This is a genomic window from uncultured Arthrobacter sp. (genome assembly GCF_947495145.1).
GTDB lineage: Bacteria > Actinomycetota > Actinomycetes > Actinomycetales > Micrococcaceae > Arthrobacter_D.
This window is the reverse complement of the sequence record NZ_CANLXP010000009.1, coordinates 109,666-157,384: the sequence shown is the minus strand read 5'-3', so window position 1 is coordinate 157,384 and position 47,719 is coordinate 109,666. Positions and strand designations below refer to the sequence as shown.

Below are 47,719 nucleotides of genomic sequence, written 5' to 3'. Positions count from 1 at the left end.
GACCCCAGCCACCCGGCTGAACCAGCTGCTCACAGCGGCATGAACCCCAGCGTTGCCCCCACTACTTGACTTCGCCCCGTCCTTTCGGGGCGTGTCGTGCCAAATGAACGCGAAGGGGTTAGAGGTGAACCGTACTCACGGGCATTGAAGAGTCGGTGCCGAAGCCGATCCCGCTGGGCTCGCCGCCGTCCATGATGATGCGCGCGGCAAGCGCCGCCACCATGGCTCCGTTGTCTGTACATAACGACGACGGCGGAATGGTCAACGTTATCCCCGCCGCCTCACAGCGTTCCCGGGTCAGCTGACGGAGCCGCGAGTTTGACGCCACTCCCCCGCCCAGCAGCAACGACGTAATACCGTTCTCGCGGCACGCCAGCACCGCCTTGGACGTGATGACGTCCACCACCGCTTCCTGAAAGGACGCCGCCACATCGGCTACCGGCACCTCGACACCGCGCGCCTCGCAGTCCTCAACAAACCGTGCGACGGCTGTCTTCAACCCACTGAACGACCAGTCGTAGCGGTGCGGACCCGGCTGCTCCGCCGTACCCAGGTACTTGGGCTGGCTCAGCCCGCGCGGAAACCGGATGGCCCGGGGATCGCCCTGCGCTGCGATCCGGTCTATCGCCGGCCCGCCCGGATAGCCGAGGCCCAGGATGCGGGCCACCTTGTCGTATGCCTCGCCTGCGGCGTCATCGATGGTCGAACCCAACAGTTCGACGTCGGAAGCCAGGTTCCGCACGCGCAGAATTTCCGTGTGCCCGCCGGATACCAGCAATGCGCCGAGGTCCTTGGGCAGTTCGCCGGAGTCGAGCAGCCCCACCCCGACGTGTGCCACCAGGTGGTTCACCGCATAGAGCGGTTTCCCCGTCGCCACTGAAAGCGCCTTGGCCGCCGCAACACCGACCATGAGCGCGCCGGACAGTCCCGGGCCCGAGGTGACGGCGAGCGCATCGACGTCGGACAGCTGCACCCGAGCCTCGTCGAGTGCCTGTTGGAGCGTGGGCACCATGGCGTCGAGGTGCGCCCGGGAAGCGATTTCGGGGATGACACCGCCGAAGCGCACATGCTCGTCCATCGAGGAGGACACCGCGTTGGTCAGCAGGGCTGTTCCCCGCACAATCCCGACGCCGGTCTCGTCACAGGATGATTCGATTCCCAATACCAGGGGTTCAGACCGGTTCATGGTCGCCTTTCGCTGCGTGGGAAGAGTCGAAGATCAGCCGCATGACGTAGGCGCTCACGCCGTCCCGGTAGTAGCCGCGCCGGGTATGGATGTGTGCGAAGCCGAAACGCTCATACAGCGTCCGCGCCCTCGGATTGTCCTCCCGAACCTCAAGCAGGGTCTCAGTTGCGCCGCGGCGGCGGGCTTCATCGAGCATGCTGGTCAGCATCGCGGTGCCGATCCCCTGCCCCTCGTACTCCGGCAGCACGCCGATCGTCTGGATGTCCGCCGTCGCACCGAGCACCATGACGCCGCAGTAGCCGATCAGTTGGCCGTCAGCCTCAGCGATCAGGTACTGCCGCGTTTCAACCTGCGCGAACTCATCGAAGAACAGCTCGAGGGGCCACGCGTCGACCGGGAAGAGCTTCTGCTCCAGGCTGCCGACCGCGGGGATGTCCTGCAGGCGCATTGGACGGAGTGTGAATGTCACAGCAGCGCCTTCTTCCGTGGACCCGGCACCTTGGCATCCGACTCCCGCAGGTACAGCGGCGTGGTGGGACGCAGTGCACCACCGGCCGCTAGCGTCTGTTCGGCGACCAGTGCGAGCGCGGCGGCGTCGGGCGTGAGCTCGGTTGCGCGGGCAGGACCGGTCAACCGCTCGGCGTAAAGGCCTGCACCATGCCCGTACACGGGAAGGTCCGGAACGGTTTCCGCCGGCCCCACATACGGACCATCCACGAGCTCCGGCAGCGCAGAACCCGCGCGGTAGCGCGCCCAGTACACTTCCTTGCGGCGCGCGTCGGTGGCTACCGCGAACTCGCCTTCCGCATGAGCCGCATCGAGGGCCACCGCGTCAAGGCTCATCACCCCGTACAGCGGCACATTCCACACGAAGGAGAGCATCCGCGCTGTGGCGATCCCCGCGCGCAGCCCCGTGAACGGGCCCGGACCAACGCCGACCACGAGCGCACCCAGCTCGGTTCCCGCCACACCAGCATCAGCGAGCAACCGCTCGACGGCGGGTGCCAGCACTTCAGCATGCGAGCGCGTGTCGGTCGAGGCAAACCGTTGGAGAACGACGCCGTTGCTCACCAGCGCTGCGCTGGCCGCCGCTGAGGTATCAAGGGAAAGAATCAGCACGCTAGACCAGCGCTTCCGGTTGTAGTTTGGCCCAGCGTGGACCGTAGGCGTCGATGCGCACCTGGCGCGATTCGTCGTCGTCGTCCTCCTCAGGTACTGCTGACGGCTCTGCGGCGGAGGAGAGAACTGGGCGAACCAGCGTGAGGTGCAGCCAGCTGTCGGCGAGATGCTCCACCCGGCCGGCACCCCACTCGACCACGGTGACGGAATCCTCCAGCGTGGTTTCCAGGTCGAGGTCGTCGATTTCGGCGTCTGATTCAAGCCGGTACGCGTCGACGTGGACCAGTCCTGGCCCGCCGGTGAGCGAGGGATGATTGCGAACCAGCACGAACGTTGGCGAAATGATGCCCTCCCGCACGCCGAGCCCGCGGCCCAGCCCCTGCGTGAAGGTGGTCTTGCCCGCTCCGAGCTCCCCGGTCAGGATAAGCAGGTCACCCGCGGCGAGCCTGCTTCCAAGGCTCTCTGCTGCACGCTGCAGCTCCTCGGCTGAGGCTACGCAAAATTCCTGCGACCACACCGGATCGGTCACTGGTCAGCCTCCGCGTCGATATACCGGCGGGCAACACGGGGACTGATCCGGGTGACGATTTCGTAGTTGATCGAGCCGCTCGCCCGGGCCCAGTCGTCGGCCGTAGGCGTGCCGTCCCCGGCACCGAAGAGAACGGCCTCGGCGCCCAGCGGGCTGTCTTCCGAGTCCGCGATCCCGGTTTCCTCGAAGTCGATGACAAACTGGTCCATCGCAATCCGGCCAACCACGGGGTATAGCAGTCCGTTGACCGAAACGGGTGCACCCGTGGCGACCCGGGGGACGCCGTCGCCATAGCCCACCGGGATGAGCCCCAGCGTGGTGCGCTTGTCGGTCCGGTAGGACAGGCCGTAGGAAACGCCGTGACCTTCCGGTACTTCCTTGCAGTTGGCAATGGTGGTCCGGAAACTCATGACCGGACGGAGTCCGAGCTCGGCCGAGGACTGGCCGTCGAACGGCGAGAGCCCGTAAATACCGAGGCCCACCCGCACGAGGTCGAAATGCGCGTCCGGCCGCGACAGCGTCCCGGGAGTGTTGGCCAGGTGGCGCACTTCGAGATCCACCCCGGCGTCTTCGGCGACGGCGACAGCTTCCCGGAAGCGGTCAATCTGCTCGTCTGTCTCTTCGCGGTCCGGCTCGTCCGCGACGGCGAGGTGGGAAAAGACTCCGACAACCCGCAACAGTCCGTGCTCCTGGTGTTCAAGTGCCCGGCCGAGCAGGGCTTCCCAGTGCTCGGGCGGGCAACCGTTCCTTCCCAGCCCGGTATCGATCTTCAGGTGAACGCGCGCAGGCCGTTCGAGTCTGCGTGCTTCGGCCACCACGTGCGCCAGTTCCCACCCGGAGATGCCCAGGTCCACTCCCAGTTCGATGGCCGCCGCGAAATCACTTGCCTCGGTGTGCAGCCAGGCCAGGATGGGCGCTTCGATACCGGCTCGACGAAGTTCAACGGCTTCTGCGATATGGGCAACGCCCAGCCACGAGGCACCCGCTTGCAGCGCCGCCTTCGCCACTGGAACCGCGCCGTGCCCGTAACCGTCGGCTTTCACTACGGCCATGACGCGGGCCGGGCTGGCGATCTCTGCGATATGCCGGACGTTGTGCCGCAGCGCGGCGAGGTCGATGTCCACCCGCCGTTCCGGGACTGGTCCTGCTGAAAAACTCACAGGCCCATTCTGTCAGTTCTGAACGGGCCGTCAGGAATCCGGGTGCGCAGGTCCCGGGAACACCCTTGCGCTAGGCTTCCCGGCAGCGACAGGATGGATCATGACCTTCTCACCGAAAACGGCAATAGTCACCGGGTCCGACAGCGGCATTGGACGCGCCACAGCCGTCGCGCTCGCAGAAGCGGGTTGCGACGTCGGCATCACCTGGCACTCCGACCAGGAGGGCGCCGAAGAGACCGCCCGCCAGGTGGAAGCCACCGGCCGGAAGGCGGTCACGGCGCAGCTGGACACCACCGACGCGCCCGCGTGCGGCGACGTTATCGACCGGCTGGCTGAAGACCTGGGCGGCGTTGATGTTTTCGTGAACAACGCCGGAACCGGTGATGGAACTCCGTTCCTGGACCTGGATCTGGACACCTGGCGCACCACGGTGGGGGCAAACCTGGACGGCGCTTTTGTCTGCATTCAGCGCGCCGCGAAACGGATGGTCAGTGCGGGAAACGGTGGACGGATCATCGCGGTGACGAGCGTGCACCAGGAACAACCGCGGGTGGGCGCAGCGGCCTATGACGCTTCAAAACATGGGCTGGGCGGCCTCATCCGGACCATTGCGCTTGAGCTCAGTGATCGCGGGATCACGGCAAACACTGTTCTCCCCGGCGAGATCGCTACACCCATGACGCACGAGGAGAACGAGGATCCGCATCAGATCAGCCGCCCCGGCGTACCGCTGGGGCGCCCGGGCGACGCAGGCGAAGTCGCCGCAGTCATCGCGTTTCTTGCCTCCCCTGCCAGCAGCTATGTCACCGGCGCATCGTGGGCTGTCGACGGCGGCATGCTCCAGATGGGGCCGCAGGCAGGATCACACATCACCAGTGATGACTGGCGGTCGGTCTGACCTGGGAGCGTTAAGCCCTTACGCGTCCGACTGGGTGGCAATGGTGGCAGTCGCCCGCCGTACTGCTTCGGCAGGAACGTTCGACACGATGTCCTCCAAAAAGGCATAGCGCCGCAGCCACTGCTTCCGGACGCCGTCGCGCTCTGTGCTCATCCGCCGCCACCAGTCGGCAATGTCGCCCCAGCCCGGAGCGGCGAGCGATCCGCCCACCTCCTGAACCGACAGCGAGGCGCAGAGGTTGGCGAAAGCCAGCCGGTCTGCCAGCGGCCAACCGGCAAGGTCTCCGGTGACGAACGCCGCACCGAAACAATCGCCGGCACCCGTCGGATCATAAGCGTTTACGGGCAACGCCGGCACCCACTCCTCCTCCCCGGTCAGGGAGTCGACGGCGATCGCTCCCTGCTGCCCGACCGTCACCACAGCAACCGGGACCCGGTCGGCGAGCGCGTACAGCGCGGCCCAGGGGTCGCTGGTCCGGGTGTAAGCCATGGCCTCGGCTTCATTGGGCAGGAAGGCGTGGAAGTACTCGAGCGAGTCCAGTGCCTCCGAGGACCAGGTTCCACTGGGATCCCAGCCCACATCCCCGAAGAGCTTCATCCCCAGCGCACACGCGGCGGGCACCCACGGTTCCACCTCGGGACCGACCTCAGCAATGGCGGCCCGGCAGCGCGGCAGGTCAGCGATCAGTTCCGATGCAGAGAGCGGAGAGGGGTGCCCGTGGGTGACCATCGACCGGTCGCGGTGAACTGAGAGGGAAACCGTCACCGGCGAATGCCACTGCTCGAAGGTCCGGGACCGGGAGAGGTCAACGTGCTCCTGCCCCTGGAGGATGCTCCGGTTGAAGGCGCCGTACCCATCGTCGCCGAAGGCCGCCGCGAGGGTGGTGCGCAGTCCAAGCCTGCTCGCCGCGATCGCCTGGTTGGCCACCCCGCCCGGACACGAGCCCATCCCCTCGGCCCACACTTCCGTCCCGGCACTGGGCAGCGCATCGAGGCCGGTAAAGATAATGTCGAAGAACACCGAACCGCTCAACAGGAGGTCGAACTCCGGATCGCTCTTGGTCCGTGCTGCGGCAAGCGGGTCAAATCGGTTCAGGGCGGCCATGTACGGCACGATACTCCCCGGCCGCTCAACAGGAAGGACCACCATGAAGTTGGCTGTCATCGGCGGCGGCGGGTTCCGGGTGCCGCTCATCTACCGTGCGCTCTGCTCGGGCGCGTTTGCCGGGCTGGTGGATGAAATCTGCCTGTACGACGCCGATCCCTCCCGCGCTGCGGCCGTCGCCCTCGTGGCACACGATATGCCGCTTCCGGAGCGGGCGCAGCCGCCCCGTCTCACCGTCTGTGACCGGTTGGAGGACGCGCTGGCAGCGGCCGACGTCGTCTTCGTCGCCACCCGTCCCGGTGGGGCGGCCGGCCGCGTACGAGATGAGCGGGTGGCCATCGCGGAGGGTGCGTTGGGCCAGGAGACAGTGGGAGCGGGCGGCCTGTCCTATGCGCTGCGGTCGACTCCCGAGATGCTGGCGCTCGCTGAGACGATCACCCGGACCTGCCCGAATGCGTGGGTCATCAACTTCACCAACCCGGCTGGGATTATCACCGAAGCACTGCAGCCCGTGCTCGGCCAACGGATCATCGGGATTTGCGATTCGGCCTCAGGGCTGGTCCGGCGGGCGTCCCTTGCCGCCGGTGTGCCGCTCCCGTTGGGCTCCCTGACCGGGGTCGATTATGTGGGCCTGAACCATCTGGGCTGGTTGCGGGGTCTGGAGCACGACGGCGGTGACCTCCTGCCCACGCTCCTCGCCGACCCTGCCCGGCTGGGTTCGTTTGAGGAGGGCAGGGTGTTCGGCCCGCAGTTTCTCCATATGCTCGGAGCCCTGCCGAACGAGTACCTCTTCTACTACTACTTTCACGCCGAGGCCCGCCGGTCCGTGGTGGGCGCTGCCGAAACCCGAGGAGAATCGCTGGTTCGGCAGCAATCCGGCCTCTACCCGGCACTCCTGTCCTCAGACGAACCATTCGCCGTCTGGGAAGCGGCCCGCCGCGCCCGCGAGGAAGGACATCTGGCGGAGGCTCGCACGGCGGAGGAATCCCGGGACGAAGCGGACCTGGCCGGCGGCGGGTATGAACAGGTGGCACTCACGGTCATGCGCGCGCTACTGCGGAACGAGCCGACTGAGCTCATCGTCAACGTCCGCAACGGGAACACGATTCCCCAGCTGCCTCCCGACGCGGTGGTGGAAGTTCCCGCCCGTGTTGACGGCACCGGCGCCGCCCCTTTGCTCGTGGGCACGCCGACGCCGCACCAGCTCGGCCTGATGTCGCTGGTCAAGGCGGTGGAGCAGGACGTGATTGCCGCCGTCGTGCACGGCGACCGTTCGCTGGCGGTGCGGGCCTTCGCGCTGCATCCGCTGATCGACTCCGCCCACACCGCGCAGCGGCTGCTGCGCGGGTACGAGAACGCGTTTCCCAGGTTGCGGAGCCTTTGGCGGTAATTCCCCGGGCACCCCAACGAATCCTATGTGCCTCGCGGCGTGCGGTACCGTCGGTGTGATGCCTGACGCAATCTTCGATCACCCACGGGTCGCCCGCGTGTATGACCCTCTTGACCCCGACCGCAGCGACCTGGATACCTATGTGGACCTTGTAGACGAGTTCGGTTCCTCAGCGGTTCGGGACGTTGGTTGCGGTACGGGGACTTTGTGTTCCCGCCTGGTAACAGAGCGCGGTCTCCGCGTGTTCGGCGTCGACCCTGCCGGAGCATCGGTCGATGTCGCCCGGACCAAGCCAGGGGCAAACCGGGTGACATGGCTGGTGGGAACCGCGGTGGACGTTGCCGCAGATGCCTCCCAAAGACGGCAGTACGACCTGGCGACGATGACTGCCAACGTCGCGCAGGTCTTCCAGTGACGAATGTTGATGGCGAGTTGGTCACGTTCGAATCCCCGACGATCTTCCGAACTGATGGCGAGCGCATCGACTCCACGTCCACTCTGCGCTTCCGCTCCAAGGAGGCGCTTTGCCTCTCCCTGACCGAAGCAGGTTTCACCAGTACCGAGGTGCGTGACCTACCCTACGCGCCCGGCCGTGGCTCGCTCATTGTCGCCCGCGCCTGAGAGCTAGCGTGAGCGGGGTGCCGCTACAGCTGCAGGTGGAGGCGCAATGCGTCATCGAGCTGTGCCATAACGTCCGCTGGAGCTCGCCCAAGGACCGCGCCCAGCCGCTCGACAGCGATCGAGCGGACCTGCTCCGCCTGGGCCTTGGAATCCTGCCGCAGGCCGGTCGAGGCGGCGGGCAACAACGTCTGGAACGGGAAGATGCGGTCGGTGTTGCTGGTAACCGGTACGACGGTGACCACGCCACGGCCGAGCCGCGCCGCGATCGAGTTCGCTCGATCGTTGCTGACGATGACTGCCGGCCGTCGCTTGTTGGCCTCGCTCCCACGCACAGGGTCCAGATCGGTGAGCCGGATCTCACCGCGCAGCATCGGCGAGCCCGTCTGCTGCGGTAACGCTCCACGCCGCCTGGTCATCTGATGCTTCCCACTCGTTCCAGGCGGCTTCGTAGTCCTGCTCCAGTTCGGGCAGTCGGAGCATGCGCACGGCATGGTGCAACGCGGCCGACCTCGAGGGAAGGCCGGCGGTGCGGACAAACTCGTCGAGGATGGCTACATCTTCCTCCGGCAGACTGATACTGAGTTTCATACCTTCATACTACCGCGGTACTACTGCGAAGTGATGTAAGCCATCTCGCGCAATCCCTGTTCGAACCGTCCGCGGGATGATCTTCCCTGCGATCAACATCTGGGGGTGAGGGAAGTTGCTATGCCTCGAGCGCCTTGGCCCACAGGTTAATATCCGACTCGACGGCGAACTCGTCGATCGCGTGCAGCTCGCTGTCGCTGAAGTCGAGGTTGTTGATCGCGCCCACGCTGTCCTCGAGCTGCTTCACGCTAGACGCGCCGATCAACGCCGACGTGATGGCCGAGCCCTTGCCCTGCGGACGCAGGATCCACGCGATGGCCATTTGGGCCAGCGTCTGGCCGCGGGACTCCGCAATGCCGTTCAGGCCGCGGACCCGCCGCAGGTTGTCTTCCGACAGGTGGTCCTCGGACAGCGACTTGTTCGACGCCGCACGGGATCCTTCCGGCACCCCGTTCAGGTACTTGCTGGTCAGCAAACCCTGGGCCAGCGGCGAGAACGCAATCGAACCGGCGCCAACCTGCTCGAGGACCTCCGGCAGGTTCGGCTCGCCATTCTCCACCCAGCGGTTCAGCATCGAGTACGAGGGCTGGTGGATCAGCAGCGGCGTGCCGAGATCGCGCAGGATCGCCGCTGCCTCAGCGGTGCGCTCCGGGGAGTACGAGGAGATGCCGGCGTAGAGCGCCCGCCCAGATCGCACTGCGGTGTCCAGTGCGCCCATGGTCTCTTCCAGCGGAGTCTCCGGATCGGGGCGGTGGCTGTAGAAGATATCGACGTAGTCCAGGCCCATCCGGTTCAGGGACTGGTCGAGGCTGGCGAGCAGGTACTTCCGTGAACCGAAGTTGCCGTACGGGCCCGGCCACATGTCGTAACCGGCCTTGCTCGAAATGACGAGCTCATCCCGGAACGGCCTGAAGTCGTCCTTGAGGTGCCTGCCGAAGTTGGTCTCAGCTGACCCGTACGGAGGCCCATAGTTATTCGCAAGGTCAAAGTGATTGACCCCGAGGTCGAACGCGCGCCGCAGAATGTCCCGCTGCACATCGAACGGCTTGTCATCACCGAAGTTATGCCACAGCCCGAGCGAGACGGCCGGCAGGTGCAACCCGCTGCGTCCCACTCGTCGGTACGGCATGGTGTCATAGCGGTTGTCCGCGGGGTGAAAGGTCATGGATTCATCCTAGGTCGCCGTTGGGCCCGAGCCCGAACCACTGATCAGGCAGGAGCGCACGTAACCGCGACACCGCGGTATGCACCGGCGCTGCTCCCGCCACGAAGCCGTCCGGACGCACGAGGTAACACAGCCCCTCCTGAAGCCCCTTTCCGCTTGCCGCGGGAAATGAATGGACCTGCACATTCAATCCGTGCCCGACGGCGGCCGCCACCTCCGCATCCACCTCACCGTAGGTGTGGACCTGCCAGGTAGCAGCACGAAGCACCTCGAAATTCGGCCCGGTCCACGGCAGCCGCCTGCCGACCACCCGGCCGCGGCGCCTCCGGTGCCCGTGGTGAGCTCTGGGTCCGGAACCTGAAGCGATGGCCAACCCGGCGCCGTCGTGCGTTGAGTCGTCAGAAAAGGCACCGTCCATCCAGTAATGGATGCGGATCTGTGAGAGGTACCCAAAAAGGCGCGGAGCAAGAGGAAGCCGCGGCACGAGCCTGACCGCCGCCGGGGCAAAAAGCCGGGGCACGATCCGGCGGACGTTACGGGCCAGCCGCCGATCGGAGGTCACAATGCCGAACACCCGGTCGGTGCTGTTCACCAGCCGAAGCGCCACCGGCCGCCGCTCGGTCTCGTACCGGTCGAGGAGAGACTCCGACGCACGTCCCTGAAGTACGTCAGCGAGTTTGAACGCGAGGTTATGCGCGTCCTGCAGCCCGGTGTTCATCCCCTGCGCGCCGACGGGCGAATGGACATGCCCGGCATCCCCGGCGAGGAAGACCGGGCCTTCCCGGAAGCGAGCAGCAACCCGGTGGTGGATGCGGTACGTGGAGAACCAGAGCGACTCCCGGTAGGACACTCCGAACACCGTTTCCAAGCGCTGACGCGCCAATGATTCGGGCACTTCCTCACCACCCGTCCGCAACACGCCGAGCAGCCGATGATGGCCGCCGGGCCCCATCGGGAAACCGAGCAGGAATTCCTCCGCGCCGAAGCGCAGGTTCACGCTGTCCTCCGCGACGCCGGAGACGCCGTTGACGTCCGCGACGTAGAACGTGTGCTCGTTGGTCTGACCTTCAAAGGGAATCCCGGCCAGCTTCCGGACCGCCGAAGATCCACCGTCGGCTCCGACACAGAACCGAGCGCGGATGCGCAGTGAATCCGCCGGACCGCTGCATTCAGCGGTGACCCCGCCGCCACCCGCCGTCGGGCCATCGATCGTCAGGCCGACGAGCGCGTGCTGCCACTCCACCGTCCCGCCCAGTTCCTCCAGCCGGTCCAGCAGGATGCGCTCATTCCTGCTCTGTTCCAGGACATGCAGTCCCGGATAGGGTGTCAGCCCGGCGCCGAATTTGCCGATCGGCACTGCGCCGAAGGAACGGTTCTCATAGCCGGGACGGATCTTTACCGCCGAATACCCCTCGGCAAGCACGCGGTCCACCACCCCGAGCTGGTCGTAGATCTCCATGCTCCGCGAATGCACGCCGAGCGCCCGCGACTCACGGGTGGGCCCGCCTTTCCCGTCCACGAGTACCGCCGCGACACCGAGTTTCGCCAGCCAGGCGGCGAGCATCAGGCCGGTGGGACCGGCTCCCACCAGAAGCACATCGGTGCTGACCTCGCGCATGTGGCCTTGCCCTCCCCTAGACCCTCAGGATCGCTGCCCCGTGAGCCGGCAGCGTGACCGTGCCGTCCCCGATCGATTCCCCGGGCTCGGTGCTGAGCAGGACCTTCTTCCCTGCCACCGGAATGTCCCGCTCGCTGTCTGCAAAATTCACGACGACGGCGGTACCTCCCCGGTGGAGCACGAGCCAGCGCTGGTCCTCATCGAAGTCCACCTCCACGGACGTGAAGTCGGGGTTATGCAGATCCTTGTTCTTCCGGCGAAGGGCGATCAGGTCCCGGTAGATGTTCAACAGACGCGCCTGTTCCGGGCGCTCCTGCTCCGTCCAGTTGAGCTTCGCGGACACGAACGTTTCTGGAGCCTGAGGGTTGGGCACCGTGTCCGGATCCCACCCCATTTTCTCGAACTCCCGCAGTCGTCCCTCAGCCGTCGCTTTCCCGAGCTCAGGTTCGGGGTGTGAAGTGAAGAACGGCCACGGCGTGGCGGCGCCGTATTCCTCCCCCATGAACAGCATCGGAGTGAAGGGGCCGGCGATGTTGAGCACAGCGGCCTGGGCCAGCTGCGCGGTGTTGAGCGAGGCGCTGATCCGGTCACCGGCGGCACGGTTGCCGATCTGGTCGTGGTTCTGCGTGCAGACCACGAGCTGGTGCAGGCTGTGCTTCGCCGGGTCGATGGGACGCCCGTGCGAACGCTCCCGGAATGACGACCACGTTCCGTTGTGGAAGAAGCCTTCCTTGTACACCTTCGCGAGCGCACCGATGGAGTCGAAGTCCTCGTAGTAGCCAACCGTTTCACCGGTGATGTTGACGTGCGCCGCGTGGTGGAAGTCGTCGCTCCACTGCCCGGCCAGACCGTAGCCGCCGGCGCTGCGCGGCGCGATGAGCCTCGCGTTGTTCAGGTCAGATTCAGCGATCAGGAACAGCGGCTTGCCGAGCTCTGCGGCACACCGGTCGGTCTCGACCGCGAACTCCTCGAGAATGTGGATGGCCCGCTCATCGTGCAGGGCGTGCACGGCATCGAGCCGCAGGCCGTCCACGTGGTAGTCACGAAACCACATCAGCAGGTTGTCCACCACGTACCGCCGAACCTCATCGGACAGCGGCCCATCCAAGTTAAGGGAATCGCCCCAGGTATTGGACTTGCCCTCAGTCAGGTACGGAGCGAACTGGGTGATGTAGTTGCCGCTCGGGCCCAGGTGGTTGTAGACGACGTCCTGGATGACGCCGAGCCCACGCTGGTGGGCGGCATCGACGAACCGCTGGTACGCCTCGGGCCCGCCGTAGGTTTCTTGCACCGCGTACCAGAGCACTCCGTCGTAGCCCCAGTTGTGGGTGCCGTTGAAGGCATTGACCGGGAGCAGCTCGACGTACTGGACGCCGAGCTCCACCAGATAGTCGAGCTTGACGATGGCCGCCTCAAGCGTCCCCTCCGGGGTGAATGTGCCAATGTGCATTTCGTAGATGACGTTCCCGTCCAGCCCGGGGGAAACCCAACTGCCGTCGCCCCAGGAATAGGCACCGGCGTCGAACGTGCGGGAAAGCTCGTGCACCCCCTCCGGCTGGCGGCGTGAGCGGGGGTCGGGCACCGGCTTCTCAGCATCGTCGAGCAGGTAGCCGTAGTCCACTTCACCGTCAGCGGGAGCTCCGGGCGCGCTCCACCAGCCACCCTCACCGGAGACCATTGCGAATTCGGTTCCGTCAGCCACCAGCGTCACGGACTGCGCCTTCGGCGCCCACACATCAAACCTCGAACGTTCGGCGAACTTCGGATTCATCGAGCTTCCTCCTTCACAAGAAGTGCCACGGGGTAGGTTTCGAACAGCCGCTTGGCCGGGACCGGCCCACCCTCAAAGCCGGTGCCGGTGATCGCGCAGCTATAGCTGCCTTCCGGAAGTACGACGGCGGTGTCCCGCCAGCCGCCGGCGCGCTCCAGTCCCAGCGGCAGACGTGTAACCGCGGTGACGGCACCGCCGCGGTCGAAGGCGAAAACGTGCTCCGCTGCCGCACCGGTGGAAACCACCGATCGATACCCGGAGAACAGCTCGGGGCGGTCCTTGCGCAGCCGCAGGGCACGTGAGACGACAAGGAGCTTGGCGAGGCCGCCGTCGTCAATCTGCGGCAGAGCGCCGAAGGCAAGGTCAACAAGTCCCTGTTTCCGGGCTGCGAAGTCGACCGGTCGCCGGTTGTCGGGGTCCACGAGCGAGGTTTCCCAGAGCTCCGACCCCTGATAGACATCCGGCACACCGGGCATGGTCAGCTGCACCAGCTTGGCGCCCAGGGAGTTCGACCAGCCCGGTGCAGCCGTCTTCTCCACCAGTGCGGTGATGAGGGTGTTCACTTCCGGGCGGTCGAAAGCCGCGTCAACGGCGTCGTGCATCTTCTCTTCGAAAGCGGCGTTTGGCGCCGTCCAATGGGTGCTGGCGTCGGCCTCGCGGGATGCCTTTTCGACGTAGGCGTGCGCGCGTTCCCGGCTTAGCGGCCACGCCCCTACCAGTGCCTGCCACATCAGTGACGCGAAGGCGGTATCGCCGATCGGCGCAAGCCGGTTCAGCTGCGCCAAATCATCAGTCCACTCACCCGCCAGCTCGGAGAGCACGGAGATGCGCGCGCGGGTGTCCTCGCCGCGCTTGGTGTCGTGCGTGCTGAGCGAGTTCATGGTCAGCGGCGAGGATTCCTGGCGTTCGAGCAGCGCACGGTGAACCTCATAGCTGTCCAGCGCAAAAATCGACGGGTCCGCGCCCACTTCGTTGAGCGAGGTCAACCGGTTGAACCGGTAGAACGCAGTGTCCTCAACACCCTTCGCCATCACCATTCCCGAGGTCTGTTGGAACCTCACGGCCAGTTCCGGGAGCTCAGCCTTCGGATCGGTGAGGTACGGGTTGAGAAGGGGATGCAGTGCATCAATGACCGGTGCCAGGTCCGGCCTGCGAACCTTGGCGTTCAGCACGGCTTCGGCGAGATGATCCGCGCCGTCGGGCAGGTAGCTCCGGTAGACCGGGAAGCACGTCAGCAGCTCGGCGATCGCGTCGGCACTCTGTTCCCGATCAAGCTGTGCGGAACCGGGAACCAGCCGAGCGAGCCTCATTACCTCGGAGCGCAGGATTCCGTCGGTGATGCCCCGCTTGGTGCCGTGAATCATGTTCACAAACGGCTCCGTGGGCACCGCAGCGTCCAGCGCAGGCTGGCCCGCCGGGTCCACGAAGAGCCGGTCCACCACGGCGAGGCCGTCGTAGCCGGTGGTGCCCTCGCAGGCCCAGCGCTCAGGCAGAACCTCTCCCGGCTCCAGAATCTTCTCGACCAGCGTGTACGCGCCGCCGGAAAGCTCCCGCAACCGCTCGAGGTAGCCCGCCGGATCAGCGAGACCGTCAGGATGGTCGATCCGGACCCCGTCCACCAGGGACTCCTCGAACCAGCGGCGTACCTCTGAGTGAGCCTCGTCGAAGACCCAGGGCACCTCCACCCGGACGCCCGCGAGCGTATTGACGCCGAAGAACCGCCGGTAGTTCAGCTCGCTGTCCGCGCGGCGCCAGTTCACCAGTTCATAGTGCTGCCGTGCGTGGACCTGGGCCCCGGTGTCGCCGGGCTGCGCCGTACCGTCCGCGATCGGGAAGCGGTTCTCGTAGTAGTGCAACTCACGGTCGACGACCTTGAGCTGCTCTTCTTCGGTATCGCTGTCCCCGAGAACGGGCACCCGGATCCGGCCGCCGCCGGCCTCCCAGTCCACGTCGAAGGCCTCGGCGTAGCGGGAGTCCCTGCCCTTGGCCAGCAGGTCCCACCACCACGCGTTCTGCGCCGGGGTGGCGACGCCCACGTGGTTGGGCACGATGTCCACGAGGACACCGAGCCCGGCCTCGTGCGCTGTCCGGCACAGCGCGTCGAACGCCTCGGCGCCGCCGCGTTCCGGGTCCACGGAGGTGGGATCGGTCACGTCGTACCCGTGGTCCGATCCCTGCTCCGCCGTGAGGACGGGCGAGAGGTACACCCAATCCACCCCGAGGTCCACGAGGTAGGGCACGACATCTGCTGCAGCAGCGAGGTCGAAACTGGATCGGATCTGCAGCCGATAGGTCGAGTTGGGTGCCTGCACGTTGTTCCTCCTGTAGATGGGCGGTTCTGACTGATCCGAAAGGATCAGGCCGAGCCAGCCCGCGATGTGTGCTCGTTGGCGAGGATAGCCAGGGAGGCCGCGACCGAGTGATCCGGTTCCTCCACCTCCGCATGCGCTCGGAGCACCACCATTGCCTTCGCTTCCACCGTGACCTCGTTGCCGGCAGGGATGGGTTTGGAGTCCGCGTACACGCCGGCCGTGTCAATGACCTCGTCCCACATTGGCCCGTACTCCTCCGAGGGCACTGTGAACGTTACTGCCTCATCATTCGCGTTGAAGTAGAGCAGGAAGTTCAGGTCGGTGATGCGCTGGCCCCGCTGGTCCCGGCCGCGGATGCCCTGCCCGTTGAGGAAGACACCGATGGAACGCCCGAAACCTGAGTCCCAGTCTTCCGGTGCCATCAGCTCTCCTGCGGTGTCCAGCCACACGATGTCGGGCAGCGCCTCGCCCTCGCCCCGGCGGACGGGACGCCCGTCGAAGAATCGGCGACGCCGGAAGGTCGGGTGCTCGGAACGGAGCCGGTTCACTGCCGCAGTGAATTCGAGCAGCGGCTGATCCAGGTTGTCCCAGTGCACCCAGGACAGTTCCGAATCCTGGCAGTACGTGTTGTTGTTTCCCTCCTGGGTGCGGCCGAGCTCATCACCGTGGGAAATCATCGGCACACCCTGCGAGAGCAGCAGCGTGGCGATGATGTTGCGCTGCTGCCGGACACGCAGCGACTGCACTACTGGGTCATCGGAGGGACCTTCCTCCCCGCAGTTCCAGGAGCGGTTGTGGGATTCGCCGTCGTTGTTGTCCTCACCATTGGCCTCGTTGTGCTTTTCGTTGTAGGAAACGAGGTCACGCAGGGTGAAGCCGTCATGGGCGGTGACGAAGTTGATCGACGCGACGGGGCGGCGAGCGGAGTGCTCGTACAGGTCCGCTGAACCGGTCAGCCGCGCAGCGAATTCACCGATGCTTGAGGGCTCACCGCGCCAGAAATCGCGCACGGTGTCCCGGTACTTGCCGTTCCACTCGGTCCACTGCGGCGGGAAGTTTCCTACCTGGTAGCCGCCGGGACCAACGTCCCATGGCTCGGCAATGAGCTTGACCTGGGAGACGATCGGATCCTGCTGCACGAGTTCGAAGAACGCAGAGAGCCTGTCAACCTCGTAGAACTCACGGGCAAGCGCCGAGGCAAGGTCAAAGCGGAAGCCGTCCACATGCATTTCTGTAACCCAGTAACGCAGCGAATCCATGAGCAGCTGCAGGGAGTGCGGGTTGCCCACGTTGAGTGAGTTGCCGGTGCCCGTGGTGTCCATGTAGTACTGCTTGTCGTCCTCCACCAAGCGGTAGTAGGACGCGTTGTCGATACCACGCATGGAGAGCGTGGGCCCCATGTGGTTGCCCTCGGCAGTGTGGTTGTAGACGACGTCGAGGATTACCTCGATGCCGGCGAGGTGCAGTTCCCGCACCATCGCCTTGAATTCCTGGACCTGTTCTCCCTCGTCACCGGTGGAGCCATAGGCATTGTGCGGCGCGAAGAAGCCGATGGTGTTGTAGCCCCAGTAGTTGGACAGACCCTTGTCCTGCAAGGTGCTGTCATTGACGAACTGGTGCACCGGCATGAGTTCGATGGCCGTGACACCGAGCTTCTGAAGGTGTGCGATCACTGAGGGGTGCGCAACGCCGGCGTAGGTGCCGCGCTGTTCCTCCGGCACGTCGGGGTGCAGCTGCGTCAGGCCCTTGACGTGTGCCTCATAAATGACGGACTGGTGGTACGGGGTCTTCGGCCGGCGGTCGCCATCCCAGTCGAAGAAGGGGTTGATGACGACGCCGAGCATCGTGTGAGCTGCTGAATCGTCATTGTTGACGGAATTCTCGTCGCCGAAGTTGTAACCGAACAGCGTCTGATCCCAGTGGTACTCGCCGTGGATTGCCTTGGCGTAGGGGTCCAGGAGCAGCTTGTTCGGGTTGCAGCGGTGCCCCTCAGCCGGGTTGTTGGGACCGTGAACCCGGTAGCCGTACTTCTGGCCGGGGACCACGTGCGGAAGGTAGCCGTGCCAGACGTACCCATCGACTTCCTTCAGGGCGATGCGGGTTTCGGTGCCGTCGTCCTCTATCAGGCACAGCTCCACCTTCTCGGCGACCTCGCTGTAGAGCGCGAAATTGGTCCCGGTGCCGTCATAGGTTGCCCCCAGCGGATAGGCATCTCCTGGCCAAAGTTCCATATGTGCTCCTTGGTTGTTGTGCTGCCCGAGCTTCTCGGGCCGCTTGTTCTGCATCTTTTCATAGCGCAGGCATCTGACATTTTGGTACACGAGGGTTACTGAAATTTACTCCGGTGGGTCCCGCAGCACCTCGGAGATGACCCGGCCGACGTGGCGCGGCAGGTCACTGACAACGATCGGGCCGCGCTTCGCTGCCCGCCGGCCCGCCAACCCGTGCAGCATCGCCGCCGCTGCTGCCAGCGCAGCCCAGCGCGACGACGGCGGCGGCCCCAAGAGGGAGCCGGCACCGGCGTCGTTCTCGCGGGCGTTCGTGGCGACCAGCGCGCCAAGGATCCCGGCAAGCGTGTCACCGGAGCCTGCGGTAGCGAGCCACGGCGTGGCGTTGGCCTGGCTGAACACCTCGCCGCCCGGTGCTGCCACCACCGTGGTGCTGCCCTTGAGCAGGACGGTGGCGCCAGTGGCGTGTGCGGCTCGGCGGGCGAATTTGGCGGGGGCTGCCTCGATAACGCCGCGCTCCACACCGTCGCCACGGCGTTCGAACAGCGCAGCGAGCTCGCCCGCGTGAGGGGTAAGGATGACGTGGCTGCCAACCCTTTCCGAAAGCAGCGGTAGCGCTCCGGCGTCGACGACGGTCGGTAATCCCGAGGCAATGGCATCGCGGGCCCGCTGCCGCTGCCCAGGATCCTCGGTGGCACCCGGTCCAACGAGCCACGCCTGCACATGCGAGTCGGCAACGGAGCCCTGCGAGCACACCACTTCAGGGTGCACGGTGTTGATCAGGGCGGCGACCGGAGCAGGTCCCAGGAACCGGATCATCCCGACGCCGGTGGCAAGTGCCGCACCGGTCGCCAGGACGGCCGCGCCCGGGTACATCGCGGAGCCGGCCGCTATGCCGAGGACGCCGCGGCTGTACTTGTGGTCGGCCGGCTGCGGTTGGGAATAGAGGGAGCGGAAGTCGCCGGGCTCCAGCGCATAGGCGCTCGGCTTCGGAAGGGTGTCAGCGAGCCCGATATTGATGGTGGCTACCCGTCCGGCAGCGCACGCCCCAGCACCCATCAGCAGTCCGGCTTTCAAGCCGCCGAAGGTCACCGTGAGGTCAGCTCTCAGAACCTCGCCGGCCGTCTCGCCGGTGTCGGCGTTCACGCCGCTCGGAACATCACACGCCACCACGCGGCCCGTGATCCCGCGCGCGTTCACCCGCTCAATCAGGTTCACCGCCACACCGCGCAACCCACCCACGCCGCCCGTGCCGAGAATGCCGTCAATAACCAGGTCCGCGATGGCAACCCGCTCGGCGAGGCGATCCAGCGTGCCTTCGGTCAGCTGCTCAACCCGCCCGCCCGCAGCGCGGAAGGCGGCCAGCGCGTCGGTGTGCACGCGCTCGGAGGTGAGTACCGCCGTCGTGCCCGTTCCGCGCTGTTGCAGCCGGGCTCCGGCAAAGAGCGCATCTCCCCCGTTGTTGCCGCTGCCGACCAGTACGACGACGGAGCGTCCGTAGGTGCCGCCGGTCGCCTGGAGCTCCGCTGCGGCGGCCTGGGCGAGGCCGTGCGCTGCCCGCTGCATCAGCTCATTACCGAGACCGGCCTCAAGCAGCGGGAATTCCGCTGCCCGGACCTCACTCCCGGTATAAGCACTAAGCATGCTTAGAATCTTAGCGGGTGGTCTCCGGATATTCCCCCTCGGCCACAACCATGGCCGTCGCAACGCCGCCGTCGTGACTGAGTGAGAGGTGCCAGCGGCTTACTCCGCGCGAATCGGCGACCGCCTGAACCGTCCGCGAAACCTGGACCGTTGGGCTGCCGTTGGCGTCCAGGCCGATCCAGCAGTCCTGCCAGTTCATGCCCGCGGGCGCGCCGAGTGCCTTGGCCACAGCTTCCTTCGCTGCGAAGCGGGCGGCGAGCGAGCGGGTGTTGAGCCCACGCTCGGCCGCGACGAAGAGGCGGTCACGCAGCCCGGGTGTGCGCTCAAGCTGGCGCTCAAACCGGGCGACGTCCACCACGTCCACCCCGATGCCGATAATCAATGCAGCTGCCTATTCGACCGTGACGGACTTCGCCAGGTTACGCGGCTGGTCGACGTCGTAGCCCTTGGCCGATGCCAGCTCAAGGGCGAAGATCTGCAGCGGAACCGTGGTGAGCAGGGGCGCCAGCAGCGTCGAGGTCTGCGGCACGTGGATGACGTGCTCCGAGAACGCCGCCACGGACTCGTCACCTTCCTCTGCAATCACAATGGTGATGGCGCCGCGGGCGCGGATCTCCTGGATGTTGGAGACCACCTTGGAGTGCAGCGAGTCGCGTCCGCGCGGGGAAGGCAGTACGACGACGACGGGCTGGCCCTCCTCGATCAGCGCAATCGGTCCGTGCTTGAGCTCGCCGGCAGCAAAGCCTTCCGCGTGGATGTAGGCGAGCTCCTTGAGCTTGAGCGCGCCCTCCATAGCGACCGGGAACCCGACGTGGCGGCCGAGGAACAGCACGGACTTGGCGTTTGCCATGTCGCGGCCGAGCTTCTTGACGGCGTCGGCGTTGTCGAGAACGTCCTGGATCTTGGCGGGCATCTCACCGAGGTCGCTCATGACGGCGGCAATCTCGTCGCGGAACTTGTTGCCGCGCAGCTGGGCCAGGTACAGGCCGAGCAGGTATGCCGCGGTGATCTGCGCCAGGAACGCCTTGGTGGAGGCAACTGCGATCTCCGGGCCGGCGTGGGTGTAGAGGACAGCGTCGGACTCACGCGGGATGGTGGAGCCGTTGGTGTTACAGATGGCAACGACCTTGGCCCCCTGCTCCCGGGCGTACCGGACGGCCATGAGGGTATCCATGGTCTCGCCGGACTGGGAGATGGCCACCACGAGGGTCTTCTCGTTCACGATCGGGTCGCGGTAGCGGAACTCGTGGGAGAGTTCCACCTCGGTGGGGATGCGGCACCAGTGCTCGATGGCGTATTTGGCGACGGAGCCGGCGTACGCGGAGGTTCCGCAGGCAAGGACCACAATCTTGTCGACCGAGCGCAGAATGGATTCGTCGATCCGGAGCTCATCGAGCACGAGGTTTCCCTTGGCGTCGGTTCGGCCGAGCAGGGTCTGGCCAACGGCGTCGGGCTGGTCGTTGATTTCCTTCTCCATGAAGGAGTCGTAGCCGCCCTTTTCAGCTGCGGCGGCGTCCCAGTCGACGTGGAATTCCTTGCCTTCGGCGGGAGCGCCGAAGAAGTCGGTGATTGCCACCTCGTCCGGAGTGATGGAGACAACCTGGTCCTGGCCGAGCTCCACTGCGCGGCGGGTGAAGTCGATGAAGCCGGAGACGTCCGAGCCGAGGAAGTTCTCGCCCTCACCCAGGCCCACAACCAGCGGGGAGTTGCGGCGGGAGGCCACAACGACGTCGGGAGCATCCTGGTGAATGGCAAGCAGGGTGAAGGCGCCTTCGAGTCGCTGGCTGGCCTCCTGCATGGCCTTGGTCAGCGTGTCCTCGGTGCCGGCCTCAGCCAGGCGGCGGTAGATGCTGCCCAGGAGGACTGCGGCAACTTCGGTGTCTGTGTCTGAAATGAAGGTGGCGCCGGAGTCAAGGAGCTCTGCCTTCAGCTCTGCGAAGTTCTCGATGATGCCGTTGTGGATGAGGGCGAGGCGGCCGTCGTCAGCCAGGTGGGGGTGGGCGTTTTGATCGGTCGGTCCGCCGTGGGTGGCCCAGCGGGTGTGACCGATGCCGGTGAGTGAATCGGGAAGCGGCTCAGCTTCCAGCTCGGCGATGAGGTTGGTCAGCTTGCCGGACTTCTTGCGGGACTGGATGCCCGACTCGGTCAGGACCGCGACGCCCGCTGAGTCATAGCCGCGGTATTCGAGCCGGCGCAGGCCCTCCATGACAACGTCAAGGGCGCCGTGGCTGCCATTTGAATCGACGTCCTCGATTACCGCGCTGTTCAGTGATGCGCCGTTGCTACGGCCTACGTATCCTACGATTCCACACATGGGCTTAAGCGTACCTGCCGCGCGCTTGTTCCTTTGTCCCGCGAAGTTCCGCGGTGGCGCAGGTCACCGGGCAGGCCGCGACCCGTTTGTTAATGTCCAGGTCAAGGGGCAGAATTCACAGGGTGAGTGAGCAACGTCCCGGTACCGGGCCCACAGCGACGGTGGACGCCGGTGTTACCCCGTTCGTTGAACTCGAGCGCCAGACGTGGGCGCGGCTGTCCAATGAGATCGAGTCGCCGCTGAACGTCGAGGACATCCTCCGGCTGCGCGGGCTGGGCGATGCGCTCAACCTGGACGAGGTGCGCGAGGTGTACCTCCCCCTCTCCCGGCTGCTCTCCCTGTATGTGGCGGCATCCCACGAACTGCATGCCGCCACCAACACCTTCCTTGGTGAGAGCACCACGCGCACTCCGTTTGTGATCGGCGTTGCCGGCTCGGTGGCGGTCGGCAAGTCCACCACCGCACGCGTGCTGCGCGAACTGCTCCGCCGCTGGCCCGGCACGCCGAACGTTGAACTGGTGACCACGGACGGGTTCCTCTATCCGAACGAGGAGCTGGAGCGGCGCGGCCTGATGCAGCGGAAGGGCTTCCCGGAGTCCTATGACCGCCGTCGTCTGCTGCGTTTTGTCAGCGAGGTGAAGAGCGGTGCAGAGGAGGTCCGTGCCCCCTGGTACTCCCACCTGACGTACAACATCGTGCCGGGACGTGAAGTGGTGGTTCGGCGGCCGGACGTGCTGATTGTCGAGGGTTTGAATGTCCTTGCACCGGCGCGCATGAGGGCCGACGGCCGGTCTGGCCTCGCGCTGAGCGATTTCTTCGATTTTTCCATCTACGTGGACGCGAAAACCTCCTATATTGAGGAGTGGTACGTCCAGCGTTTCCAGTCGCTGCGCAGCGGCGCCTTCGCCAACCCGGAGTCCTACTTCCACCGGTACGCCTCACTCACCGACGAGGAGGCCCGCGAGACCGCGCTTGGCATCTGGCACCGCATCAACGAACCGAACCTGATGGCCAACGTTCTGCCCACCCGTGGCCGTGCCACCCTGGTGCTCACCAAGGAAGCCGACCACTCGATCCGAAGAATGCTGCTACGAAAAACCTGACGGCGCCCCGGCGGCACCGCAGCCCATCCAGCTGGATGACGACGGCGGTGCTCATCGTCGCGCTGTCAGCCTGCGGTACGCCGTCCCCGTCTGCGGACAACACGAGCACAGCCGGTGTTCCGACGGCGGCAGAAACTCCCGCTCCTTCTGCGGCTCCGCGTGCATCGCTTTCTACCGGCACGATTCCCGCTCCGGCGCAGCGCACGCCTACTCCGGTTGAAACCTCCGCTGCTGCTACTGTCTCGCCCGACTCACCGGTGGCTACACCGTCGCCGAGCGTTCCCGCTTCCTCCCCGACACCGGTAGCTGAAGCGCCCGCAGAACCGGCCGAGCTGAGTGATCCTGAGTCGGTGACCGTCGTCGTCAATAAGCGCCGGCCCCTCAACCCGGTGGACTACTTCCCCTCCGGTCTTGTGCTGCCCGCGGTTCCCCTCGCGGTACAGGAACCGAATGCGCTGCTGCGTGGCGACACCGCAGCGGCTGTGGAGGAGCTCTTCGCGGCGGCAGCGGACGACGGCGTCGGCCTCACCATGGTCAGTGGTTACCGCTCCTATCAGGATCAGGTGTCCACCTACGAGCACTGGGTGGCGCAGCACGGCGGCAACACCGATGAAGCAGACCGGATCTCGGCCCGCGCCGGGTTCTCGGAGCATCAGACAGGGCTCTCGTTCGACGTGGGACAGGCCGATGGCGCATGCACCCTGTCCTCCTGCTTCGCCGACACGGCGGCCGGCCAGTGGATGGCGGCCAACGCGCACCGGTTCGGGTTCATCCTGCGGTACCCGAGTGGAGCACAGGACATCACCGGGTTCTCCGGCGAGGCCTGGCACTACCGGTACGTGGGCGTCGACGTCGCCCAGGCCATGCGGGATGAGGGCATTGCGACGCTCGAGGAGTACTTCGGACTTCCCGCAGCCCCCGGGTACTAACCCCTGGAACTTCTGCGCAGCTCCGGCGGTTTGTGCGCCGTCGGGCTCACCGGATCTGCACAACTCTTCCCGTAGCCTGAACCCATGATCAACGGATTCAAAAACTTCATCATGAAGGGCAACGTCATCGACCTGGCTGTTGCCGTGGTTATCGGTGCCGCGTTCGGGGCGGTGGTGAAGTCGCTCGTCGAGAACGTCCTCATGCCACTGATTTCGGCGCTCGTCGGCGCCCCCAACTTCGACGACTTCGCGAAAGTGACCATCAACGGCAACGAGATCCTGTTCGGGATGTTCCTCACCGCCGTCGTGAATTTCCTTCTGATTGCCGCCGCTGTCTACTTCGTAATCGTGATGCCGATGAACAAGCTCATTGAGCGGCGCGACCGCAAGCTGAACCTCGAAGAGGAAGTCGAGGAGGTCGATCCGCAGATCGCGCTGCTGACCGAGATCCGCGACAGCCTCAAGCAGCGTAGCTCCTGACAGACACTACTTGCCTGCCAGGCGCGCGTTCAGCCGGTCAACCTCGTCGAGCACCTCGGTTGCTGCCCAGGCACGGTCCCGTTTGCCCCGGGTAATGGGCGTAATGACACCGGCTTCTGTCAGCCGGTCCAAACTGGCATAGACGGCATTCAAGGTAACACCGGCGATTTGGGCAGCCGCGTGCGCTTCGATCACCGGTTGTTCCAGCAAAGCGGCAATGATTTTCTCATCGGCAGAACCGCGCCGCGGCTTCGCTGCTTCCTCCCAGATTTCGGGCAGCGCCTCCAACTCGGCTATCGATGCGCGGGCGGCATCGGTCGCCCTTACCGCCGATACCGCCAAGTACAGTACGAACGGGTCAACATCACCAGTTCTGTAGGCATTGACCAGATCGAAGTACCGCTGGACGTCGGCGACCATGGCGGAGGCGATTGGGGTAACCGTTCTGGTGGTCAGCCGACGGCGACGGCAGACGGCACCGATAAGGGCGCGCCCAATCCTGCCGTTGCCGTCGGTAAATGGGTGCACGGTCTCAAATTGTGCGTGCGCAATGGCTGCCTGGGCTATTACAGGCAGGTCATTCCTGTTACAGAACGCAATCAGGTCGGCGATCAAGTTGCCGACAAGTTCCGGGGGAGGCGGAACATGAATAGCATCGCGCGGAGAGTAGTCAGAACCGCCGATCCAGTTCTGGACATCGCGGAAGCAACCGGCGTACTTGAAGTCGACCGGATCGTCCTTCATCAGCAGGTGGTGCGCCTTCAGAATCTGTTCCAGCGAGATCGTGCCCTTCGATCCGGCCCCGTCGATCATGGCTTGGATGGCGTTAGTGGCAGCGACCATGGAACGGGCGTTCGCACTTGCCTTGATCCCTATCGCTGCTCGAGCGTAATCATCCCGCGGCGCTTCGACGTGTTCGATCTTCGAGGAGGAGACAGACTCACTCCGGAGGAGGAACCCACTGATGGCCGCCATGCGCGAACCGGAGGCGGCATCGAGGGAAGCCACAGCAACGGCGGCTTCTTCCAGCGCGACCAGGGTGTCCTTTTCCGGATAGTAATCATGCTTCGCGATCAGCGGCGGCAGGGATACCAGCACCTCGGTGAAGAGCCGATCCTCCCGCGGCGGTCGTCCCGAAGATCTCCACGGCCGCGTTTCGTATTCATGCGCTGGCCACATCGATCCACCGCCCCATTTCCCGAACCAAGAATTGGTCTAGTGCTATTCGCATTTAGTCCTCTAAACATGAATAGTGTAACGGCTATTCATGTTTAGAAAGAGTGCGGAGGAATTAGGCGGGTTCGAGTGCCAACTGGTTGTGCACGATCCCGGCGAGAGTCTCGGCGGTGCGTTCGGCGGTCACCATGTCTGCTGCCTCAACCATCACGCGGACCACTGGCTCAGTGCCGGAAGGACGCAACAGCACGCGGCCGGTTTCCCCGAGAGACTCCTGGGCGCTCCGGACGGCACGCTGTACTTCGTCGTCGCTGTTGACGCTCGACTTGTCGACGCCCTTGACGTTGATCAGCACCTGCGGGAGCTTGGTCATGATGGTGGACAGTTCCTTGAGGCTGCGGCCGGTCAGCGCAACCTGCGCCGCGAGCTGAAGACCCGTGAGGACGCCGTCGCCCGTGGTCGCGTAATCGGCGAAGATGACGTGACCCGACTGCTCGCCGCCGAGGCTGAAGCCGCCGTCGCGCATGCCTTCAAGCACATAGCGGTCGCCGACGGAGGTCTCGCGCAGGCTGATGCCTGCGTCGCGCAGAGCGAGTTTCAGGCCGAGATTGCTCATCACTGTGGCGACGAGAGTGTTGTCCTTGAGCCGGCCGGCGGAGTTGAGTGCTACGGCCATGATCGCCATGATCTGGTCGCCGTCCACGACGGTGCCTTCGTGATCCACTGCAAGGCAGCGGTCAGCATCGCCGTCGTGCGCTATACCAAGATCCGCACCGTGTTCCAGCACCGCGGCCTGGAGCATCTCGAGGTGGGTGGAACCGCAGCCGTCGTTGATGTTGATGCCGTCCGGGTCAGCGCCGATGACGATGATGTCGGCACCGGCGTCGGCGAAGACCTGCGGCGAGCAACCGCTGGCCGCACCATTGGCGCAGTCCAGCACCACCTTGAGGCCATCGAGCCGATGCGGAAGCGACTGCAGGAGATGGACGACGTAGCGGTCTTCCGCATCCGCGAAACGCTGGATACGGCCGACATCAGGGCCGACCGGACGGTGGCGGGGCTCGTTCAGCTCGGCTTCGATCGCGTCCTCGAGAGCGTCGTCGAGCTTTTTGCCGCCGCGGGCCAGGAATTTGATGCCGTTATCGGGCGCCGGATTGTGTGAGGCCGAGATCATGACGCCGAAATCAGCGTTCAGGTCGGCGACGAGGAACGCCGCGGCAGGTGTGGGGAGGACCCCTGCGTCGAAAACGTCGACGCCGGCACTGGCGAGGCCCGCTTCAACGGCGGCAGCGATGAAGTCGCCGCTGATACGCGGATCGCGGGCGATGACGGCGGTGGGGCGCCTGCCGTCCGCTTGCTGATGCCCGAGCACCACGGCAGCCGCCTGGGAAAGCTGCAATGCGAGTTCTGCGGTGAGGAGGCCGTTCGCCTGACCGCGGACGCCATCGGTCCCAAATAATCTAGTCATCGTGGTTCATCCTAAGGGAGAAATGTCCCGCACCCGGGAAGCATCGAAGAACGCTGTTAAAGCGTTACGCCCGCCCGGCAGCAGCCGAGCGGGCGTAACGGGTGAAGCTTATGGAGCAACCTGGACGCCTAGTGGAGCAAGATGGACCAAAGTGACCGAAATATTGCCCACCATCGTCCAGGTTGCTCCGCCAGCCGGGGAAGCTCTAGCGCTTGGAATACTGAGGCGCCTTGCGTGCCTTCTTGAGACCGGCCTTCTTGCGCTCGATGACGCGGGCGTCACGGGTCAGGAAGCCTGCCTTCTTGAGGGCGGGGCGGTTGTTCTCGCGGTCAATCTCGTTGAGCGCGCGGGCAACACCGAGGCGCAGCGCACCGGCCTGGCCGGAGGGGCCACCGCCGTGGATGCGAGCAATGACGTCATACGCGCCGTCGAGCTCGAGGAGCTTGAACGGATCGTTGACTTCCTGCTGGTGCAACTTGTTGGGGAAGTAGTCAGACAGCTCGCGGCCGTTGACAATCCACTTGCCGGTTCCGGGGGTAACGCGGACGCGCGCAACGGCTTCCTTGCGACGGCCTACAGCGGCACCGCCGACGGTCAGCGCGGGGCGCTCCTTTACAGGGGCGTCCGAAACGGCGGCCGATTCCGAGGTGTAGCTGGTGAGCTCCTCGGTTGGTTCATTCAGCTCTTCAGTGTTCTGAGCCACGGTTCTCCTTGAGTGATTCTTAGTCTGTGGTGGCCAGGACTACTGAGCGACCTGGGTGATTTCGAAAGTCTGGGGCTTCTGAGCCGAGTGCGGGTGCTCTGCACCGCGGTAGACCTTCAGCTTGCCGATCTGCTGTGCAGCAAGGGAGGTCTTGGGAAGCATACCCTTGATGGCCTTCTCAACAGCGCGTACCGGGTTCTTCTCCAGCAGCTCTGCGTAGTTGACGGACTTCAGGCCACCCGGGAAACCGGAGTGGCGGTAGGCACGCTTCTGTTCGAGCTTGGCGCCGGTGAGGGCAACCTTCTCAGCGTTGATGATGATGACGAAGTCGCCCATATCCATATGGGGGGCAAAGGTCGGCTTGTGCTTTCCGCGCAGCAGTGTTGCGGTCTGGCTGGCAAGACGGCCTAGGACAACGTCGGTGGCGTCAATGACGTGCCACTGGCGGTTGATGTCGCCGGGCTTCGGGGTGTACGTACGCACGGTTTTTGCCTTCGTTTCTTGTTCTACGGTGACGCTGGCTAACAGGAGTATGACCTCCCGATGCCAACGCAGCTGATGCATGCGTTACCGGAACTTCAGGTGAGGACTGAAAGCTTCACCGGTGATCCCTGGGTTCTCGGCCATATCCGCGGGCCAGGTAGCTCTGCAACTGAGCCGCACGCGGGCATGGACGTATCGAGATGGGATACGCACAACGACTCTCAAGGTTAGCGTGGACCGGCCCCGCCGGTCAAAACACGGTCGGAACCCAATCGCAATACAGCCGAAACAGCTTCCGCTCACACCACCACATAGGATGGCAGGAGGTTCATCAAGGGGGTAGGGCGAAGAGTGCGGCTGGTTCATCTTGCTTCGCGCCGCGCCTCCGCCCGCCGCAGCCTGTTGGCCATCATAGCGCTGACCCTGGCGGTTCTGACGGCGGTCCTCGCCGGCATCAGCGGCTTCACCCAGTTGGCTGCCACCGAGGCGCTGCGGTCGCTTGCCGCAGCCCCCGGCGCACAGGGTTTCTTCCGCATCCACACCACCATTGCCGACGACGACGCAGCGCAGCAGGCCGCCGCCGACTCCGCCTTCGCTGAGCTAGGCCTTCCCAACGGCCTCGCCATCTCCACCGCACCCTATTCACCGCCCCGCCCGCTGGTGCCCTCCGGCGGGACCGCCACCAACCTTCCGGCTGACCTCACCTTTCTGCCGGTCGGCTGGACACCGACGACGACGCCGGCAGCCGGCTCCCTCGCAACCTTCGCCCCGGAAGCCGGTACCGAAGGTGCCGACACCCAACGGACCGGCCCCGTCCCAGCCGCTCTGGAGGCCTCGACGGCGGAGTCCCTCGGGCTCGCCATCGGCGACACTTTCGCCGTGGAGGGCGCAGCGGGCACGGTCCGGCTCGAGCTGGTGGCAACCCTGACTCCCCGTGGCCCGGACGCCGCCTTCCTCAACCCCGTGCCGGTGCAGGGCGCAGAGACCGTGCCGACCGCCGTCGTCGTTCCTCCGGATGCCATCCCCACCCTGAGCGGCGAGCCGAAAGTGCAGTGGGTTTTCACCGTGAATGCCGACTCGGTCTCAGCGGCGGAGCTGTCCCGGCTGGCCGAGGGCCTGCGCCAATTGCCGCAGCGGCTGAGTAGCGATACTGCGGTCAACGACGGCGGTGTGATCCCGTCCGGTGAGCTGGCCGGGCTGCTGGCCTCAGCGGCAGATGCGACCCAGTCAGTCCGGGCAGTTCTCCCGATTGCACTGCTTTTACTGGTGGCGTTGAGCGCGGTGACGGTGGTCCAGTTCGCTCGGCTCCTCGCCGATACGCGCGCTGTCGAGGACAAGTTAATCAGCGCCCGCGGCTCCACAACGGGCCAGCGCGCCGCCGTCGCAGCTTTCGAGATTGTTCCGCTGGTCATCGCGGGCTGCGGGCTCGGGTGGATTGCCGCCGTCGTGCTGGGTCCGCTGCTCTCCTCCGGCAACGAGACGAACTACCTCGAAGGTATGGGCGAGTTCGCGTCGGCGAGCTGGACCGTGCCGGTGCTGTGCGCGGGCATCACTGCGCTGGTGTTCGTCGGCGTTGCGGTGCTCGATGCGCTCCGCGAGCACAGTCCGGGCGCAGACGCGGCACGCACGGCACGGGTGGCGTCCTTCGGCGTACTGGCGCTGCTTCTTGCTGCCACGGTGCTGTCGCTCTGGCAGTTCCTGCTGTACCGGTCGCCGTTGGTGGAATCGGGCAGCGGCGCCCTGAGGGTAAACCCGCTCGCAGCACCCGCGCCCGCCCTCCTGCTGTTGGCCGGGACTGCGCTCGCGCTGGTGATCACCAGTTGGCTGGCACGCCGCGTGGAGCGACAGACCGCATCCCGGGCCACGCTGGGAGTGCCGCTGGCCGCGCGGCAGGTGTCCCGGCGGATTGCGTCCTATGTCATTCCGATCGCGCTGGTCACCGTCACGGTCGGTACCGCGACCTTCACCGCCGCGTATGCGCAGACCACCAGCCGCTCGCAGGAGGCGGCTTCGCAGCTGGGCAACGGTTCGGACGTGCGCGTCGCGGTTCCGGGACCGCTGGTGATCCGGTCGGCCGACGACGTGCCGCAGCTCTCCGCCTACGCCGATAGTGAGGCGGTAACGGCAGCGTCCCTCGCCTATCGCGGGGAAGCGCGGCTGGCGTCCATCACCTCTCCCCTGCTCGCGGTTGACGCTGCGTCGCTGCCGGGGCTCCTCAGCGACGGCGCGAATCTTCTCGATGTCGGGGTCCTCGCCGCTGCCCTGGCCTTCGAGCCGCCAGTGCCCGAACCCGCGCTGACGCTGACGCCCTCTGCCACCCAGGTCCGCATGCAGTTCACCTCGACGGGCACTTCGGAAACAGCCGACGACGACGGCGCCACCCGCACCGCCTCCGTCACCGTCTGGATCCGCACCGAGGCAGGAAACCTCGTGCCCGTTCCCGCTGGAACCCTCGCCCTGTCCGGTGCCGGCGATCAGGCGCATTCCCTCTCGTTTGCGCTGCCCGAAGGCCTGCGTCCGACTGCGATCGCGGCGATCGATGTTGCGCTTGAACCGTCAGAGACCCCGCGCGGCTACGAGCTGGAAATCACCAGCGTCTCCAGCGACGGCGGGACCGGCACCGGCCAGGGACGGTTCACCGAGGATTCGAGCCTGCAGTTGGCGGTCGGTGTGTTCGGCGCCGCGCAATCAGGGGTGCAGCCGCTCGACGAGGGAGTCGGAGTGCGCTTCCCCGAGGAGGGTTCGACGGCGGGCACCGCGCAGGCACGCCTGATGCTCGACGTTGGGGATTCGCCGTCGCTTCCCGTGGCCCTCACGGCAGAGCTCCTCGCGGATCTTGACCTAGCCGTGGGCGACCCGGTGTCGCTGCGTCCCGGCGGCGTCGAAATTCAGGGGATTGTTGCAGCAGTTGCCCCAGTTCTTCCCGGAACCACCGAGAGCACAGCCGTTCTCGCCGACCTGCAGGCGTACAGCCGTGCCTCGCTCGCCAGTTCCCCTGCGCCGCCGCGGCCGGGCGAGATTTGGCTCGCGTCCTCGGACCGGGGCGCCACCGCTGCTGCTGCGGCCGGGATCGCAGGCCCGGGTGCAACGGTTTCCACTGCAGACAATTCCCTCATCGGGCGGTTCCTGGCGCCGGCGGCCACCTCGCTCTGGATCGGCGCGATCGGAGCGCTGCTCGTCGGCGGCGCAGCACTGACTGCCAGCATCGTGACCCTCGTACAGTCGCGACGGTCGGAGGTGGCCGTCCTGCGAGCGCTCGGCATGCAGGCGCAGGACCAGGTGCGCGGGCGCCGGTGGGAGGTGCTCAGTGTCGGGGGCGCCGCCGTCGTACTGGGCCTGCTGACCGGGCTGGGAGTGGCGGCGCTGACCGTGTCGCTGCTGGCGCAGGCTGTGGTGGTGAACGCATCGGAGGCGTTGCGGGCGCCGCTGTCGATCGCCGTCGTGCCGTTGCTGGGCGTGCTCGCGGTGCAGGTGCTGATCCTCGTGCTTACCGCCTGGTTCTACGGCGAGCGCGTGAAGCGGCAGGCACTCACGCCGGCGTTGGCGGTTGATGCGCTGTGAGCCTGTACCGGTTGTTGCGCCGGGAGTTCCGGCATTCCCGTTGGCCGTCAGTGCTGGTGGCGTCGATTGTGCTGGTGGTGTCGGCGCTGCTGTGCGCGTGGCCGAGGGCGGTGGACGCGATGTATACGGCGGACCTGCAGGAGTCGGTGTCCGAGCTCGCGGGATCCCAGCAGGCGGTCCGCGCGTTCAGTACTTCGTTCCCGCCGCTTGAGGACTTCAACCGCACCTTTGACGAGCCCGACGACGGCGGCCGCACCGGGAACGCGCTGGCCGGGATCCGCGAGGACCTGGCGCAGCCGCTCGCGTCGATCCTTGGCGAGGGCCGCTGGCTGGCCACCGGCGTCGACTCCAGCATCGGCCCCCTGCCGGAGGGCATCCGCGAGCTGGTGCTGAACTACGCCGTGGATGTGCAGGCGCTCGACCACATCGAACTAATCGAGGGTGAGCTGCCCGGACCGCCGCCCGACGAATACGGCGAAGAGCCCGTGGAAATCCTCCTCTCGCAGGATTCTGCGGCGTCGGCGAAGTGGGAGGTCGGCGAGGAACGGAACGTCGCGGTCCTCCTGCGGGCCTCCGATGATGAAGGGCTGGACGCACGGGAGCAGCCGGTGGTCCTCAGCGGCATCTTTGTGCCGAAGGACGCCGATTCGCCGTACTGGAGCCTGAACAACACGCTGCTCTCGGCGGCGGAGGATTTCAACCCGGACACCGGCACGGCGGTGAACGCCACGGCCTTCGTCTCCCCCGCCGCCTTCCCCTTCCTGTCCCGGGCATTCGACCACGCTCAGACGTCCTACTGGTACCCGGTAGCCACCGACTCGTTGACCGCAAGCACCGCACCGCAAACCGCCGCGCAGCTTCGTGAGTTCCTCGGAACCCCGCACACCGTGCCGGCCGCCTTCCCGACCGCGCCGACCGTGGTGTTCGGATCGGAAACACCCGACGTGATGGCCGAAGCCACGCAGCGGGCGGCGTCCACCAACCAGATCCTCGCGCTGTTGGCTTCCGGACCGCTTGGCGTGTGCCTGGCGACCGCAGCGCTGGCGGTACGGCTTCTCCTCGAACGACGGCGGGGCGCGCTGGCTTTGGCCTCGGCCCGCGGGGCAAGCGAGTGGCAGCTGCGCGGTGCCCTTGCGCTCGACGGGCTTCTGCTCGGCATCCCTGCGGCCGCGCTGGGTGCTCTGGCAGCCTTTGTTCTCGTGCCGGTGCCGTTCTCTCCCGGCCACGGAACGTGGGCGGTGCTGGCCGCGTTCGTGCCCGCGGCGCTGATGGCGCTTCAGCATCGCGCTGGTGTTTCGACGCGACAGGATCTGGTCTCCTCCTCGCGGAACCGGTGGCGTGTGAGTGCGGAGGCCGCCGTCGTCGTGCTGGCAGTTGTGGCAACAGTTCTGTTGACGCAGCGGGGGCTGGCGCAGGGTGAGCTGGAGTACGGCGAGGTGGATCCGCTGCTGTCGGCGACGCCGCTGCTCATCGCCCTGGCTGTCTGCGTGTTGGTGCTGCGCCTGTATCCGGTGCCGCTGGAGTGGTTCGCGCGGGCACGACGGCGGGGTCCCGGGTTGGTCGGGTTCCTGGGGGCGTCGCGGGCGGTGCGCTCCCCCGGTGCCGGGCTGGTGCCGGTGTTGGCGCTGATCGTGGGGCTCGCCGTCGTTCTCTTTTCCGGGGTGCTGCTGTCGACGTTCCGAGAGGGCGTCACCGATGCTGCTCAGGCCGACGTCGGCGCGGACCTCCGCATCCAGGGCCCACCGTTCTCGACGGAGCAGGTTGAGGAGATCCGGTCGGTCGACGGCGTTGCGTCGGTGGCTCCGGTGACGGACCTTGGAACCCTGCGCGCGGAGATCGGCGGCCGCCAGACCAAGGACGTCAACCTGCTCGCGACGGATCCCGGCGCCATGCTCGGTGTGCAGGAAACCCTTGCCGGCGCGTTCCCGCCTGCGCTGCTGAGTGCTCTGGATGGCGTTTCTTCGGGGGTGCTGCCCGTGGTGGCCTCGCCCGCGTTGGAGCTTGAGGAAGGTACAGCCCTTGAGCTGCGCTATCGCGGGACCACGGTGGACGTTGAGGTGGTGGGAGTCGGACCGGAGGATGTGGTTTTCTCCGCCTCCTCGACCTGGATGTTGATCGGCGAGGCTGCGATCGGCTCTGTGGAGGAGCGGACCTTCGAACCGTCTGTCCTTCTGGCTGACCTGCACGACGACGCCGGCTCCCCCTCCGTCGAGGCTGCGGTCGCTGATATCGCTGGGCAGCCGATTCTGCAGCAGACGCCGGAGCAGCAGGTGCAGCAGACGCTCGAATCCGCGTCCGGACGCGGGCTGCAGCTTGGGCTATGGGCGGTGATCGGTGCGATGGCTGTGCTGTGTTCGTTGACGATTGTGATGACGTCCGTGGTGAATGCCCCGGCACGCAACAGGTTGATTGCGCTGCTGCGGACGCTTGGGTTCCCGCCGCGTCGCGACGGTGCGCTGATGCTGTGGGAGCTTGGGCCGATTACCGGCGCGGCGGTGCTGGCGGGGACGGCGCTCGGGCTACTGTTGCCGCTCGCCATTCTGGGGGCGATTGACCTGTCAGCGTTCACGGGTGGTGCTGTTGAGCCGGCACTGGCGCTGAACCCCCTGCTGTTGGCGGGGCTGCTGGTCGGGTTCCTGGTGGTGGTGCTCGCGTCGGTAGCGGGTGCTGTGGCGGCTGGTCGGCGGCAACGGTTGGCGGCGGTTCTTCGAATGACGGATACCTGAGGTGGTTACGGTGAGACATGAAACGCAGCCGCACATCCTGTGCGAGGACGTGGTGCGGATCTTCAAGGGCGAAGGCATTGAGGTGCAGGCGCTGCAGGGCCTTAACCTGACGGTGATGCCGGGTGAAATGACCGCCGTCGTCGGGGCCTCGGGTTCCGGGAAGTCGACGCTGCTGACCATTTTGTCCGGCCTTGACCGTCCTTCCGCCGGGAAGGCGCAGGTGGCTGGCATCGATCTGCTGGGGCTCAGCCGCAAGGAGCGTTCGCGGTACCAGCGGGAGACGGTCGGGTTCATCTGGCAGCAGACGCCGCGAAACCTGCTGCCGTACCTCACCGCAGCGGAGAACGTGGCGCTACCGATGGCGATCACCGGACGGAAGGACGCCGACGCTCGGGTGGCTGAGCTGCTGGAGCTGAGCGGTGTGGCACATTGCCGGGACCGCCGGCCGCAGGAAATGTCCGGCGGGGAGCAGCAGCGGGTGGCTCTCGCCGTCGCGCTGTCGAATGAACCGAAGGTAATCCTCGCGGACGAGCCGACCGGCGAGCTGGACGAGCACACCTCCGCCGAGGTGCTGGAGGCGATGCGACGGGTGAACGAGGAGCTGGGCACGACGACGCTGATTGTCACGCACGACCCCACTGTGTCTGAGCACGTAAAGCGCACGGTGCAGATCCGGGACGGCCGCTGCTCTACCGAGACGCTGCGCCGGACGGGCTTGAATAACGACGGCGATGAGCACCTGATTGCCGAGGAGTTCGCCGTGATTGACCGGGTGGGACGGTTGCAGTTGCCGCAGGAGTTTATGGAGAGCCTGGATATGAAGGATCGTGTGCGGTTGGGGCTGGAGCCGGACCATGTGCGGGTGACGCCGGCGTCCGCTAATAGCCCTTCAGAGGAGACCCGATGAGTGGCGCAGTTGCCGCATTGCGTGCGGACGACGTCACCAAAACCTACGGCTCCGGAGAGAGCGCTGTTCACGCGTGCACGGACGTGTCGTTGTCCGTTCAGCCGGGTGAGCTGTTGGTGGTGAAGGGGCCTTCGGGATCGGGAAAGACGACGCTGTTGAATTGCATCGGCGGCCTGGATGAACCCGACAGTGGGAGCGTTTTCGTCGGGGATGTGGAGTTGACAGCGATGCGGGAGCAGGACCGCGTGACGCTGCGGCAGACGCATCTCGGGTTCGTGTTCCAGTCGTTTGGGCTGATTCCGATTCTGACCGCCGCGGAGAACGTGGAGGTGCCGATGCGGCTGGTCGGCATGCCGCCGGCCGAACGGCAGGCCCGGGTGGAGGAGCTGCTGGAGCTGGTGGGTTTGGGAAAGCATCATCATCAGCGGTCGGCTGAGCTTTCGGGCGGTCAGCAGCAGCGTGTAGGGCTGGCGCGTGCTCTGGCTAACCGGCCGAAGGTGCTGATCGCTGACGAGCCCACCGGGCAGCTCGACAGCGTCACTGCAGGCACCATGATGGACCTCATCAGCGATCTCGTTCATAGCCATGAGGTTGCTGCAATTGTTTCCACTCACGACCCGCTGCTGATGCAGCGTGCGGACCGGATCTTGGAGCTGCACGATGGGCGGCTTCTCGGTGCGAGCGCGAGCTCCTCAGAAGCCGTATCAGCTCCTCAAAGTGCTTCCCGAATCATCCAAGTTCCTTCCACTTACACCGGTCGGCGACGCCGAGAATCCTGACGCTGGCGCAGGAAAAGCGCAAGAAAGAATGCAGGAAAAGGGCCCACGGATAGGGTTCGCTCAGGATTGGTTCAATCTTGGAGTTTTCGGGGATTTCCACTGCTACTTTTTTGGCAGAGCTGGCGAAGGGCCAGCCGCCCATCTCGTACAGGAGAAATCAGATGCTCTCTCACTTCGTAGCTTTCACGAACACCATCAAAGCCCGCATGAACCGCGACGAGACCGGCGCTACCGCCGTTGAGTACGGCATCATGGTCGCGCTCATCGCTGTTGCCATCATCGCAGGAGTCATCCTTCTCGGCGATCAGCTTGAGGTCGCCTTCGAGAGCATCACCGGTGGCCTTACTGAAGGCGGAATTGTAGTACCCGAGTAGATCCGGCTGCTGGTGCTGCGGAGGGTTCTTCCGCAGCACCAGCCCACTTGGAGGTCGTCATGAATCGCGATAAGGAGCGCGGCGCCGCAGCCGTAGAGTTCGCGATATTGCTCCCTGTCCTCCTCCTTTTGCTGCTTGGCATTATGGAATTTGGTCGGGCCTATAACGCTCAAATCGCGCTGACCAACGCAGCCCGTGAAGGCGCGCGTGTCATGGCAATCAGCAATGTGAGATTAGATGCTGAGAAAACAGCTCAAGAGGCTGCGTCGACCCTCGCTATCTCCGAAACCAATCCTGCGTTCGATTTCGACTTCACCGATCGCGGCGGGGCCACCTACACCAGCTGCGCTTCCCAGCGGCAGGTAACGCTGACTATCTCCTACGACTTAGATACGCTGACCGGCATCGCCGGTCCCTTCACTCTGACCGGCAAGGGAACAATGCTATGCGGTGGATAGCCAAGGAAGATGATGAGCGCGGCGCAGTCGCTGTTATTGTCGCAATCCTCCTGGTCGTCCTTCTCGGCTTTGCCGCTCTAGCCGTGGACGTCGGTCTGCTCTACGCCGAAAAAGCTCAACTCCGGAACGGCGCTGATGCAGCAGCCATAGGGATAGCGCAATCTTGTGCGGAGGACATCTTAGATAGCGAAAATTGTTCGGATTTGGTCGATGAAAGTTCCCTAGCGAAGCAGATGGCAGACGCGAACTCTCTGGATAACCAGAGCAACGCAGAAAGCGTTGCTCTTGACACGACCGCTGGAACGGTATCTGTCAGGACTGGTGCCCTCGAAACAGGCAGCACTCCAAACAGCGTCTCGCTCTTCTTCGCTCAAGCCCTTGGATTCGACGAGGCTGAAGTGTCAGTTTCCTCGAACGCGGCCTGGGGTGTCCCGGTGGGCGGCGTCGCTCCTTTCGCCATTGCTTTCTCGCAGTGCGAAGTCGACGCCGGAATTAGTGGCGACGGCAGCTTGCAGTTCCTGACGGTACACGGGAAGAACAGCGAATGCACAAGCACATCCTCCGGACAAGAAATACCCGGAGGGTTCGGATGGCTAGATCAGAGTTCTGGCTACTCCTGCGGGGTAGTCATCGATCCTTCTTCACCTTGGATCGGAAGTGACCCTGGGAACAATGTAAAGGATGGTTGCGCAGCGCGGTTGGGCGAGTGGGAAGACCGTCTGAGGGCCAACGAAAGCGTGATCGAGCTCATTCCCATTTTCGATGATACGAAGGGCAACGGCGGACAAACGGGAGCGTTCCAAATGCACGCGTTCGCCGCGTTCGACATCCGCGGGTGGAGCTTTCCCGGAGGCGGGAATGAGTATATGACGCCGGACGCCGCCAAGTACTACAAAGACAACAAGCTCAACAGCAACAACCGTGGATTCATCGGACGATTTGTGGAGTTTGTCTCGCTGGACTCCTCATTTCAAATCAAACCCATGCCCGGCGGCGGTTATGGCGCCCAAGTCGTGAAACTAACTCTCGGAGAAACACCATGAAGTCCCGCTTGATTGCCGGCATTGCCGCCGTTGTCCTCGCGCTCGTCGGTGCGGTGATGGTGTTCAGCTTTGCCAACGGCGCTGAAGCGCGGGCAGTGCAGGGTTTAGAGCCGATTGACGTCCTCGTAGTTCGAGAACCAGTTCCTGCCGGGACCCCCGTCTCTGAACTTGCAGCATCACTCGTCGTCGAACAGCTTCCCGGTTCGTCCGTCGCTGATACGGCATTGAAGAACCTGGACAGTTCAGCAGGCATGGTTACCTCTGTTGACTTGATAGCCGGGGAGCAGCTGCTGGCGGAGCGACTTGTTGATCCCTCCGAATTGGTCGCGCCAAGTTCTGTAGAGGTACCGGAAGGACTGCACGAAATTTCGATCCTCGTAGAACCGCGCCGGATAGCTGGAGGCAAGGTCACGGCTGGCGACTACGTTGGCGTGTTCATGTCCCTTCCGGAAGGTGGCCTCGAGGAACGACCTGAGGCGGAATCAAGCCAGCTTGGATTGCCCAAAGTATTGGTTACCGCTGTGCAGGGTGCTCCCGTCAGCCCCGCCGCTGCTGATCCCGCTGCTGAGGGGGAAGAGACCCAGGGCGACGTTCTGCCGGAGGGCTCACTGATGGTCACGTTAGCCCTCAATCCTGATCAGGCGACACGACTTGTTTTCGTGAGCGAGTTCGGTTTCGTCTGGCTGAGTAAAGCGAACGCTGCCAATAGCGACGCTCCCCCATTCATCGTCCAGGACAAGGAACTGTACCGATGAGCCGCTTCCTCCTCATCACCGCGGACAACGCATTCGAGCAGAAGGTCCGCTTAGCAACCGCGGGCGGTCTTCCGGGCGAAGTCCTAGCTGTGCGTCCCGAGTTGCTCTCCCGGCCCGAAGATCTGCTTGACCTAGTCGCCGTTCAGCAGCCCGAGGTACTCGTGCTCGGTCCGGGCGTCGCAGTCGACGGTGCCCTCCGCCTGGCCACCGTCGTCGATGTGCGCTTCCCCAACGTCAGCCTGGTCCTCATTACGCCCGATGAAGCTGGGGTCGCGCTGCAGGCAATGCGCGCGGGTATCCGGGACATCGTCGAGCCAACGGCCGACATCCCCACCGTCCGTATGCTCCTCGAGCGAGCTTGTCACGCCTTCACGAGCCGAACCCGTACGGAAAACGGACCCACCGCCCCCAAGCAAGAGCACGGTCTGGTCATTGGAGTGTTCTCTCCCAAGGGCGGCGTCGGTAAGACCACCATCGCTACTAACCTCGCCGTCGGCTTGGGAAAGATTGCACCGATGGGTGTTGTTGTGGTGGATATCGATCTGCAATTCGGAGACGTTGCATCCAACCTGTACCTCGATCCGGAGTACTCCGTACTGGATGCTGTCTCCAGTTCGGCAAGCACCGACACGATGATCCTCAAAGCGTTCCTGACGCCACACCCCTCGGGAATCTACGCGCTGTGTGCTCCGTCGAATCCGGCTGATGCCGACAATATCTCCGCCGCGCAGCTTGAGGTGCTGATCAAACAGCTCTCAGCTGAGTTCGCCTACGTTGTCCTCGACACCGGCCCAGGTCTTACCGAACACAGTTTGGCCGCCCTCGAACAGAGCACCGACGCCGTCTGGATCACCGGAATGGATGTTCCGAGCGTGCGCGGTCTGCGGTCTGGGCTCGATGTGCTCGGCAAGTTGGATCTTTTCCCCGAGACCCGCCACGTGGTCCTCAATTTCGCCGATTCCAAAACAGGCCTTTCCGTTCAGGACGTTGAAGCGACTCTCGGCGCTCCCGTTGACATCTCTATCCCTCGCTCGCGCGGAATTTCCCTCGCCACTAATCGCGGTGTCCCGCTGCTTCAGGAAGAAGTGCGTGATCCCGCTACCAAAAACCTGCGCTCGCTCGTGGAACGATTCGACCCGAAGTGGCGAGCACGTGGCCAGCGCGGTCTGCACCGGCGCGTGGTGGTCTAATGAAACTTTCTGAACGCCTAAACCAGGCCAATACTTCGGAGCCTGCCGCTGTTGATGGGGCCACACAAGTTGCGGTGCCCGAACAGCCCACTACTGTCATCGGCGCCTTGGAGCTAGCAGAAGGTGTTTTTCAGAGTGCCGTAGTGACCGGTGCCAGCAGCGCAGCCGAAGCACCCGTCACAGCGCGTGTTGATGCCTTCGCCGGTCTAAAGCAGCGCGCAGCCGAAGCCCTCTACGAGCGGATGGGTGCCCGCTTCAGCGATTCCACGCTGAAAGAGGAAGACCTCCGAACAGTTGCGCGCGAGGAGCTTAGTCAGGTCATCGACGCTGAGCAGGTGCCGCTCACCCCTGACGAGCGTCGACGGCTTATTCAGGACGTTGCCGACGACGTGCTGGGACTCGGCCCGCTGCAGCGCCTACTCGACGACGAGGACGTCACCGAGATCATGGTGAACCGCTCCGATCAGATTTACATCGAGCGCCGAGGCAAACTGGTTCTCGCCGACTCAACATTTCAGTCGGAGGCACAGCTGCGCCGAGTGATCGAGCGAATCGTTTCCAAAGTGGGTCGGCGCATCGACGAATCCTCCCCCTTTGTTGATGCGCGCCTCGAAGACGGCTCGCGTGTCAACGCCATCATCCCCCCTTTGGCCGTAAACGGATCGTCCTTGACCATCCGAAAGTTCAGCAAGAAGCCGCTCACAGTGGAAAAGCTCATCAGCTTTGGAACGCTCACGCCGGAAATGGCCGAACTGCTGGACGCATGTGTGAAGGCGAAACTAAACATCATTGTGTCCGGCGGTACCGGTACCGGTAAGACCACCCTGCTCAACGTACTGTCCTCATTCCTACCGCACGACGATCGTATTGTGACCATTGAGGACGCCGTTGAACTACAGATTCAGCAGCAGCATGTAGTGCGGCTCGAGAGCCGTCCACCAAACACAGAAGGCAAGGGCGCAGTGACTATCCGCGACCTGGTGAAGAACTCGCTACGTATGCGTCCCGACCGCATCGTCATCGGCGAGGTCCGTGGCGGCGAGTCGCTGGACATGCTTCAGGCCATGAACACGGGCCACGACGGCTCGCTCTCCACCGTGCACGCCAACTCACCTCGTGACGCCGTTGCGCGTCTTGAAACGCTCGTTCTGATGGCGGGAATGGATCTGCCGCTGCGCGCCATTCGGGAGCAGTTGGCCTCCGCCGTGAACCTAGTCATTCAAATCTCGCGCCTCCGTGATGGCACCCGGCGCATTACCCATGTAACCGAGGTGCAGGGAATGGAGGGCGACGTCGTGACCCTGCAGGACGCCTTCGTGTTCGATTATTCCGCTGGTGTGGACTCTTCGGGCCGTTTCCTGGGCAAGCCGGTCCCGACGGGCATCCGCCCACGGTTCATGGAGCGGTTCGAGGACATGGGCATTCGGGTCTCGCCCGCCGTGTTCGGCGCTGCGCTGAGCGGCCAGAGGTAGCGCGATGGCTCTTCTGTTGCTGTACGGCACCGCGCTTTGCCTGGCTGCACTTGCGTTTCTAATGTTCGCGACTCGCCCTCGCCAGTCAGCGGTGCCGTTAGACCGTCGCCGACCGCCGGCTGAGGAATCAGACTCGCAGTTGACCACGTTCGCTGGCTCAGCTGTGCGGGCGATGGAACGGTTCCTGAAGAAGCATCCGCAACGCCTCTTCCGTCGTGAATTGCTCGAGATGGCTGGTATGCGGCTGAGCCAGGCGGACGTCTTCGTTCTTTGCCTTGCTGCAAGCGCCGTCTTCTTCATACTCGCTATCCTGCTCGGCGCCGGAGTTATCGCCTTTATTCTTTCGCCATGGTTCGCCACGCATGTCGGCATAATTGCTGAAATCAAACGGCGACGCTCGAAGTTCGATGCACAGCTCGGCGACACCCTGCAATTGTTGACGGGCGGTCTGCGTGCTGGTCACAGTATTCTGCGGGCGATCGATGCGGCAGCCATCGAGGCGGATTCTCCCACGTCCGACGAGATGCGACGCGTGGTCACCGAGACCAGTCTCGGCAAGGACCTGCTTGCGTCTCTGCTCGACACCTCGAAGCGCATGGAAAGCGAGGACTTCGCCTGGGTCGCCCAGGCGATTCAGATCAACCGCGAAGTCGGTGGGGATCTGGCAGAAGTGCTCGACCAGGTAGCCGCTACCATCCGCGAACGCAGCGAGATCAAGGGACAGATCCGGGCGTTGGCCGCCGAGGGAAAGTTCTCGGCCTACATTTTGGTGGCCCTGCCGTTCGGCATCGGCGCGATGCTCATGCTCGTAAGCCCGGGTTACGTGGACCCGCTGTTCACTGAGCCGCTCGGTTGGGTCATGATCGGCGCCTCAGTGGTCATGATGACCATCGGATGCCTGTGGCTCCGCAAACTAATCGATCTGAAGTTTTAGGAGGGCAGCATGAACCCGGTTGTACTGACATCGCTGCTCCTCGTTGCGGCCCCCCTGGGATACCTCGGCTGGGCACTGCTCAGCCCCGGCAATCAATCCAACAAGGGCGTCCAGGAGAACCTGCGTCGAGGCGTCCGGCGAGCCGAAGAATCACGGGCTGTGGTACGTCCCGGTGTCCTCGCACGTTTGGGCTACGCAATCACGCCGCCGCAATACGTGCAGAAGCTGGACATGCTCCTCGCTTTGGCCGGTCGACCCGCCTCGATGCCGCTCGGCAAAGTGCTGGGAGCCAAACCGGCGCTTTGCCTGGTCGCCGCCGCCCTCGGTTTCGTGATGGCCAACGCGGCACAGAAGCCGCTGATCACCATGGTGGCGATCTTCCTGACTCTTCTCGGTTATTTCATCCCCGATCTGCTGCTGTACAGCAAGGGTCAGGAACGACAGAAGGCCATGCAACTGGAACTGGCCAACACGCTGGACCAGATGCTTATCTCGGTAGAAGCCGGCCTCGGTTTCGAAAGCGCCATGCAGCGTGCAGGTGAAACCGGCAAAGGCCCGCTCGCCGAGGAACTCGTGCGAACGCTTCAGGACATGCAGGTGGGCCGCAGCAGGCGAGAGTCCTATCTGGCCCTCGCCGACCGCACCAGCATTCCCGAACTGCGCAGCTTCGTCAAAGCCATCGTGCAGGCGGACGCGTACGGCATCGCGCTCAGCGGCGTACTCCGCACGCAAGCCAAAGTGATGCGCGTGAAGCGGCGTCAGCGGGCGGAGGAGAAAGCAATGAAGCTCCCGGTCACTGTGTTGTTCCCCCTGCTCTTCTTCATTTTTCCGGTGCTGTTCATCATCATCCTCGGCCCAGCTGTAATCAATGCGATCGCAACGTTCAGCGGGTCCTGATCCGGCTCGTGAGCCCACAATAAACACCAGCTAGTACGCAGGCCGAAGAATTCCGCAGTGTTTGCACAGCATCAGTCCATTCCAGCTTTTCTCACATTTTCAGAAAGTAGCGTTAGCTCATGGCATTTTCCCGCCCCGGCGCGCATGACGACGATGCAGAGACCCTGCCTGTCGTCGGTGCTGACGTGCGGCGCGCCCCGGGCGGTAGCCACCGTGTAGACAGGACACCCCTCGTGGACCCCAACGTTCTCCATGAGCTTGAGGATCAGCTCGACAGCCCCGCTGCGGCCCGGGCTTTTGTGCGCGACTACGTGGCCGTCTGGGACGAGCGAGACTCACGCATTTCCTCGGCGATCGCCCGACGCAATCAGGCCGCGTCACTCGACGCTGTGCTCAGCCTGAAGATCACCTCCACCATGGTGGGAGCCACTCAGCTCGTCACGCTGGCCACTGCGCTCGAGGGACTGCTGCGCGAGGGCAAACTCGAAGAGGCCGAGGCAGCACTCCCCTCCGTTCACCGGTGCGGAATACGCACCATGCGGGAACTGCGGCTGCTGCACCTCAACTAAATCTAGGAGAACAAGGCCTAGAAGGACCTAGTCCGCCCGCCGCGGCACCAGCCGGTAGCCCACGCCCCGCACCGTCATCAACCAGCGCGGACTCCGGGGGTCCTCCCCCAGCTTCCGCCGGAGGTTCCCGATATGCACCTCGATGGCCCGCTCATCGGCCTCGCTGATATACGTGTCGGTGCGGTAGTACTGCCCCCGCACCACCCGCACCAAATCACCCTTGGTCCGCACGGCACCCGAACTTCGCAGCAATTCATGGAGCAGGTCGAACTCGCTGCGGGTCAGCACCAGTTCCTCACCCCGCACGGTGACGGTGCGGGTGTCCTTGTCCAGCTCCAGGCCGTTGTGCCGCAGCACCGAGGCCGGCCGCGCCGGAGCGGGAGCCTCCTCAGAGGAGGGCGCCGTCGTCGTCGTTGATTGCTCACTTGTCAGGCCACCGCGGGGCCGGCGCATCATTGCCGCGATGCGCGCCCGGAGTTCGCGCGGCCGGAAAGGTTTGGTGACGAAGTCATCGGCTCCCGCTTGCAGCGCCGTGAGCGTATCGATCTCCTCGTTGTGCGCGGTCAGCATGATCACGTAGCAGTCGCTGACGGTGCGGATGCGGCGCAGTACCTCGTAGCCGTCGATGTCCGGAAGACCGACGTCGAGCGTGACAAGCGTGGGGTTGTGCTCCTTGACCGCCTCCACGCCACTGCGGCCCTCGGCTGCGGTGTGAACAACGAACCCGGACTGCGTGAGAACTGTGCTCACGAGGTTGCGGACATCGAGATCATCCTCGATCACTACCGCCACACCTGGATCTGGCACTGTTTCCTCCTGGCCCCATCAGAACTGTAGTTTCCCAGTTCATCACAAAAGGACGAAATACCGTGACGAACGGCGAATCGCCGTAGCGTGCTACACAGCATACGCGCGTGATGGTGTGAATTGTCACAATCGATGTACTTTGGGAACCTTTCCGAGCCTGATAGTGCAGCGATACCGAAAAGTAACGACATAATGGATGCACTATGTCGTTGGTCTCAGGCATCCCCCTATCCACACGCGCGCTCTTGCCCGGGCGGTCTCATGAGTGAGCGCGTGATGTTCCTCGCAGCGAAGCGGGCGTACTCCAACCTGCGCTTCCGCACCCGCGTTGGCCTGTGTGAGCTGCCCTTGGCCCTGCTGGTTGCCGTCATCGCAGTCATCGCGATGATCGTGTCGCCAACAGTGCTGATGAATCCCCTGTTCCTCGGCGGACTCCTCCTCCACGCCGTGCTGCTCGCGGTCGCCTTCCTCGCTCCGTGGGAGAAGTTCCGCGACGGCTCCTACCTGGTCATACCGCTGCTGGATTTCGTGGCCATTTCCCTGACCCGGAACGGCGCTGCGGAGACACTGCCCGGGCTGAGCCTTCTTGCACTCTTTCCGGTGATCTGGCTTTCGGCCTCCGGGATGAAGCCGGCGCTAAGCCTCCTGGCCAGCTTCGTGGGCCCTTTCCTCATTCTTGGCGTGACCCCGCTGCTGGGGCTGGCTCCCCTGGCCCAATTCAGCACCGCCGTGCTGCTTGGCGTCGCAATGGGTACGGTTTCGGTATCCCTGCGCTTCGCTAGCCTCAACTCCGTCTACAGCCAGCGCAAACTCGAAGCCTCGAAGGCCGAGGTGCACCGCCTGCAGGGTGAGAACACTGAGCGCGCGCTGCTCCTCGAAGCCATCCTAGACACGATCGACGTCGGCCTCGTCGCCCTCGACGCCAACGGCAACCGCACGCTCACCAACCGCCAGCAGCGGTCCTTTGACCTCCTCATCCAGGCAGGCGACGCCAACGACGACGGCGCCAGCCACCTTTACGCTGCGGACAAGTCCAGTCCCGTAAGTCCCAACCGCTACCCCGTGCAGCGGGCTGCGGCCGGCGAGACCTTTGCAAACTACCTGGTGTGGCTCGGGCCGAAAGACTCGCAGCGCGCAGTAGCAACAGCGGCGACCGCCATCACCGACGGCGAAGGGAAATTCGCCGGATCCGTGATCGTCTCCAACGACGTGACCGACATGGTGGAAGCCCTCAGCGCCAAAGAGGACTTCGTGTCCAACGTGTCGCATGAACTGTGGACGCCGCTCACCTCGATCATCGGGCACCTGGACCTCGTGCTCGACGACGACCACGCGCTACCGCACAACGTCACCCATCAACTCTCCGTTGCGCGGCGGAACGCTGAACGACTGTACGCGCTGGTCTCGAACCTGCTGGCGTCCGCGTCAGGCGCCGCGAGCGTCCATCTGCGCCCCACGGACCTCACCGGCCTGGTGGAAGGCAGCATTGAGTCCGCCGGGCCGCAGGCGGCAAACACGGGGGTCACCCTCGAGCTGGACGTCCCGGAGATCCTGTGGACCACCTCGGACCCCCTGCGCATCCGGCAGGTGCTGGACAACCTCATCTCCAACGCCATCAAATACTCGCCCGACGGCGGCACGGTCACCGTCCGTGCCCGGCAGGAGACCGACGCAGCGCTGCTCGAGGTAGAGGACACCGGCATCGGGATGTCCCAGCACGAAACCACCCAGATTTTCGGGAAGTTCTTCCGGACCGCTGCGGCCCGCGAATCGTCCATTCCAGGCGTCGGGCTGGGGCTGTCGATCACCAAGGCGATCGTTGAAAGTCATGGCGGCACCATCCGCTGCAGCAGCCATCCGGGCGCCGGAACCACGTTCACCGTGACGCTTCCGCTGCACCGGTCAGAGCAGAATTAGCCAGGTACCAGTCTTCCGGTAAAACGACTGTCCTCCGGCACGCCAAACGCGAGTCGTAGACGTCCTTTATGCTGAGCCGATGAGGAAGCGGGCGGTGCTGGCGACGGCGGGATTCTTACTTGCCGGACTCGTAGCGCTTCTGACCCGGCGGGTGCCTCCTCTGCCGCCCGGCACCGCGCAAACCATCGCTCGGATCCGCACAAACCCGTTGACGGGAGTTATCCCCGGCACATCGGGGTACGCCCAGTCCGGCGAGGTGCGGATCTGGTACGAATCCATTCCCGCCGTCGGTTCAGAGAAAGGTGTTGTACTGCTCAACTCCTCTCTAGGCGTTGGCTCGTTGTTCTGGCCGCCCTCGTTCCTGCGAGCCCTGACGGCGGAGGGATACCGGGTGGTCCGGTACGACCATCGGGGAACCGGTGCGTCGAGTTGGATGAAGGGCTGGGACCGCAAGCATCCGTACTCGCTCGTCGAGATGGCAAACGACGCAGTCACCGTCCTGGAAGAACTTCGCCTCGAGCGTGTTCACATGCTCGGGCTTTCCCTCGGAGGTTTTGTAGCTTAAGAGGTTGCCATCGCACATCCCGAGCGCGTCCTGTCCCTTACCCTCATGTCAACATCGGCCGACCCAACCGACAGCTCGCTGCCCGGACCTCAGACGTGGCCGCTGATCCGATCCGCCATAACGAGCCTTCCCCTGCTCCGGTATCGCTTGCTCGGCGGAGAGATCAATGTCGTGAAGGGGGTTCTCGCGGGGTTGGTTGCGCACGATAGGGACGAACCCCTCGACGTCGAAGAGTGGACCAGGATTGTCCTTTACGACCTACGCGAACGAAACGGACTCAACCTTCGTGCACTTCGGCAACACCAGGCCGCTGTCGCTGTGACCCGCTCCCGCTACCCATTCTTGAACACGATCACGGCGCCGACCCTCGTCATACACGGAACCGCCGATGCGTTTCTGCCGATCGAGCACGGCCGCCGACTCGCCGCAGCCATCCCTCCGGCCCGCGGTCTCTGGCTTGAAGACGCCGGCCACCCGTTCCCCTACCCGGACATGCCCCGCGTGATGACAGCAATCATGCGCCACCTCGACGCCGCGAACCCTGGTTAGCCACCGTGCCGAATGTCGTCCCGCTTCGCGCGGGTGAGTTCCGCCCGTAGAGCCAGCTCCGCGGCGTCGTCGGGGTAGCGAACTTCCTCCAGCACCAGCGGGTGCGCGGGCGCGAGGACGGAGCGGGAGTCCTTCAGCCGGGAACGCAGCCGCTCTCCCAGCCAGGCCGGCGGCTCTTCACCGCTGCCGACGCGCAGCGCCGATCCGATGAGCGCGCGCACCATGTT

43 protein-coding genes and 1 pseudogene (1 of these 44 cut by a window edge) are annotated in these 47,719 nt (G+C 64.8%); 22 read left to right on the top strand and 22 right to left on the bottom strand.

The genetic code is table 11. The features are described 5' to 3' along the window. Positions 1-118 precede the first annotated feature (118 nt). Genes tsaD through alr form a run of 5 tightly spaced genes read right to left on the bottom strand, consistent with a single transcriptional unit; the run spans position 119 to position 3,994 of the window. On the bottom strand, positions 119-1,186 hold the full coding sequence (gene tsaD / locus Q0877_RS09215) for a tRNA (adenosine(37)-N6)-threonylcarbamoyltransferase complex transferase subunit TsaD (protein ID WP_299167169.1): 1,068 nt from the start codon (positions 1,184-1,186) through the stop codon (positions 119-121). After that, on the bottom strand, positions 1,173-1,634 hold the full coding sequence (rimI, locus tag Q0877_RS09210) for a ribosomal protein S18-alanine N-acetyltransferase (RefSeq protein WP_299167173.1): 462 nt from the start codon (positions 1,632-1,634) through the stop codon (positions 1,173-1,175). Before rimI ends, tsaD begins: the two co-directional genes overlap by 14 nt. A 17-nt stretch (positions 1,635-1,651) precedes the next feature. Further along, on the bottom strand, positions 1,652-2,305 hold the full coding sequence (tsaB, locus tag Q0877_RS09205) for a tRNA (adenosine(37)-N6)-threonylcarbamoyltransferase complex dimerization subunit type 1 TsaB (RefSeq protein ID WP_299167167.1): 654 nt from the start codon (positions 2,303-2,305) through the stop codon (positions 1,652-1,654). Between the two features lies 1 nt (position 2,306). Beyond that, the gene (tsaE, locus tag Q0877_RS09200) at positions 2,307-2,834 is read right to left on the bottom strand and encodes a tRNA (adenosine(37)-N6)-threonylcarbamoyltransferase complex ATPase subunit type 1 TsaE (protein ID WP_299167166.1); all 528 of its coding nucleotides are present in this window, start codon (positions 2,832-2,834) and stop codon (positions 2,307-2,309) included. Further along, a complete protein-coding gene (gene alr / locus Q0877_RS09195; RefSeq protein WP_299167165.1) occupies positions 2,831-3,994 on the bottom strand; it encodes an alanine racemase in 1,164 nt (387 codons plus the stop codon). The genes tsaE and alr overlap by 4 nt, the downstream gene beginning before the upstream one ends. A 100-nt stretch (positions 3,995-4,094) precedes the next feature. Here alr and Q0877_RS09190 point away from each other — a divergent pair, with 100 nt between their 5' ends. Continuing rightward, on the top strand, positions 4,095-4,892 hold the full coding sequence (locus Q0877_RS09190) for an SDR family oxidoreductase (protein ID WP_299167163.1): 798 nt from the start codon (positions 4,095-4,097) through the stop codon (positions 4,890-4,892). An 18-nt stretch (positions 4,893-4,910) separates the two neighbouring features. On the opposite strand, the gene Q0877_RS09185 is transcribed toward Q0877_RS09190, so the two are convergent. After that, entirely contained in the window at positions 4,911-5,996 is a 1,086-nt protein-coding gene (locus Q0877_RS09185) for a carbohydrate kinase family protein (protein WP_299167161.1), read from the bottom strand. 43 nt (positions 5,997-6,039) lie between these two features. On the opposite strand from Q0877_RS09185, the gene Q0877_RS09180 reads away from it, so the two are divergent. The 3 genes from Q0877_RS09180 to Q0877_RS09170 are packed head-to-tail and all read left to right on the top strand — an operon-like array spanning position 6,040 to position 8,007. Beyond that, the gene (locus Q0877_RS09180; RefSeq protein WP_299167159.1) at positions 6,040-7,386 is read left to right on the top strand and encodes a 6-phospho-beta-glucosidase; all 1,347 of its coding nucleotides are present in this window, start codon (positions 6,040-6,042) and stop codon (positions 7,384-7,386) included. A gap of 58 nt (positions 7,387-7,444) precedes the next feature. Further along, a complete protein-coding gene (locus Q0877_RS09175) occupies positions 7,445-7,801 on the top strand; it encodes a bifunctional 2-polyprenyl-6-hydroxyphenol methylase/3-demethylubiquinol 3-O-methyltransferase UbiG (protein WP_299167158.1) in 357 nt (118 codons plus the stop codon). Continuing rightward, a complete protein-coding gene (locus Q0877_RS09170) occupies positions 7,798-8,007 on the top strand; it encodes a hypothetical protein (RefSeq protein ID WP_299167156.1) in 210 nt (69 codons plus the stop codon). The genes Q0877_RS09175 and Q0877_RS09170 overlap by 4 nt, the downstream gene beginning before the upstream one ends. 23 nt (positions 8,008-8,030) lie before the next feature. On the opposite strand, the gene Q0877_RS09165 is transcribed toward Q0877_RS09170, so the two are convergent. The 10 genes from Q0877_RS09165 to glmS form a co-directional block, all read right to left on the bottom strand. Beyond that, positions 8,031-8,423, bottom strand: a complete 393-nt coding sequence (locus Q0877_RS09165; protein WP_299167155.1) for a type II toxin-antitoxin system PemK/MazF family toxin — start codon at positions 8,421-8,423, stop codon at positions 8,031-8,033. Then, positions 8,365-8,595 carry a ribbon-helix-helix domain-containing protein gene (locus tag Q0877_RS09160; RefSeq protein WP_299167153.1) on the bottom strand — a complete coding sequence of 77 codons (231 nt, stop codon included), beginning with the start codon at positions 8,593-8,595 and terminating at the stop codon, positions 8,365-8,367. The genes Q0877_RS09165 and Q0877_RS09160 overlap by 59 nt, the downstream gene beginning before the upstream one ends. Positions 8,596-8,713: 118 nt before the next feature. Beyond that, positions 8,714-9,760 carry an L-glyceraldehyde 3-phosphate reductase gene (gene mgrA / locus Q0877_RS09155; protein ID WP_299167152.1) on the bottom strand — a complete coding sequence of 349 codons (1,047 nt, stop codon included), beginning with the start codon at positions 9,758-9,760 and terminating at the stop codon, positions 8,714-8,716. A 4-nt stretch (positions 9,761-9,764) separates the two neighbouring features. Beyond that, positions 9,765-11,378, bottom strand: a complete 1,614-nt coding sequence (locus Q0877_RS09150; protein ID WP_299167151.1) for an FAD-dependent monooxygenase — start codon at positions 11,376-11,378, stop codon at positions 9,765-9,767. A gap of 16 nt (positions 11,379-11,394) precedes the next feature. Beyond that, positions 11,395-13,149 carry a malto-oligosyltrehalose trehalohydrolase gene (gene treZ, locus Q0877_RS09145; RefSeq protein WP_299167149.1) on the bottom strand — a complete coding sequence of 585 codons (1,755 nt, stop codon included), beginning with the start codon at positions 13,147-13,149 and terminating at the stop codon, positions 11,395-11,397. Continuing rightward, the gene (treY, locus tag Q0877_RS09140) at positions 13,146-15,461 is read right to left on the bottom strand and encodes a malto-oligosyltrehalose synthase (RefSeq protein ID WP_299167148.1); all 2,316 of its coding nucleotides are present in this window, start codon (positions 15,459-15,461) and stop codon (positions 13,146-13,148) included. The genes treZ and treY overlap by 4 nt, the downstream gene beginning before the upstream one ends. 44 nt (positions 15,462-15,505) lie before the next feature. Beyond that, entirely contained in the window at positions 15,506-17,692 is a 2,187-nt protein-coding gene (gene glgX, locus Q0877_RS09135) for a glycogen debranching protein GlgX (RefSeq protein WP_299167146.1), read from the bottom strand. Positions 17,693-17,797: 105 nt separating this feature from the next. Further along, positions 17,798-19,333 (bottom strand): NAD(P)H-hydrate epimerase, encoded by a 1,536-nt coding sequence (locus tag Q0877_RS09130; RefSeq protein WP_299167144.1) that lies wholly within the window; start codon positions 19,331-19,333, stop codon positions 17,798-17,800. 10 nt (positions 19,334-19,343) lie between these two features. Next, positions 19,344-19,715 carry a holo-ACP synthase gene (locus Q0877_RS09125; protein WP_299167142.1) on the bottom strand — a complete coding sequence of 124 codons (372 nt, stop codon included), beginning with the start codon at positions 19,713-19,715 and terminating at the stop codon, positions 19,344-19,346. A gap of 9 nt (positions 19,716-19,724) precedes the next feature. After that, on the bottom strand, positions 19,725-21,647 hold the full coding sequence (glmS, locus tag Q0877_RS09120) for a glutamine--fructose-6-phosphate transaminase (isomerizing) (RefSeq protein WP_299167139.1): 1,923 nt from the start codon (positions 21,645-21,647) through the stop codon (positions 19,725-19,727). Between the two features lie 122 nt (positions 21,648-21,769). Between glmS and coaA the strand changes: the two genes are divergently transcribed. The 3 genes from coaA (at position 21,770) to mscL (ending at position 24,159) form a co-directional block, all read left to right on the top strand. Next, positions 21,770-22,750, top strand: coding sequence for a type I pantothenate kinase (coaA, locus tag Q0877_RS09115; RefSeq protein WP_299167136.1), 981 nt, complete (start codon positions 21,770-21,772; stop codon positions 22,748-22,750). A gap of 35 nt (positions 22,751-22,785) precedes the next feature. Then, entirely contained in the window at positions 22,786-23,679 is an 894-nt protein-coding gene (locus Q0877_RS09110; protein WP_299167132.1) for a M15 family metallopeptidase, read from the top strand. Positions 23,680-23,763: 84 nt separating this feature from the next. Continuing rightward, positions 23,764-24,159 carry a large conductance mechanosensitive channel protein MscL gene (gene mscL / locus Q0877_RS09105; protein ID WP_299167130.1) on the top strand — a complete coding sequence of 132 codons (396 nt, stop codon included), beginning with the start codon at positions 23,764-23,766 and terminating at the stop codon, positions 24,157-24,159. A 6-nt stretch (positions 24,160-24,165) separates the two neighbouring features. On the opposite strand, the gene Q0877_RS09100 is transcribed toward mscL, so the two are convergent. The 4 genes from Q0877_RS09100 to rplM form a co-directional block, all read right to left on the bottom strand. Beyond that, positions 24,166-25,338, bottom strand: coding sequence for a Fic family protein (locus tag Q0877_RS09100; RefSeq protein ID WP_299167127.1), 1,173 nt, complete (start codon positions 25,336-25,338; stop codon positions 24,166-24,168). Positions 25,339-25,450: 112 nt separating this feature from the next. Further along, the gene (glmM, locus tag Q0877_RS09095; RefSeq protein WP_299167125.1) at positions 25,451-26,803 is read right to left on the bottom strand and encodes a phosphoglucosamine mutase; all 1,353 of its coding nucleotides are present in this window, start codon (positions 26,801-26,803) and stop codon (positions 25,451-25,453) included. A 205-nt stretch (positions 26,804-27,008) separates the two neighbouring features. Continuing rightward, positions 27,009-27,506 (bottom strand): 30S ribosomal protein S9, encoded by a 498-nt coding sequence (gene rpsI, locus Q0877_RS09090; RefSeq protein ID WP_299167123.1) that lies wholly within the window; start codon positions 27,504-27,506, stop codon positions 27,009-27,011. A gap of 39 nt (positions 27,507-27,545) precedes the next feature. After that, positions 27,546-27,989, bottom strand: a complete 444-nt coding sequence (gene rplM / locus Q0877_RS09085; RefSeq protein ID WP_299167120.1) for a 50S ribosomal protein L13 — start codon at positions 27,987-27,989, stop codon at positions 27,546-27,548. Between the two features lie 351 nt (positions 27,990-28,340). Between rplM and Q0877_RS09080 the strand changes: the two genes are divergently transcribed. The 13 genes from Q0877_RS09080 to Q0877_RS09020 all read left to right on the top strand — a co-directional run bounded on the left by Q0877_RS09080 (position 28,341) and on the right by Q0877_RS09020 (position 43,654). Next, positions 28,341-31,550, top strand: coding sequence for an FtsX-like permease family protein (locus Q0877_RS09080; RefSeq protein ID WP_299167117.1), 3,210 nt, complete (start codon positions 28,341-28,343; stop codon positions 31,548-31,550). Beyond that, complete coding sequence (locus Q0877_RS09075) at positions 31,547-34,276, top strand: FtsX-like permease family protein (protein WP_299167116.1); 2,730 nt, start codon at positions 31,547-31,549, stop codon at positions 34,274-34,276. The genes Q0877_RS09080 and Q0877_RS09075 overlap by 4 nt, the downstream gene beginning before the upstream one ends. 10 nt (positions 34,277-34,286) lie before the next feature. Then, positions 34,287-35,183, top strand: a complete 897-nt coding sequence (locus tag Q0877_RS09070; RefSeq protein WP_299167114.1) for an ABC transporter ATP-binding protein — start codon at positions 34,287-34,289, stop codon at positions 35,181-35,183. After that, a complete protein-coding gene (locus tag Q0877_RS09065) occupies positions 35,180-35,962 on the top strand; it encodes an ABC transporter ATP-binding protein (protein WP_299167112.1) in 783 nt (260 codons plus the stop codon). Before Q0877_RS09070 ends, Q0877_RS09065 begins: the two co-directional genes overlap by 4 nt. Positions 35,963-36,123: 161 nt before the next feature. Further along, positions 36,124-36,336, top strand: a complete 213-nt coding sequence (locus tag Q0877_RS09060; RefSeq protein ID WP_299167110.1) for a Flp family type IVb pilin — start codon at positions 36,124-36,126, stop codon at positions 36,334-36,336. 59 nt (positions 36,337-36,395) lie between these two features. Beyond that, entirely contained in the window at positions 36,396-36,794 is a 399-nt protein-coding gene (locus tag Q0877_RS09055; protein ID WP_299167109.1) for a TadE/TadG family type IV pilus assembly protein, read from the top strand. Then, positions 36,782-37,837, top strand: coding sequence for a pilus assembly protein TadG-related protein (locus Q0877_RS09050; RefSeq protein WP_299167108.1), 1,056 nt, complete (start codon positions 36,782-36,784; stop codon positions 37,835-37,837). The genes Q0877_RS09055 and Q0877_RS09050 overlap by 13 nt, the downstream gene beginning before the upstream one ends. Continuing rightward, on the top strand, positions 37,834-38,592 hold the full coding sequence (gene cpaB / locus Q0877_RS09045; RefSeq protein ID WP_299167107.1) for a Flp pilus assembly protein CpaB: 759 nt from the start codon (positions 37,834-37,836) through the stop codon (positions 38,590-38,592). The genes Q0877_RS09050 and cpaB overlap by 4 nt, the downstream gene beginning before the upstream one ends. Then, entirely contained in the window at positions 38,589-39,782 is a 1,194-nt protein-coding gene (locus tag Q0877_RS09040) for an AAA family ATPase (protein WP_299167106.1), read from the top strand. The genes cpaB and Q0877_RS09040 overlap by 4 nt, the downstream gene beginning before the upstream one ends. Continuing rightward, on the top strand, positions 39,782-41,254 hold the full coding sequence (locus Q0877_RS09035; RefSeq protein WP_299167105.1) for a CpaF family protein: 1,473 nt from the start codon (positions 39,782-39,784) through the stop codon (positions 41,252-41,254). Before Q0877_RS09040 ends, Q0877_RS09035 begins: the two co-directional genes overlap by 1 nt. 172 nt (positions 41,255-41,426) lie before the next feature. Then, a complete protein-coding gene (locus tag Q0877_RS09030; protein WP_299167104.1) occupies positions 41,427-42,188 on the top strand; it encodes a type II secretion system F family protein in 762 nt (253 codons plus the stop codon). A 9-nt stretch (positions 42,189-42,197) separates the two neighbouring features. Then, positions 42,198-43,085: a type II secretion system F family protein gene (locus tag Q0877_RS09025; RefSeq protein WP_299167102.1), complete on the top strand. Its 888-nt coding sequence runs from the start codon at positions 42,198-42,200 to the stop codon at positions 43,083-43,085. Between the two features lie 119 nt (positions 43,086-43,204). Further along, a complete protein-coding gene (locus Q0877_RS09020) occupies positions 43,205-43,654 on the top strand; it encodes an Hpt domain-containing protein (protein WP_299167101.1) in 450 nt (149 codons plus the stop codon). A 27-nt stretch (positions 43,655-43,681) separates the two neighbouring features. On the opposite strand, the gene Q0877_RS09015 is transcribed toward Q0877_RS09020, so the two are convergent. Beyond that, positions 43,682-44,461 carry a response regulator transcription factor gene (locus tag Q0877_RS09015; RefSeq protein WP_299167100.1) on the bottom strand — a complete coding sequence of 260 codons (780 nt, stop codon included), beginning with the start codon at positions 44,459-44,461 and terminating at the stop codon, positions 43,682-43,684. Between the two features lie 261 nt (positions 44,462-44,722). Here Q0877_RS09015 and Q0877_RS09010 point away from each other — a divergent pair, with 261 nt between their 5' ends. Both Q0877_RS09010 and Q0877_RS17095 read left to right on the top strand, forming a co-directional pair. Beyond that, positions 44,723-46,378: a cell wall metabolism sensor histidine kinase WalK gene (locus tag Q0877_RS09010; RefSeq protein ID WP_299167099.1), complete on the top strand. Its 1,656-nt coding sequence runs from the start codon at positions 44,723-44,725 to the stop codon at positions 46,376-46,378. 79 nt (positions 46,379-46,457) lie between these two features. Beyond that, positions 46,458-47,492 (top strand): annotated as a pseudogene (locus Q0877_RS17095) (alpha/beta fold hydrolase). On the opposite strand, the gene Q0877_RS08995 reads toward Q0877_RS17095, so the two are convergent. Next, a protein-coding gene (locus tag Q0877_RS08995; protein WP_299167094.1) for a tRNA pseudouridine(38-40) synthase TruA crosses the window boundary here: on the bottom strand, positions 47,489-47,719 show its final stretch. 711 nt of this gene lie beyond the right edge of the window; 231 of the gene's 942 nt are visible here — the last part of the coding sequence; its start codon lies off the right edge, out of view — the gene reads right to left on this strand; the stop codon is at positions 47,489-47,491. The pseudogene Q0877_RS17095 and the gene Q0877_RS08995 overlap by 4 nt on opposite strands.

Coding starts and splice junctions, on each gene's coding strand:
- Q0877_RS09035 (WP_299167105.1), top strand. CDS start 39,782: ATGAAACTTTCTGAACGCCTAAACCAGGCCAATACTTCGGAGCCTGCC.
- Q0877_RS09165 (WP_299167155.1), bottom strand. CDS start 8,423: ATGACCAGGCGGCGTGGAGCGTTACCGCAGCAGACGGGCTCGCCGATG.
- Q0877_RS09025 (WP_299167102.1), top strand. CDS start 42,198: ATGAACCCGGTTGTACTGACATCGCTGCTCCTCGTTGCGGCCCCCCTG.
- Q0877_RS09190 (WP_299167163.1), top strand. CDS start 4,095: ATGACCTTCTCACCGAAAACGGCAATAGTCACCGGGTCCGACAGCGGC.
- Q0877_RS09150 (WP_299167151.1), bottom strand. CDS start 11,378: ATGCGCGAGGTCAGCACCGATGTGCTTCTGGTGGGAGCCGGTCCCACC.
- tsaD (WP_299167169.1), bottom strand. CDS start 1,186: ATGAACCGGTCTGAACCCCTGGTATTGGGAATCGAATCATCCTGTGAC.
- Q0877_RS09055 (WP_299167109.1), top strand. CDS start 36,396: ATGAATCGCGATAAGGAGCGCGGCGCCGCAGCCGTAGAGTTCGCGATA.
- rimI (WP_299167173.1), bottom strand. CDS start 1,634: ATGCGCCTGCAGGACATCCCCGCGGTCGGCAGCCTGGAGCAGAAGCTC.
- Q0877_RS09050 (WP_299167108.1), top strand. CDS start 36,782: ATGCGGTGGATAGCCAAGGAAGATGATGAGCGCGGCGCAGTCGCTGTT.
- Q0877_RS09065 (WP_299167112.1), top strand. CDS start 35,180: ATGAGTGGCGCAGTTGCCGCATTGCGTGCGGACGACGTCACCAAAACC.
- cpaB (WP_299167107.1), top strand. CDS start 37,834: ATGAAGTCCCGCTTGATTGCCGGCATTGCCGCCGTTGTCCTCGCGCTC.
- Q0877_RS09130 (WP_299167144.1), bottom strand. CDS start 19,333: ATGCTTAGTGCTTATACCGGGAGTGAGGTCCGGGCAGCGGAATTCCCG.
- glmS (WP_299167139.1), bottom strand. CDS start 21,647: ATGTGTGGAATCGTAGGATACGTAGGCCGTAGCAACGGCGCATCACTG.
- Q0877_RS09110 (WP_299167132.1), top strand. CDS start 22,786: ATGACGACGGCGGTGCTCATCGTCGCGCTGTCAGCCTGCGGTACGCCG.
- Q0877_RS09060 (WP_299167110.1), top strand. CDS start 36,124: ATGCTCTCTCACTTCGTAGCTTTCACGAACACCATCAAAGCCCGCATG.
- mscL (WP_299167130.1), top strand. CDS start 23,764: ATGATCAACGGATTCAAAAACTTCATCATGAAGGGCAACGTCATCGAC.
- Q0877_RS09030 (WP_299167104.1), top strand. CDS start 41,427: ATGGAACGGTTCCTGAAGAAGCATCCGCAACGCCTCTTCCGTCGTGAA.
- Q0877_RS09040 (WP_299167106.1), top strand. CDS start 38,589: ATGAGCCGCTTCCTCCTCATCACCGCGGACAACGCATTCGAGCAGAAG.
- glgX (WP_299167146.1), bottom strand. CDS start 17,692: ATGGAACTTTGGCCAGGAGATGCCTATCCGCTGGGGGCAACCTATGAC.
- Q0877_RS09160 (WP_299167153.1), bottom strand. CDS start 8,595: ATGAAACTCAGTATCAGTCTGCCGGAGGAAGATGTAGCCATCCTCGAC.
- Q0877_RS09010 (WP_299167099.1), top strand. CDS start 44,723: ATGAGTGAGCGCGTGATGTTCCTCGCAGCGAAGCGGGCGTACTCCAAC.
- Q0877_RS09020 (WP_299167101.1), top strand. CDS start 43,205: ATGGCATTTTCCCGCCCCGGCGCGCATGACGACGATGCAGAGACCCTG.
- glmM (WP_299167125.1), bottom strand. CDS start 26,803: ATGACTAGATTATTTGGGACCGATGGCGTCCGCGGTCAGGCGAACGGC.
- Q0877_RS09100 (WP_299167127.1), bottom strand. CDS start 25,338: ATGTGGCCAGCGCATGAATACGAAACGCGGCCGTGGAGATCTTCGGGA.
- Q0877_RS09180 (WP_299167159.1), top strand. CDS start 6,040: ATGAAGTTGGCTGTCATCGGCGGCGGCGGGTTCCGGGTGCCGCTCATC.
- treZ (WP_299167149.1), bottom strand. CDS start 13,149: ATGAATCCGAAGTTCGCCGAACGTTCGAGGTTTGATGTGTGGGCGCCG.
- Q0877_RS09175 (WP_299167158.1), top strand. CDS start 7,445: ATGCCTGACGCAATCTTCGATCACCCACGGGTCGCCCGCGTGTATGAC.
- mgrA (WP_299167152.1), bottom strand. CDS start 9,760: ATGACCTTTCACCCCGCGGACAACCGCTATGACACCATGCCGTACCGA.
- Q0877_RS09185 (WP_299167161.1), bottom strand. CDS start 5,996: ATGGCCGCCCTGAACCGATTTGACCCGCTTGCCGCAGCACGGACCAAG.